Origin of the sequence: Herbiconiux liukaitaii (genome assembly GCF_041927495.1) — a bacterium.
Taxonomy (GTDB): domain Bacteria; phylum Actinomycetota; class Actinomycetes; order Actinomycetales; family Microbacteriaceae; genus Herbiconiux; species Herbiconiux liukaitaii.
On record NZ_JBHFHG010000004.1, the window covers coordinates 732,680 to 788,467 of the forward strand.

Annotated in this window: 55 protein-coding genes and 1 tRNA gene (2 of these 56 only partly in view); 32 read left to right on the forward strand and 24 right to left on the reverse strand. The window is 70.1% G+C overall.

Features of this window, described 5'->3' with window-relative positions; genetic code table 11:
• From ACEXQC_RS11090 to ACEXQC_RS11120, 7 genes are all read left to right on the forward strand, one after another.
• Positions 1-1,185, forward strand: the 3' portion of a protein-coding gene (locus ACEXQC_RS11090; RefSeq protein ID WP_374821740.1) for an aminotransferase class I/II-fold pyridoxal phosphate-dependent enzyme. The gene continues 129 nt to the left of window position 1, outside the view; the window shows 1,185 of its 1,314 coding nt (coding positions 130-1,314); its start codon lies beyond the left edge, outside the window; the stop codon is at positions 1,183-1,185.
• A 135-nt stretch (positions 1,186-1,320) separates the two neighbouring features.
• On the forward strand, positions 1,321-2,709 hold the full coding sequence (locus tag ACEXQC_RS11095; RefSeq protein WP_374821743.1) for an LLM class flavin-dependent oxidoreductase: 1,389 nt from the start codon (positions 1,321-1,323) through the stop codon (positions 2,707-2,709).
• 46 nt (positions 2,710-2,755) lie between these two features.
• Entirely contained in the window at positions 2,756-4,315 is a 1,560-nt protein-coding gene (locus ACEXQC_RS11100) for an ABC transporter substrate-binding protein (protein WP_374821745.1), read from the forward strand.
• Positions 4,316-4,324: 9 nt separating this feature from the next.
• Positions 4,325-5,332 (forward strand): ABC transporter permease, encoded by a 1,008-nt coding sequence (locus tag ACEXQC_RS11105; RefSeq protein WP_374821748.1) that lies wholly within the window; start codon positions 4,325-4,327, stop codon positions 5,330-5,332.
• A 5-nt stretch (positions 5,333-5,337) separates the two neighbouring features.
• Positions 5,338-6,222, forward strand: coding sequence for an ABC transporter permease (locus tag ACEXQC_RS11110; protein ID WP_374821750.1), 885 nt, complete (start codon positions 5,338-5,340; stop codon positions 6,220-6,222).
• Entirely contained in the window at positions 6,212-7,066 is an 855-nt protein-coding gene (locus ACEXQC_RS11115; protein ID WP_374821753.1) for an ABC transporter ATP-binding protein, read from the forward strand. The genes ACEXQC_RS11110 and ACEXQC_RS11115 overlap by 11 nt, the downstream gene beginning before the upstream one ends.
• The gene (locus tag ACEXQC_RS11120; protein ID WP_374821756.1) at positions 7,059-7,934 is read left to right on the forward strand and encodes an ABC transporter ATP-binding protein; all 876 of its coding nucleotides are present in this window, start codon (positions 7,059-7,061) and stop codon (positions 7,932-7,934) included. Before ACEXQC_RS11115 ends, ACEXQC_RS11120 begins: the two co-directional genes overlap by 8 nt.
• Positions 7,935-7,945: 11 nt before the next feature.
• Here ACEXQC_RS11120 and ACEXQC_RS11125 read toward each other — a convergent pair whose 3' ends face one another.
• From ACEXQC_RS11125 to ACEXQC_RS11140, 4 genes are all read right to left on the reverse strand, one after another.
• Positions 7,946-8,956, reverse strand: coding sequence for a PhzF family protein (locus ACEXQC_RS11125; RefSeq protein WP_374821758.1), 1,011 nt, complete (start codon positions 8,954-8,956; stop codon positions 7,946-7,948).
• Positions 8,957-9,078: 122 nt separating this feature from the next.
• Positions 9,079-9,474: an arsenate-mycothiol transferase ArsC gene (locus tag ACEXQC_RS11130; RefSeq protein WP_374821761.1), complete on the reverse strand. Its 396-nt coding sequence runs from the start codon at positions 9,472-9,474 to the stop codon at positions 9,079-9,081.
• Between the two features lie 173 nt (positions 9,475-9,647).
• Entirely contained in the window at positions 9,648-10,304 is a 657-nt protein-coding gene (locus tag ACEXQC_RS11135) for an arsenate reductase ArsC (RefSeq protein ID WP_374821764.1), read from the reverse strand.
• Between the two features lie 16 nt (positions 10,305-10,320).
• A complete protein-coding gene (locus ACEXQC_RS11140) occupies positions 10,321-11,067 on the reverse strand; it encodes an arsenate reductase/protein-tyrosine-phosphatase family protein (RefSeq protein ID WP_374821767.1) in 747 nt (248 codons plus the stop codon).
• A gap of 67 nt (positions 11,068-11,134) precedes the next feature.
• Here ACEXQC_RS11140 and ACEXQC_RS11145 point away from each other — a divergent pair, with 67 nt between their 5' ends.
• The gene (locus ACEXQC_RS11145) at positions 11,135-12,565 is read left to right on the forward strand and encodes an FAD-dependent oxidoreductase (RefSeq protein WP_374821770.1); all 1,431 of its coding nucleotides are present in this window, start codon (positions 11,135-11,137) and stop codon (positions 12,563-12,565) included.
• A gap of 103 nt (positions 12,566-12,668) precedes the next feature.
• Here ACEXQC_RS11145 and ACEXQC_RS11150 read toward each other — a convergent pair whose 3' ends face one another.
• Together ACEXQC_RS11150 and ACEXQC_RS11155 are read right to left on the reverse strand one after the other, a co-directional pair.
• Positions 12,669-14,027, reverse strand: coding sequence for an FAD-dependent oxidoreductase (locus ACEXQC_RS11150; protein WP_374821773.1), 1,359 nt, complete (start codon positions 14,025-14,027; stop codon positions 12,669-12,671).
• Positions 14,024-14,428 (reverse strand): arsenate reductase ArsC, encoded by a 405-nt coding sequence (locus ACEXQC_RS11155; protein ID WP_374821776.1) that lies wholly within the window; start codon positions 14,426-14,428, stop codon positions 14,024-14,026. The genes ACEXQC_RS11150 and ACEXQC_RS11155 overlap by 4 nt, the downstream gene beginning before the upstream one ends.
• A gap of 83 nt (positions 14,429-14,511) precedes the next feature.
• Here ACEXQC_RS11155 and ACEXQC_RS11160 point away from each other — a divergent pair, with 83 nt between their 5' ends.
• Complete coding sequence (locus ACEXQC_RS11160; RefSeq protein ID WP_374821779.1) at positions 14,512-14,862, forward strand: metalloregulator ArsR/SmtB family transcription factor; 351 nt, start codon at positions 14,512-14,514, stop codon at positions 14,860-14,862.
• 105 nt (positions 14,863-14,967) lie between these two features.
• Positions 14,968-16,320: an arsenic transporter gene (locus ACEXQC_RS11165; RefSeq protein WP_374821781.1), complete on the forward strand. Its 1,353-nt coding sequence runs from the start codon at positions 14,968-14,970 to the stop codon at positions 16,318-16,320.
• Positions 16,321-16,365: 45 nt separating this feature from the next.
• Here the strand turns inward: ACEXQC_RS11165 and ACEXQC_RS11170 are convergent, their stop codons facing one another.
• Positions 16,366-17,547 carry a Na+/H+ antiporter NhaA gene (locus ACEXQC_RS11170; RefSeq protein WP_374821783.1) on the reverse strand — a complete coding sequence of 394 codons (1,182 nt, stop codon included), beginning with the start codon at positions 17,545-17,547 and terminating at the stop codon, positions 16,366-16,368.
• 219 nt (positions 17,548-17,766) lie between these two features.
• A complete protein-coding gene (locus ACEXQC_RS11175) occupies positions 17,767-18,177 on the reverse strand; it encodes a RidA family protein (RefSeq protein WP_374821785.1) in 411 nt (136 codons plus the stop codon).
• Between the two features lie 74 nt (positions 18,178-18,251).
• Here ACEXQC_RS11175 and ACEXQC_RS11180 point away from each other — a divergent pair, with 74 nt between their 5' ends.
• A complete protein-coding gene (locus ACEXQC_RS11180; protein ID WP_374821787.1) occupies positions 18,252-18,620 on the forward strand; it encodes a winged helix-turn-helix transcriptional regulator in 369 nt (122 codons plus the stop codon).
• A 203-nt stretch (positions 18,621-18,823) separates the two neighbouring features.
• On the forward strand, positions 18,824-19,801 hold the full coding sequence (locus ACEXQC_RS11185; RefSeq protein ID WP_374821790.1) for a TerC family protein: 978 nt from the start codon (positions 18,824-18,826) through the stop codon (positions 19,799-19,801).
• Between the two features lie 81 nt (positions 19,802-19,882).
• Here ACEXQC_RS11185 and ACEXQC_RS11190 read toward each other — a convergent pair whose 3' ends face one another.
• The 3 genes from ACEXQC_RS11190 to ACEXQC_RS11200 all read right to left on the reverse strand — a co-directional run bounded on the left by ACEXQC_RS11190 (position 19,883) and on the right by ACEXQC_RS11200 (position 23,448).
• Positions 19,883-21,181: an HNH endonuclease gene (locus ACEXQC_RS11190; protein ID WP_374821792.1), complete on the reverse strand. Its 1,299-nt coding sequence runs from the start codon at positions 21,179-21,181 to the stop codon at positions 19,883-19,885.
• A 220-nt stretch (positions 21,182-21,401) separates the two neighbouring features.
• Entirely contained in the window at positions 21,402-22,508 is a 1,107-nt protein-coding gene (locus ACEXQC_RS11195) for an LLM class flavin-dependent oxidoreductase (protein ID WP_374821795.1), read from the reverse strand.
• A 76-nt stretch (positions 22,509-22,584) separates the two neighbouring features.
• On the reverse strand, positions 22,585-23,448 hold the full coding sequence (locus tag ACEXQC_RS11200; protein ID WP_374821798.1) for a PaaX family transcriptional regulator: 864 nt from the start codon (positions 23,446-23,448) through the stop codon (positions 22,585-22,587).
• A gap of 118 nt (positions 23,449-23,566) precedes the next feature.
• On the opposite strand from ACEXQC_RS11200, the gene ACEXQC_RS11205 reads away from it, so the two are divergent.
• A complete protein-coding gene (locus tag ACEXQC_RS11205; protein ID WP_374821800.1) occupies positions 23,567-24,169 on the forward strand; it encodes a VanZ family protein in 603 nt (200 codons plus the stop codon).
• A 56-nt stretch (positions 24,170-24,225) separates the two neighbouring features.
• Here ACEXQC_RS11205 and ACEXQC_RS11210 read toward each other — a convergent pair whose 3' ends face one another.
• The 3 genes from ACEXQC_RS11210 to ACEXQC_RS11220 all read right to left on the reverse strand — a co-directional run bounded on the left by ACEXQC_RS11210 (position 24,226) and on the right by ACEXQC_RS11220 (position 26,884).
• Complete coding sequence (locus tag ACEXQC_RS11210) at positions 24,226-25,419, reverse strand: acetyl-CoA C-acyltransferase (protein WP_374821802.1); 1,194 nt, start codon at positions 25,417-25,419, stop codon at positions 24,226-24,228.
• Positions 25,416-26,105, reverse strand: a complete 690-nt coding sequence (locus ACEXQC_RS11215; protein ID WP_374821804.1) for a CoA transferase subunit B — start codon at positions 26,103-26,105, stop codon at positions 25,416-25,418. Before ACEXQC_RS11215 ends, ACEXQC_RS11210 begins: the two co-directional genes overlap by 4 nt.
• Positions 26,106-26,170: 65 nt before the next feature.
• Complete coding sequence (locus tag ACEXQC_RS11220) at positions 26,171-26,884, reverse strand: CoA transferase subunit A (protein ID WP_374821807.1); 714 nt, start codon at positions 26,882-26,884, stop codon at positions 26,171-26,173.
• Between the two features lie 141 nt (positions 26,885-27,025).
• Between ACEXQC_RS11220 and ACEXQC_RS11225 the strand changes: the two genes are divergently transcribed.
• Together ACEXQC_RS11225 and ACEXQC_RS11230 are read left to right on the forward strand one after the other, a co-directional pair.
• The gene (locus ACEXQC_RS11225) at positions 27,026-27,838 is read left to right on the forward strand and encodes an IclR family transcriptional regulator (protein WP_374821809.1); all 813 of its coding nucleotides are present in this window, start codon (positions 27,026-27,028) and stop codon (positions 27,836-27,838) included.
• A gap of 120 nt (positions 27,839-27,958) precedes the next feature.
• Positions 27,959-28,783 (forward strand): TrmH family RNA methyltransferase, encoded by an 825-nt coding sequence (locus tag ACEXQC_RS11230; RefSeq protein WP_374821811.1) that lies wholly within the window; start codon positions 27,959-27,961, stop codon positions 28,781-28,783.
• A 72-nt stretch (positions 28,784-28,855) separates the two neighbouring features.
• On the opposite strand, the gene ACEXQC_RS11235 is transcribed toward ACEXQC_RS11230, so the two are convergent.
• The gene (locus ACEXQC_RS11235; protein WP_374821814.1) at positions 28,856-29,785 is read right to left on the reverse strand and encodes a Ppx/GppA phosphatase family protein; all 930 of its coding nucleotides are present in this window, start codon (positions 29,783-29,785) and stop codon (positions 28,856-28,858) included.
• A 72-nt stretch (positions 29,786-29,857) separates the two neighbouring features.
• On the opposite strand from ACEXQC_RS11235, the gene ACEXQC_RS11240 reads away from it, so the two are divergent.
• From ACEXQC_RS11240 to ACEXQC_RS11260, 5 genes are all read left to right on the forward strand, one after another.
• Positions 29,858-30,304, forward strand: coding sequence for an FAS1-like dehydratase domain-containing protein (locus tag ACEXQC_RS11240; RefSeq protein WP_374821816.1), 447 nt, complete (start codon positions 29,858-29,860; stop codon positions 30,302-30,304).
• Complete coding sequence (locus ACEXQC_RS11245; protein ID WP_374821819.1) at positions 30,301-30,741, forward strand: MaoC family dehydratase; 441 nt, start codon at positions 30,301-30,303, stop codon at positions 30,739-30,741. The genes ACEXQC_RS11240 and ACEXQC_RS11245 overlap by 4 nt, the downstream gene beginning before the upstream one ends.
• Positions 30,738-31,955, forward strand: a complete 1,218-nt coding sequence (locus ACEXQC_RS11250) for a UDP-N-acetylmuramate dehydrogenase (RefSeq protein WP_374821821.1) — start codon at positions 30,738-30,740, stop codon at positions 31,953-31,955. Before ACEXQC_RS11245 ends, ACEXQC_RS11250 begins: the two co-directional genes overlap by 4 nt.
• Before the next feature lie 140 nt (positions 31,956-32,095).
• On the forward strand, positions 32,096-33,079 hold the full coding sequence (locus tag ACEXQC_RS11255) for an ATP-binding cassette domain-containing protein (RefSeq protein WP_374821824.1): 984 nt from the start codon (positions 32,096-32,098) through the stop codon (positions 33,077-33,079).
• Positions 33,080-33,082: 3 nt separating this feature from the next.
• Complete coding sequence (locus ACEXQC_RS11260) at positions 33,083-33,835, forward strand: ABC transporter permease (RefSeq protein ID WP_374821827.1); 753 nt, start codon at positions 33,083-33,085, stop codon at positions 33,833-33,835.
• A 45-nt stretch (positions 33,836-33,880) separates the two neighbouring features.
• Here ACEXQC_RS11260 and ACEXQC_RS11265 read toward each other — a convergent pair whose 3' ends face one another.
• The 4 genes from ACEXQC_RS11265 to ACEXQC_RS11280 are packed head-to-tail and all read right to left on the reverse strand — an operon-like array spanning position 33,881 to position 37,730.
• Positions 33,881-34,597, reverse strand: a complete 717-nt coding sequence (locus ACEXQC_RS11265) for a response regulator (RefSeq protein ID WP_374821830.1) — start codon at positions 34,595-34,597, stop codon at positions 33,881-33,883.
• Positions 34,594-35,889, reverse strand: a complete 1,296-nt coding sequence (locus tag ACEXQC_RS11270; protein ID WP_374821833.1) for a sensor histidine kinase — start codon at positions 35,887-35,889, stop codon at positions 34,594-34,596. Before ACEXQC_RS11270 ends, ACEXQC_RS11265 begins: the two co-directional genes overlap by 4 nt.
• A gap of 45 nt (positions 35,890-35,934) precedes the next feature.
• Entirely contained in the window at positions 35,935-36,816 is an 882-nt protein-coding gene (locus ACEXQC_RS11275) for an ABC transporter permease (protein ID WP_374821836.1), read from the reverse strand.
• Positions 36,813-37,730, reverse strand: a complete 918-nt coding sequence (locus tag ACEXQC_RS11280; RefSeq protein WP_374821839.1) for an ABC transporter ATP-binding protein — start codon at positions 37,728-37,730, stop codon at positions 36,813-36,815. The genes ACEXQC_RS11275 and ACEXQC_RS11280 overlap by 4 nt, the downstream gene beginning before the upstream one ends.
• 125 nt (positions 37,731-37,855) lie before the next feature.
• Between ACEXQC_RS11280 and ACEXQC_RS11285 the strand changes: the two genes are divergently transcribed.
• Positions 37,856-38,644, forward strand: a complete 789-nt coding sequence (locus tag ACEXQC_RS11285) for an alpha/beta fold hydrolase (protein WP_374821842.1) — start codon at positions 37,856-37,858, stop codon at positions 38,642-38,644.
• 37 nt (positions 38,645-38,681) lie between these two features.
• Here the strand turns inward: ACEXQC_RS11285 and ACEXQC_RS11290 are convergent, their stop codons facing one another.
• From ACEXQC_RS11290 to ACEXQC_RS11300, 3 genes are all read right to left on the reverse strand, one after another.
• Positions 38,682-41,072: a hypothetical protein gene (locus tag ACEXQC_RS11290; RefSeq protein WP_374821845.1), complete on the reverse strand. Its 2,391-nt coding sequence runs from the start codon at positions 41,070-41,072 to the stop codon at positions 38,682-38,684.
• 191 nt (positions 41,073-41,263) lie between these two features.
• The gene (locus ACEXQC_RS11295; protein ID WP_374821848.1) at positions 41,264-42,466 is read right to left on the reverse strand and encodes a pyridoxal phosphate-dependent aminotransferase; all 1,203 of its coding nucleotides are present in this window, start codon (positions 42,464-42,466) and stop codon (positions 41,264-41,266) included.
• 83 nt (positions 42,467-42,549) lie between these two features.
• Entirely contained in the window at positions 42,550-43,584 is a 1,035-nt protein-coding gene (locus ACEXQC_RS11300; protein WP_374821851.1) for an AI-2E family transporter, read from the reverse strand.
• Between the two features lie 148 nt (positions 43,585-43,732).
• Between ACEXQC_RS11300 and ACEXQC_RS11305 the strand changes: the two genes are divergently transcribed.
• From ACEXQC_RS11305 to ACEXQC_RS11350, 10 genes are all read left to right on the forward strand, one after another.
• A tRNA-Trp gene (locus tag ACEXQC_RS11305) sits at positions 43,733-43,805 on the forward strand.
• 42 nt (positions 43,806-43,847) lie between these two features.
• A complete protein-coding gene (secE, locus tag ACEXQC_RS11310; RefSeq protein ID WP_374821854.1) occupies positions 43,848-44,114 on the forward strand; it encodes a preprotein translocase subunit SecE in 267 nt (88 codons plus the stop codon).
• Positions 44,115-44,232: 118 nt separating this feature from the next.
• The gene (gene nusG / locus ACEXQC_RS11315) at positions 44,233-45,201 is read left to right on the forward strand and encodes a transcription termination/antitermination protein NusG (RefSeq protein ID WP_374821856.1); all 969 of its coding nucleotides are present in this window, start codon (positions 44,233-44,235) and stop codon (positions 45,199-45,201) included.
• Between the two features lie 120 nt (positions 45,202-45,321).
• Complete coding sequence (rplK, locus tag ACEXQC_RS11320; protein WP_374821858.1) at positions 45,322-45,753, forward strand: 50S ribosomal protein L11; 432 nt, start codon at positions 45,322-45,324, stop codon at positions 45,751-45,753.
• A 14-nt stretch (positions 45,754-45,767) separates the two neighbouring features.
• Positions 45,768-46,457, forward strand: coding sequence for a 50S ribosomal protein L1 (gene rplA / locus ACEXQC_RS11325; protein WP_374821861.1), 690 nt, complete (start codon positions 45,768-45,770; stop codon positions 46,455-46,457).
• 186 nt (positions 46,458-46,643) lie between these two features.
• Positions 46,644-47,636 carry a cell wall-binding repeat-containing protein gene (locus ACEXQC_RS11330; RefSeq protein WP_374821864.1) on the forward strand — a complete coding sequence of 331 codons (993 nt, stop codon included), beginning with the start codon at positions 46,644-46,646 and terminating at the stop codon, positions 47,634-47,636.
• Positions 47,637-47,813: 177 nt separating this feature from the next.
• A complete protein-coding gene (locus ACEXQC_RS11335; RefSeq protein WP_374821867.1) occupies positions 47,814-49,166 on the forward strand; it encodes a cell wall-binding repeat-containing protein in 1,353 nt (450 codons plus the stop codon).
• A gap of 68 nt (positions 49,167-49,234) precedes the next feature.
• Positions 49,235-50,575 (forward strand): cell wall-binding repeat-containing protein, encoded by a 1,341-nt coding sequence (locus ACEXQC_RS11340; protein WP_374821869.1) that lies wholly within the window; start codon positions 49,235-49,237, stop codon positions 50,573-50,575.
• Between the two features lie 800 nt (positions 50,576-51,375).
• Complete coding sequence (locus ACEXQC_RS11345; protein WP_374821872.1) at positions 51,376-51,930, forward strand: GNAT family N-acetyltransferase; 555 nt, start codon at positions 51,376-51,378, stop codon at positions 51,928-51,930.
• A gap of 566 nt (positions 51,931-52,496) precedes the next feature.
• On the forward strand, positions 52,497-53,432 hold the full coding sequence (locus tag ACEXQC_RS11350; RefSeq protein ID WP_374821875.1) for a cell wall-binding repeat-containing protein: 936 nt from the start codon (positions 52,497-52,499) through the stop codon (positions 53,430-53,432).
• Positions 53,433-53,544: 112 nt separating this feature from the next.
• On the opposite strand, the gene ACEXQC_RS11355 is transcribed toward ACEXQC_RS11350, so the two are convergent.
• Positions 53,545-54,582, reverse strand: a complete 1,038-nt coding sequence (locus tag ACEXQC_RS11355) for an NADP-dependent oxidoreductase (RefSeq protein ID WP_374821877.1) — start codon at positions 54,580-54,582, stop codon at positions 53,545-53,547.
• A gap of 187 nt (positions 54,583-54,769) precedes the next feature.
• Here ACEXQC_RS11355 and ACEXQC_RS11360 point away from each other — a divergent pair, with 187 nt between their 5' ends.
• Positions 54,770-55,558, forward strand: a complete 789-nt coding sequence (locus ACEXQC_RS11360; RefSeq protein ID WP_374821880.1) for a DUF998 domain-containing protein — start codon at positions 54,770-54,772, stop codon at positions 55,556-55,558.
• Here ACEXQC_RS11360 and ACEXQC_RS11365 read toward each other — a convergent pair.
• A protein-coding gene (locus ACEXQC_RS11365; RefSeq protein WP_374821882.1) for an alpha/beta fold hydrolase crosses the window boundary here: on the reverse strand, positions 55,498-55,788 show its 3' portion. 486 nt of this gene lie beyond the right edge of the window; 291 of the gene's 777 nt are visible here — the last part of the coding sequence; its start codon lies beyond the right edge, outside the window — the gene reads right to left on this strand; its stop codon occupies positions 55,498-55,500. The genes ACEXQC_RS11360 and ACEXQC_RS11365 overlap by 61 nt on opposite strands.

A 55,788-nucleotide genomic window follows, 5' to 3' on the forward strand; every position in this document is an offset into this window, starting at 1 on the left:
CTGCGCGAGCGCGGACTGATCGAGACCAACCGGCGCGGCGGCACGGTGGTGGGCCACGATGCCGGGGGTACCGTCGCCACCACGCCCCCTCCTTCGCCCACCCCCTTCCCCGGCTGGGCCGCTCTCGACCTCGCCCAGAGCGCCCCCGACATCGCTCTGCAGCCCGAGCTCGGTGAGGCCCTGCTGGCCTCGCTCGACGCCAAGGAGCTCAACATCTTCGGCCGCGAGCACATGACCGCTCCTCTCCGCGCCGCCGTCGAGCCCACGTGGCCGTTCGCCGCCGAGGCCTGGACCACGGCGGGCGGCGGCACGGAGGCGCTCCTCCTCGCCACGGCGGCCGCGGCGCCCCCCGGCTCCCTCGTGGCTGTGGACGAGCCCTTGAGCCCCGGCTTCCTCGACACACTGCGCGACCTCGAGCTCACCCCCATCGGTGTGGCTGCCGACGACGACGGCCCGCTGCCTGCAGCGCTCGAACAGGCCATCATCGCGGGGGCTGCGGCCTTCGTCTTCCAGCCGGGCGCCCCGTTCGCCGAGCGTCACGGTGTCTCCGGGCAGCGCGCCGAGGAGCTCGCGGCGGTGCTCGACGCCGCCGACCGGCGGGTCTGGGTGATCGAGGACGACTCGATCGGCCCGCTCGCCGCCGCCGAGCCGCCCTCGTTGGGTGCTCGGCTCCCGCACAGGGTCATCCGCATCCGCAGCTACTGCAAGGCCTACGGCATCGACGTGCGCACCTCGGTCATCGCCGGCGCCGCTGAGCTCGTCGACCAGAGCAATCGCCTGCGCAGCTTCGGCGTGGGCTCCAACAGCCGCATCCTGCAGAACACGCTCGCTCACCTCGTGGGCTCCGAGGCGGCACGCGGATCGGTGGAGCGCGCGAGAGCCGCCTACTCCGCCCGCCGCGGCGCTCTGCTCGAGGCCCTCGACGCCGCCGGCGCTCCTGGTCGCTCGGGGCCGGGCAGTCTCGTGGTGTGGGTCCCGGTGCGCGACGAGACGGATGCGGTGCTCGCGCTGGCGCGGCTCGGCATCTACGTGGGCCAGGGCAGCAAGGCCTTCATCACCCCGCAGCCGCAGGCGGCCATCCGCATCTCGGTCACCCAGTTGCCCGACGATGCCCGGCGCATCCGTGAGCTCGCCGATGCCGTGGCCGAGGCCGCGAGGGGTGGCGCCCGGGAGTACTTCGACTGATCGTCGGACCCCGATCCCTCGTCGCGTAACAAAACTGGCGTCAGCCGAAACAAAGGGTAAGAAACCTGCGCTTTGTTCTGCGCTCCTTCATAGTCGTCTCCAGCGGGAACCCGCGAGAAGGAGAGGACGATCCGCATGGCTGCACACCAGACCGCTCGACCGGCCGAACGCCAGATCAAGCTCGGCGCCGTGCTCACCGGCGTCGGTGGGCCGGGGCACTTCAACACCTGGCACGACCCCGAGATCCCCACCGACGCCTCGGTCGACATCCGCTGGTACATCGAGCAGGCCCGGCTCGCCGAGGAGGCGAAGTTCGATCTCGTCTTCATCGTCGACAGCCAGTTCATCACGCCCGATTCGCCGCCCCACTACCTCAACCGCCTCGAGCCGCTCACGCTGCTCTCGGCTCTCGCCGTCTCGACCACACACATCGGTCTCGTGGCCACGGCGACCACGAGCTACAACGACCCCTTCAACACCGCCCGCCGATTCGCCTCGCTCGACCTCATCTCCGGCGGTCGTGCCGGCTGGAACGTCGTCACGAGCGGCGACGCCGGAACCGCAGGCAACTTCAGCCTCGACGAGCACTACGACTACGCCACCCGCTACGGCCGCGCCCTCGAGCACGTGCGTGTGGTGCAGGGCCTCTGGGACTCGTACGAGGACGACGCGTTCCCGCGCGACCGATCGACCGGGGTCTTCCTCGATGCCTCGAAGCAGCACCCGCTCCACCACCGCGGCGAGTACTTCCAGGTGGCGGGGCCCCTCAACATCTCGCGCTCCCCACAGGGCCAGCCGGTTATCTTCCAGGCCGGCGACTCCGAGCAGGGCCGCGACCTCGGCGCCGAGATCGGCGACGGCATCTTCACCTTCGCTGCCACGCTGGAGGCCGGGCAGGCCTTCTACCGCGACCTCAAGGGCCGTGCGAGCGCGAAGGGGCGGGATCCCGAGCACGTGCTCGTGCTGCCGGGTGTCTCGATCTACGTGGGAGACACGGATGACGAGGCCCGCGAGATCGAACGAGAGCTGCAGCTCGCCGACGGCGGGTTCGAGCAGTCGCTCGCCGAGTTCGGCCGATCGTTCGGCTGGCACGACTTCCGCCAGTACGAGCTCGACGCCCCCTTCCCGAAGGGTGTGCTGAAGCACGCCGAGCGGAGCTTCCACACGCAAGCGGCGAGGATCGTGGAATTCGCCGAGGCGGGCGGGCTCACCCTGCGGCAGGTGGTCGAGGGGATCGCCAACCCCAAGCGCACACCGTTCGCCGGGTCGCCCGAGACGGTGGCGAACGAGCTCGCCCGCTGGTTCGAGGAGCGCGCCGTGGACGGCTACAACATCCACACGGGCCACCCCTCCCAGTTCCGCCGGCTCACCGAGGAGGTGCTGCCGATCCTCCGCGAGCGGGGACTGCTGCGCCGCGAGTACGAGGGCACGACCCTGCGGGAGAACCTCGGTCTGCCGTTCGTCGAGAACCGCCACACGGCCGCACGCCGTCGTGCCGGGGCGCGCGATCTCGTGAGCGCCTGACCCCCCCCATCCACCACCAGACCACCCTCGAACAACGGAGCCCCACGTGAACACCACAGCATCCCGTCTCGCCGCCCGGGCGGTGAGAGCAGCCGCCATCACCGCAGCGGTCACATTCCTCGTCGCCGGCTGCGCCGCCGGAGCGGGGGCGGAGAACGCGGAGGACGACGCACCCACGACCCTCCGCTGGGCGTTCAGCCTGCCCACCTCGTGGGATCCGGTGACGAGCCGCACCGGCAACGACATCAACACCGTGAGCCTCGCCTACGCCTCGCTCACCCAGATCGATGCCGAGGGCACCGTGCTGCCGGCGCTCGCCGAGAGCTGGGAGTACACCGACGACGGCAGGAACGTGACGTTCCACCTGCGCCCCGACCTCGTGTTCAGCGACGGCACGGCGCTCGACGCCGAGGCCGTGAAGGCCTTCTTCGAGCGCGGCAAGACCCAGGAGGATTCGTTCCTCAAGGATCAGCTCGCCACCGTCGACTCGGTGACCGCCGACAGCGAGACCGCCGTGACCCTGCACCTCACCGGAGTCGACTACCAGGTGCCCGCTCTCGTGGCGGGCCGCACGGGAGCCATCACGAGCGAGAAGGCGGCGGAGGAGGATGCAGCGAAGCTGGCGACCTGGCCGGTGGGCGCGGGCCCCTTCCGCATCACCGAGTTCGTTCCGGAGTCGCACGCCACCTTCGAGAAGAACCCCGACTACTGGAACGCCGACGACATCCACATCGACCGCTTCGAGCTCACGGTGGCTCCGGATGCCGCCACCCTCGTGGCGGGCGTGCAGTCGGGCTCGTTCGACGTGGCCACCCTGCCGGCCTCGAAGGTCGAGGAGGCGGAGGCCTCCGGGCTCACGGTCACCGTGGAGCCGTCGCTCGCGGTGAGCGACGTGTCGATCAACGCGAACAAGGCGCCCTTCGACGATCCGAAGGTGGTGGAGGCGTTCCGCTACGCGTTCGACCGGGAGGGCTTCGTGGATGCCATCACGGCCGGCCTCGGCTCGGTGACGCACCAGCCCTTCCCCGAGGGCAACCCCGCCTTCGACCCGTCGGTGGAGAAGCTGTGGGACTACGACCCCGAGAAGGCGAAGTCGCTGCTCGCCGAGGCGGGCTACGGCGAGGGCGACCTCAGCCTCACCATCACCGCCGCCGCGTTCAGCGAGCAGGGCGCCGAGATCGCCCAGGCCCAGCTCGCCGAGATCGGCGTGACGGCCACCATCGCGCTCGTGCCGCCGGGATCGTCGACCTGGCAGAGCGAGGTCTACATCGCCAAGAACCCGCAGCTCGCCATCGACGGCACGATCGGCCGGGAGACCCCCGTGCAGAACCTGCTCGCGGTCTACGGCCCCGAGGGCATCATGAACCTCTCGGGCCCCAACGCCTCCGACGAATTCCTGGCGGCCCTGCAGTCGGTGAGGGAGACCCCGCTCGACGACCCCGGCTACCAGGCGGCCCTGCAGGAGGCCGTGCGGATCGGCGTGGAGCAGTCGCCCACGAACTACCTCTACAGCTCGCCGTGGGTGATCGTGTCGAACCCCGACGTCTCCGAGCTCAACCTGCTGCCCTCCCAGTTCCGCTGGGAAGGCGTGACGGTCGGCGAGTAGGCCACGGGCATGACGACCGGACTGATCGCGCGACCGTTCTCCCCGCCCCGAGCCCGCCCGCACGCGGCGGCCGGGCTGTGGGTGCTGCGCACCGTGCTGGTCGTCGTGCCCGTGTTCCTCTTCTCCACCTTCATCACGTTCGCACTGGGGGCGGCGAGCGGGCTCAACCCCGGCGCCGCGCTCGCGGGCGACAACGCCACACCGCAGATGATCGCCGAGATCAACGCCCAGTACGGGCTCGATCAGCCGATCCTCGTGCAGTACGTCGACTGGATCGGCGGGGTCTTCGCCGGCGACTTCGGCACCTCGTGGTTCAACGGGGCGCCGGTCGCCGAGCTCATCGGGCAGCGCCTCGCCATCAGCGCCTCCATCGCCGGCTTCGCCCTGCTCATCGGCATCGTGTTCGGCACCCTGCTCGGTCTCGTGGCCGCCGTGAATCGGGGTCGCGCGGTCGACAGGGTCATCACGGCGTTCTGCTCGTTCATCTCCACGCTGCCGCCGTTCGTGATCGCGATCGGCCTCATCGTGGTGCTCTCGGTGTGGCTGCACCTCCTCCCCTCGGCCGGCTATGTGCCACCGCAGCAGGATGTCGGGCGCTGGCTCGCACTCATCACCATGCCGGCGATCGCGCTCAGCCTCGACACCGTGGCCGAGCTCGCCAGGCAGCTGCGCACGGGCCTCGTCTCGTCGCTCGACGAGAACTACGTCACGGGCGCCGTGATGCGGGGGTTCAGTCGCCGCCGCATCCTGTTCGGCCACGCCCTGCGCAACGGGGCCGGGCCCGCCGTGGCCATCCTGGGCATGAAGATCCCCACCCTGCTGGGTGGCGCCGTGGTGACCGAGACCATCTTCAGCATGCCGGGGTTCGGCATGCTCTCGGCCGACTCGGCGCTGCGCGGCGACGTGCCCGTGGTGCAGGGCACGCTCGTGGTGGCCATCGTGCTCGTGCTGGTGTTCAACGTCATCGTCAACGTGGTGCTCGGGTCGCTGCGCCCTGCCTCGCGACGGGGGCGGTGATCCGCATGCTGCGCTCCGCCCTCCGCCTGCCCAGCGCCAGGATCGCGCTCGTCGTGCTGCTCGTCGTGGTGCTGCTCGCCGTCTTCGGGCCTGCGCTGGCACCGCTCGATCCGTACGCGCAGGACACGAAGAACCTGCTGCAGGGCCCGAGCGCGGCGCACTGGCTCGGCACCGACGACCTCGGCCGCGACGTGTACAGCAGGCTGCTCGCGGGTTCGACCGTGTCGGTGCTCGCCGCCCTTCAGTCGGTCGTGGTGGGCCTCGTGCTCGGCGCCCTGCCCGGCATGCTCTCGGTGTACCTCGGCCGCGCCTTCGAGTGGATCACCCTGCGGGTCATGGACAGCTTCATCACTCTCCCGTTCCTCGTCTTCGCCATCGCGATGACGGCGCTGCTCGGCAACGGGCTCGCTCAGGCGATGTTCGCCGTGGGCATCCTCATCGCTCCGGCGTTCTACCGGGTCACTCGCGCGGCCACTCTCGCCGTGGCGCACGCGCAGTTCGTGGAGGCGGCCCAGCTGTTCGGAGGCTCGACCTGGTGGGTGGTGCGCACGCACGTGTGGAGGAAGGTGTTCCCGGCGATCGCCGTCACCACCGCGAGCATGACGGGCGCGAGCCTCGTGATCGTCTCGTCGCTCACCTTCCTCGGCATCGGCATCGTGCCGCCCGAACCCACGTGGGGCGGGCTGCTCGCCACCGATCTCGGCAATCTGTACCAGCGGCCGTTCGGGCCCGTGGTGCCCGCTCTGATCATCATCGGCACCGTGTGGGCGCTCAATGCGCTCGCCGACGCGTTGAAGGATGCCGATGGTCCGGCATCCGCCCGTCTGTCTCAGAAGGCGCGCCGTTCTGCGGTCGCCGATCGCACCGTGGAGGTCGACCATGCACGATGAACTGCTGACCGTGAAGGGGCTGCGGGTCGGGACAGCCTCGGGCGCTGCCTCGAGACCGACAGGCGCCGATCGAATTGGCAGAGAGCTCGTGCACGGCGTCTCGCTGGGCGTGGAGCGGGGAGGCACCCTCGGCATCGTGGGCGAATCCGGCAGCGGCAAATCGCTCACCTGCCGCGCGGTGCTAGGCATCCTGCCGCGCGGTGTCGCCGTGACCGGGGGGTCGATCGTGTTCGACGGCATCGACCTCACTTCTCTCGACCACCGGGCCTGGATGCCTCTCCGCGGCACACGCATCGCCGCCGTGTTCCAGGATCCCGCCTCGTACCTCAATCCCTCCCTCCGGGTCGGCGCCCAGCTGGCCGAGGTGCTGCGCGTGAAGGTGGGGCTGAGGCGGCGTGAGGCACGCATCCGCACCCTGGAGCTGTTCGACCGCATGGGCCTGCGCGAGCCCGCGCACGTCGCGAGGCAGTACCCGTTCGAGCTCAGCGGCGGCATGCTGCAACGCGTGCTCATCGCCATCGCGCTCGCCGCGGACCCCGAGCTGCTCATCGCCGACGAGGCCACCACCGCGCTCGACGTGACCGTGCAGGCCGAAGTGCTCGACCTGCTCGAAGACCTGCGGCGCGAGCGGGGTCTCACGCTCGTGCTCGTGTCGCACGACCTCGCCGTGGTCTCGCAGATGTGCGACCGGGTCGTCGTGATGAAGGAGGGGGCCGTGGTCGAGACGGGGACCGCCGACGACGTGCTGCGTCGGCCCGAGCACGACTACACGCGGTCGCTGATCGAGCACCACACCGCGTACGGCATCGAGAAGTACCTGGGCGAGGAGACGGTCGGTGTCTGAGGGGTTCGGATCGGTCCTGCGCCCGACACGGGCCGCGCCCCTGCTCGAGATCGACGGCGTGGAGGTGTCGTACGGTCGGGGGCGGGCCGAGCGGCGCATCCTTCACGGTGTGAGCCTCACGGTCGCTGCTGGCGAGACCGTCGGGCTCATTGGTGAGACTGGATCGGGCAAGACCACACTCGCGCGCACCGTGCTCGGGCTCACGCGGGTGGGGGCGGGCGAGGTGCGGTTCGAGGGCCGACGTATCTCGGGGCTGCGGCCCGCGGCGCTGCGGGAGTTCCGGCGGTCGGGGCGGCTGCAGTACGTCTTTCAGGATCCGCTGCAGAGCCTCGACCCTGATCTCACGGTGCAGGAGTCGGTGGTCGAGGGGCTGCGCATCCGCGGGGGGCACGACGCCGGGCAGCTCTCCGACGCGGCTCGGGCGGCGCTCGCCGCGGTGGGACTGCCGGGCGAGCTGCTCACCCGCCTGCCCGGTGCGCTCTCCGGAGGGCAACGCCAGCGCGTCGCCATCGCGCGCGCTCTGGCGCTCTCGCCGTCGCTGCTGCTGCTCGACGAACCGGTGAGCGCCCTCGACGCCGCCAACCGCATCCACGTGCTCGAGCTGCTGCAGCGGATCGGGCGCGAGCAGGGCATCGCCCAGGTGTTCATCTCGCACGACCTCGGGTCGGTGGCGGGGGTGGCCGACCGCATCGCGGTTCTGTACCGGGGGGATGTGGTGGAGGTGGGGGAGACCCGGGAGGTCATCTCGCGGCCTCGGCATCCCTATACCCGGTTGCTCGTGGGGTCTGCGGCGACTCTCAGCGGGGGTGGGGTGGATCGCGAGACTCGGGCGTCTCTTCGGCGGGCTCTGGCGGCGTACGGGGAGTGAGGTTCGGGCGGTCACTCCATGGGGGTGGCTGTGCCTTCTACGGTGATGCCGCCGGTTTCGGGGACTTCTACCGTGAGGAGGCTGGGGCGGCCTACGTGGCTGCCCTGGTGGACGGTGAAGCGGGCGGGGAGCGGGAGCGGGAGCGTGCCGGTGGCGCGGAGGTAGGCGCCTAGGGCTGCTGCCGCCGAGCCCGTTGCGGGGTCTTCTGTGATGGTGCCCACCGGGAAGAGGTTGCGGGCGTGGACCTCGAGGGGTGCGGCGGTGCCGGTGCCCGCGGGTTGCGGGGCGGGCACGTGGACGACCGTGATGGTGCCGTGCCAGTGGTGCTCGGTCATGAGCGCGCGGGCCGCGGCGGGGTCGAAGGCGAAGGTGTCGAAGACGTGTCGATCGCGGAGCGGCACGATGGGGTGCCAGTTGCCGGCGAAGGCCTCCCGTGGGGGCAGGCTGTCGTCGAGGTCGGCTGGGGTGAGACCGAGGAGGTCGAGGAGCCCCGCCGTCGTGGCTGCGGGGAGGTCGCGCGTGGCGGGCTCGACGCTGCGGAAGGAGGCGAACATCCGCTCATCCGGCGTGCGGCTGGTCGAGATGGCGATGGTGCCCGCGTTCGTCTCCACGGTGAAGTCGCCCGCCCCGCGACGGGTGGCGAGCTCGACCGCCGTGGCGATCGTGGCATGGCCGCAGAACGGCACCTCGGACTCGGGGGAGAAGTAGCGCAGGCGCACGTGCCGGTCGTCACCGCCCACCGACGACTGCACGATGAACGCCGTCTCCGGGTAGTCGACCTCGCGGGCGATGGCCTGCAGACGCTCCTCGGAGAGGCCTTCGGCATCGAAGACGACCCCCGCCGGGTTGCCCCCACCCGGCTCGGCCGCGAAAGCCGCGAGCCGCACGAGGTCGAGCCCCGCGATAGCGGAGGGAGCCGCCGGCGCAGAGGCGGCCACTGCAGGTGCGGTGGATGCCGGCGTTGTGGATGCGGACGGGGTGGATGCGGGCGGTGTGGGGGCGAGGTTCGAAGCGTCGGGCATCGCCCCATGCTCGCACCGCCGGAACCCGCCGACCAAGGTCCACCGGCGGTCCCGTGGCCTCACCAGCCCCATCCACCGTCGAACGTGAAGGTGGATGGCGCCGGGTACGGAGGGAACACCGGCTAGCGGGTCAGGAGTGTCTCGGTGATCTTCTCGGAGACGGATTCGCGGAGGGGGCGGACGTCGTCTGCGCTCCAGGACTCGGGGTTGGGGAACGACCACTCGAGCACCTCGCCGCGTGGGGTGGAGGGGAGGGCGAGGCCCGGCTTCATCAGCACCACGATGTCGGCCTCGTCGAGATCCTGCTCGGTGACCGCGCGCGGGACCCTGCCGGAGATGTCGGCCCCGAGCTCGGCCACCGTCGCGGCGATGGCGGGATTGACCTCGTCGGCAGGGGAAAGGCCCGCGGAGGCCGCGATGAAGCGATCACCGGCGAGATGCTCGAGCAGCGCGGCCCCCAGCTGGGAGCGGCCGGCATTGTGCTGGCAGATGAACAGGACGGTGGGACGGTCGCTCATGGGTTCCTCACGGGTTGGTCACCGATCGGTAGATCGGTGGATGGATGGCCATCGGGGTGGATCGCGGATGGGTGGCAGGGGTGGATCGTCGGGGCAGATGGACGGAGTGGGTCAGGGGAGCGGGAAATGAGGGGATGAGCCGGCTGGCGCGGCGCGGCGCGGCTCACTTCAGCTCAGCGGGAGGCGGTCTCGCGGAGGGCGGGGACGCCGATCTCGTCGAGCAGAGTGAGGACTCGGCGCTCGATGTCGTCGCGGATCGGGCGGATCTCGGCGGCCGTCCTGCCCTGCGGGTCGTCGAGCACCCACTCCTCGTACCGCTTGCCGGGGAAGATGGGGCACGCATCGCCGCAACCCATGGTGATGACCACGTCGGCCGCCCGCACGACCTCGTCGGTCCAGGGCTTCGGGTACTCGTTCGAGATGTCGATGCGACGCTCGGCCATGGCGGCGATCGCCTCGGGGTTGACCTCGTGGCCGGGCTCCGAACCTCCCGACCACGCCACGGCGTTCTCGCCCGCATAGTGCTCGAAGAAGCCGAGCGCCATCTGCGACCGGCCCGCGTTCTGCACGCATAGGAAGAGCACGGTCGGCTTGCCGTCGAGGTGCTTGCCCTCGACCCGGGCCAGAGCTCCGAGCCGTTGCTTGGCGAAGCGCTCCGCGAGCAGCGGCAGGAAGGTGGTGACCTTCGCGTTGCCGGCGAACTGGTCGTAGGAAGAGAGCAGGAAGCGCTGGATGGTCTCGACGTTGAAGGTGCCTTCGAACTGCCGCTCGAGCCGCGTCGCTGCGGTCTTGAGGGCGACTTGCTGGTCGAGAGTGATGAGGGGGTTCATGGACGTTGCTTTCTGTTCAGCTCGCGGCGAGCCGCGGGGCGAGCCCGGATATGCGGTGCTCGAGTTCGGTGAAGGCGGTCTCGAAGGCGGCGTCGGTGCCGATTCGAACCGGGTCCGGGATCGACCAGTGGAGGCTCCCGGCAGCGCCCAGCTCTTCGTGGGCGTTGTCGCAGACGGTGACCACGAGATCGCTGCCCGTCAGGACATCGGCGAGCAGTCGTGGTGTATGTTCGGTGAGGGTGAGGTCGTGGCGCCGCGCGGTGGCGAGGGCGCCAGGGTCGATGCGATCGGCCGGGTGGGTGCCCCCCGACGTCGCCGGGATGCTGCTGGCCCGCTGCCACAGCGCCGTCGCGAGCTGCGACCGTGCGGAGTTGGCCGTGCACACGAACACCACGCGCCGGGCCGCTTCGCCGGGCGCCGCGTCGTCGCGTGCCGAGAACTGCAGATCGACGGGGCCGATCTGCCCACCCGCGCCACGAGCACCCGCGCCGAACGCGACCTCGTCGAGAGCGTTCTCCTCGAGGTGCACGTAGCTGCGACGCCTGTCGGCCTCCGAACGGGTGCGGGTGATGAAGCCCACGCCCTCGAGCGCGTTGAGGTGGTGGGTGACGAGGTTGGCGGGCAGGCCGAGGGCCTCCCGGATCTCGGTGGGCGAGAGGTCTCCGAACGTCAGCAGGTCGACGACTCGCAGGCGGGCGGGATCGCTGAGCGCGGCGTGCTTGGCAGCTCGCCGGTCCAGGTCGGAAGTTCGTTCAGTGTTCATTGATTCAATCTTGACTGAAACACTTACCGGCGTCAAGATGAACCCACGAACAATCGAAAGGCACCCCATGCACCTCGTAGCCATCGGCGGAAGCGACGCCGGAATCTCCACGGCACTCCGCGCCCGCGAGCTCGATCCCAGCGTCGACGTCACCGTCGTGGTGGCCGATTCGTACCCGAACTTCTCGATCTGCGGCATCCCGTACTACTTCTCGCGCGAGGTGAACCCGTGGCAGTCGCTCGCCCACCGCACCCACGCCGACCTCGAGGCCACCGGCATGCAGCTGCGCCTCGACACCCTCGCCACGGCGATCGACGTGGCGGGCCAGACGCTCACCGTGCGGGATGCGGCGGGCCGGGAGTCGAGCATCGACTACGACGAACTGATGGTCGGCATCGGTGCCTCTCCCTCCACGGCGGGCATCGCAGGAGTCGCGGGCATCGCGGGCGTCACCGGCGTCGCGGGCGGTCCTGACGGCCTCGGCCCGGAAGACGGCGTGCACGTGCTCCACTCCATGGGCGACACGTTCGCGCTCGAGCGCTACCTCGACGAGAACCAGCCCGAGACCGCGATCATCGTGGGCGCCGGCTACGTGGGTCTCGAGATGGCCGAGGCGCTCACCGTGCGCGGGCTCAAGGTCACCCAGCTGCAGCGCGGCTCCGAGGTGCTGTCGACCCTCGATCCCGAGCTCGGCTCGCTCGTGCACGACGAGCTCACCCGTCACGGCGTGGAGGTCGTCACCAACGCGCGGGTCGAGGGCATCACCCGCAGCGGTGGCCGCCTCACCGTCACGGGTTTCGAAGACGGCCAGGGCTACGAGCGCACCGCCGACCTCGTGCTGCTCGTCGTGGGTGTGCGCCCCAACACCGGTCTGCTCACCGACGCCGGTGCCACGACCGGCCCCGGCGGCGCTGTGGTGGTCGACGAGCGGATGAGCACCGGCCTCCCCCACGTGTGGGCCGCCGGAGACGGTGTGGTCACCCACCACCGCCAGCTCGGCGTCACCTACCTGCCCCTCGGCACGACCTCGCACAAGCAGGGCAGGGTGGCGGGCGAGAACGCGATCGGCGGCGACGCCCGCTTCGCCGGCAGCCTCGGCACCCAGGTCGTCAAGGTGTTCGACGTGGTGGCCGCGCGCACGGGCCTGCGCGATCAGGAGGCCCTCGCAGCCGGGCTCTCGCCGCTCTCGGGCACGGCGATCGCCGACGATCACAAGGCCTACTACCCGGGGGCCAAGCCGCTCAGCATCCGCATCACCGGTGCCACCGACAGCGGCCTCCTGCTGGGCGCCCAGCTCGTCGGTGCGAGAGGTGCCGAGATCGCCAAGCGCGTTGACACCTACGCGGTGGCGCTCCACCACGGCATGACGGTCGAGGCCATGAGCGACCTCGACCTCTCGTACACGCCGCCGCTCGGCTCGCCGTGGGACGCGGTGCAGGTCGCCACCCAGGCCTGGACCCGTCAGCTCCGCGCCGCGGCGCAGCCCACTCCCGCGTAACCCAGGGAGGGCTCGGGCGGCGGCGCGGGCGGGCGGCAGGGCGGTCGCGCGGGCGCGAGAGCGAGCGACGGTGCCCGCGCGGGCCGCCCATTCGGCGCATCCGTCAGTTGCAGCAGGACCCGCCCGCACCCGCCTGGTCGCCGGTCGAGCACACGCCCGTCTCGGGCAGCACGAGCTGCACCCGGCGGGCGGCTTCGCGGTTGCCCGCGAGCTCATCGGCGATCGACCGCACCTGCTCGTACCCGGTGAGCAGAAGGAAGGTCGGCGCACGTCCGTAGCTCTTCATCCCCGCGATGTAGAAGTCGGGTTCAGGATGCGCGAGCTCGGTCACGCCGTGCGGATCGACGGTGCCGCACGAGTGCAGGTTCGGGTCGATGAGCGGTGCGAGGGCGCGCGGGGCCTCGACGATCTCGTCGAGCGAGATCCGCACCTCGCGCAGCATGTCGAGGTCAGGGCGGAACCCGGTCGCGTTCACCACGACGTCGGCCTCGATGCTCGTGGGGGTGCCGGCGCGGCGGCCGATCACCTCGACCCCTCCGTCTTCGGCGGGCTTGACGTCATCGATCTCGAAGCGGTCGACGAGCGTCACGGTGCCCCGCCGCACGAGCTCGTGCGTCGACTCGCCGAGTGCGCCGCGACCCTCGAGCTCGTCGGCGCTCGATCCGTAGACCCGAACGGGCGAGCTGTTGCGGATGGCCCACGTGATCGTCGTGCCGGGCTCTTCGCGCACGAGCGACGCGAGCTTGAGCAGGGTGTTGGCCGCAGAGTGACCGGCCCCGACCACGAGCGTGTGCCGGCCGGCGAACCGGGAGCGTTCCGCGCCGAGGACATCGGGGAGGGCGTGACTGATCGAGGCGGCGACCTCGGCCGCGTGGGCCGGGGCGAGGCCGGCGGAGGTGAGGCCGTTGGGGCTGCTGTAGGTGCCCGAGGTGTCGATCACGGCCCGCGCGAGCACGTCGCCCACGGCCCCGTCGGCAGCTCGGGTGCGCAGCTGGAACGGAGTGCTGCCGCGCTTCGTCGAGCGGGTGCGGTCCATTCCCTGGCGGGTCACATCGGTGACGGTCGTGCCGTAGCGGATGCGCTGCTTCAACGCGGCCGTCTCGGCGAGCGGCACGAGGTAGTCGTCCACGAGCTCGCGGCCGTACGGGGCGCGCTCGGCGCGAGGGGCCTCCCAGCCCGCCGCATCCAGCAGCCGCACGGCGGCGTCGTCGACGAGGTACTTCCACGGCGAGAAGAGTCGGGTGTGTCCCCACTGCTGCACGGCCGCGCCGGCGGAGTCGCCCTGCTCGAGCACCACGACCTCGACTCCGCGTTCGAGCAGTTCGGCGGCCGCCGCGAGGCCGACGGGCCCGGCGCCGATGATCGCCACGGGCAGCCCCTCGAGCGCACGGGAGGGCGGCATCGTGAGCCCGGGCGCAGTGAGCCTCGGCACAGCGAGCGTGGGCAGATCGGCGAGCGTCATGCCGGGAGGATCTCGGCGAGGAGCTTCTCGATGCGCGCCTTGATGTCGTCGCGGATCGGCCTCACGGCGTCGATGCCCTGGCCGGCCGGGTCGTCGAGCTCCCAGTCCTCGTACCGCTTGCCGGGGAAGATGGGGCAGGTGTCGCCGCAGCCCATCGTGATGACGACGTCGGACTCCATGACGGCCTCGGTGGTGAGGATCTTCGGTGTGTTGCCTGCGATGTCGATGCCCTCTTCGGCCATCGCCTCGACCGCGACCTGGTTGATCTGGTCCTTCGGCTCGGAGCCGGCGGAGAGCACCTCGACCCGACCGTCGGAGAGTGCCGCCAGATACCCCGCGGCCATCTGGGAGCGGCCGGCGTTGTGCACGCAGACGAACAGGACAGTGGGCTTCTCAGACATGGGTTCCTCGGCTGGATCGACGGCTATCGATCCAAGTATCGCCTCGTCTATTGAAGCCTGTCAATCTATGGCAGGATCGGTCCATGTCGACCATCGAGCTGCTCCCTCTCACCGACGTCTCCTCCTGCGCTCCGGGGATGCCGGCGGAGAGTCTCGGGCAGGTCGCCGCCGAGAGCCTCGCGCTCCGGCTCAAGGCGATCGCCGACCCGGCGAGACTGCGTTTGATCTCGATGGTGGTCGCCCATGAGAACGCCGAGGCCTGCGTGTGCGACCTCACGGAACCGCTTGGGCTCTCCCAGGGAACCGTGTCGCACCACCTCAAGATCCTCGTGGAGGCGGGCATCTTCGACCGCGAGAAGCGCGGAACCTGGGCCTACTACAGCCTCGTCCCCGGTGCCCTCGATGCGATCTCGGCCACACTCAAGGGGATCTGAACGTCTGGGTTGATGCTTTTGCTGCATCGATGATCATCGATGTAGGGTGACGCAAGGCATTGACGTCTGTCAATGCCTTTGCGCTGCTCGAAGGGCCCCCGGCACATGACCGTCGTCGCCATCCTCATCTTCGTCGTCACCCTCGTGCTGGTCATCTGGCAACCGCGAGGGCTGGGGATCGGCTGGTCGGCCCTCGGCGGTGCCGTGCTCGCGCTCATCACCACGGTTGTGAGCCTCTCCGACATCCCGACGGTGTGGGACATCGTGTGGAACGCCACCTTCGCCTTCGTCGCGATCGTGCTCATCTCGCTGATCCTCGACGAGTCCGGTCTCTTCGAGTGGGCTGCCCTCCACGTCGCCCGGTGGGGGCGCGGCAACGGCCGGCTGCTGTTCGTGCTCATCGTGCTGCTCGGGGCGGCCATCGCTGCGCTCTTCGCCAACGACGGCGCGGCCCTCATCCTCACGCCGATCGTCATCCAGATGCTCTTCGCGCTCAAGTTCTCGCCGGAGGCGTCGCTCGCCTTCGTGATCGCCTGCGGCTTCATCGCCGATGCCGGGAGCCTCCCGCTCGTGGTGTCGAACCTCGTGAACATCGTGACCGCCGACTTCTTCGACATCGGGTTCGCGCGATACGCCGTCGTCATGGTGCCGATCGGGATCGTGACGGTGGCGGCGAGCCTCGCCGTGCTGTTCCTCTACTTCCGCAAGGTGATACCGCACCGGTACGACCCGTCGGATCTCGCCGAGCCCCGCACGGCGATCCACGATCCGCTGACCTTCAAGGCCGGGTTCATCGTGCTCGGTGTGCTGCTCGTGGGCTACTTCGCCGCCGAGCCGCTGCACATCCCGCTGTCGGTGGTGGCCGCCACGGGGGCCCTCGCGCTCGGGATCGTCGCGTCGCGCAAGCCCGCGTTCCTGTTCGCGCGGGCGCGGGTGCTCCCGGCCGGAGGCGCCGTGGTCGGTCTCCGCCGCATCTCGATCACCAAGGTCGTGAAAGAGGCGCCCTGGCAGATCGTGCTGTTCTCCATCGGCATGTACCTCGTGGTGTACGGCCTGCGCAACCAGGGCCTCACCGACCAGCTCGCCGGTGTCTTCTCCGGCATCAGTGAGAACGGGGTGCTCGTCACCGCGCTCGGGGTCGGGGTGATCGTCGCGGTGCTGGCCTCGATCATGAACAACATGCCCACGGTGCTCATCGCGGCCCTGGCGATCGGCGCCGCGGGTGCCACGGGCATCACCCACGAGGCGATGATCTACGCGAACGTCATCGGGTCGGATCTCGGCCCCAAGATCACCCCGATCGGAAGCCTGGCGACCCTGCTCTGGCTGCACGTCCTCGACCGCAAGGGCATCCACATCGGGTGGGGGCAGTACTTCCGCACGGGCATCGTGCTCACCATCCCGGTGCTGCTGATCTCGCTCACGGCCCTCGCCGGTTGGCTCCTCATCCTCGGCTGAGTCGCGGGGCCAATCGCGGATCGGACGGCCGCCCGCCGCTCCCCGTCAGCCCGCGGCGAGCTTCTGCTCGGCGGCCTGGCGCAGCAGCCGCAGGCGCTTGTAGTAAGCGGCGAGGCGCGAGACGAGGATCGCCGCCACCACGATCGAGATGCTCGAGCCCAGCAGCACCGCGAGCGTGCCCTCATCCGCCACCTCGGGCTGACCCGCGAACGCGAGCTCGTTCATGAGCAGGGAGACGGTGAAGCCCACGCCGCCGAGCGCTCCGGCGGCGGCGAGACCGTGCAGTGTCAGGTGGGGTCGCTTGTCGCGCGGGCCCACGAAGCTCGAGAGCCATCCGCCGAGGCCGATGCCGATGATCTTGCCCACCGGCAGGGCGATGAGGATGCCCCAGAACGGTGCGGCCAGCTCGCTCGGTGCCACCTGCGGGATCGCGACGAGTGCGGCCGAGAAGGCGAACAGCGGCAGGATGGCGCCGTTGGTGACCGGCTCGAGCACGTGGCGCACGTGCATGGCGGGCTTGCGCATCATCACGAGCCCGAGGGCCACGCCGGCGATGGTGGCGTGCACACCCGAGAGATAGGTGAGCGACCAGGTGACGAGCGCGACCGCGATCATGAGCACCGCCGCGAGCACGCGGTAGCGCGAGCCGAGCAGCTTGCTCAGGAGTGCGAAGGCCACGACGCCCACGGCGGCGAGGGCGATGAAGAGCAGGTTCGGATCGGCCGTGAAGAAGAGGGCGATGATGATGATCGCCACGATGTCGTCGAGGATCGCGAGGGCGAGGATGAAGATGCGCAGTCGTGACGGGATGCCCTTGCCGAACACCGCGAGCACGCCGAGCGCGAACGCGATGTCGGTGGCGGTGGGAATGGGCCAGCCGCCCTCGTAGCCGGAGCCGGCGGTGATGGCGAGGTAGATCAGGGCGGGCACGATCACGCCGCCGAGTGCTGCGATGGCCGGGCGCACGGCCTTGCCGACGCTGTTGAGCTGACCGACGGCGAACTCGTTCTTGAGCTCCACCGCCACCACGAAGAAGAACACGGCGAGCAGGCCGTCGCTGATCCAGTGCCCGACCGAGAGGTCGAGGGGTGTGCCGGGGATGGCGAGATGCGCGTCCTGCAGCTCCATCAGGGCCGGCCCGATGGCGGTGTTCGCGAGGATCAGCCCGAGGGCTGCGGCGATGAGCAGGAGGAACGCGGCGACGCGCTCGGAACGGATGAGAGCCATGCGGCGTCCTGACTGCCACGAGGTGGCGGGTCGTCGAAGCGGAGGAACGATCCCCGTGGATCGTCCGCCGACCAGGCTTCCCGGCTCACCGCTCCCCAGTCTACCGGGCCTCTCCCAGGACCGCCCCTATCCGCGAACCGCAGCGCGGATACGCTCCACGGGGAACTTCGGTGAGCGGTCGGCGTAGAGCCATTCGCTCCTGATGCTGCGTCTCGCGCGTTACTCGAGGACGGCGTACGCCTCGACCTCCACGAGCACGTCGGGCTCGAAGAGGATCTCGACGCCGATGAGCGACGCAGGTGCCATGGGCAGTTCGAGCCCGATCTCGGCGGCGACGTTCTCGACGCCCTGCAGGAAGGCCCCCATCTGCTCGGGGTGCCACTGCGTGACGAAGAAGCGCAGCCGCACCACGTCAGCGAAGGTCGCTCCTGCGCCGGCGAGCGCGCGAGCGGTGTTGCGCAGTGCCTGCTCGACCTGACCGGTCAGGTCACCGGGAGCGACATGCGCGCCATCGGCGTCGCGGGCGATCTGTCCGGCGATGTTCACGTGACGGGAGCCGCTCGCCACGGAGACGTGGTGGTAGGGCGTGGGCTGCAGGAGTCCGTCGGGGCTGAAGGTCTTCACGGTCATGAGATGCTTCCTTTCGTGGGTGGTATCTCATTACTACCTAGTTCCCAGCAGCCACTTCAACGAGACCAGGTTTCATGCAGGTGCCCGACGAACGCCCGATGATCACCGGTGACCACCGCGAGCTGCTCGATCAGCTGCTCGACAAGTGGTCGCTGCACGTGCTCGATCAGCTCTGCGAGCATGGTGCGCTGCGCTTCAACGGCCTGCGTCGAGCGATTCCGACGATCACACAGAAGTCGTTGACCACGACGTTGCGTCGCCTCGAGCGCAACGGCATGGTCGAACGTGTCGTCGTCAGCGATCGGCCGGTCGCGGTCGAGTACCGCATCGCTCCCATCGGCCAGGGCCTGCAGGATCTCATCGATGCGTTGCTGCAGTGGACCACGGCGAATCTCCCCGAGGTCGAGCGTGCCCGCGATCGTTTCGATGACGCCTTGAGCTAGCGAGTCCGTCGAAAGTCCCCGCTCTCGGGATCTGCTCAGAAAGCGCGCGGAGGGCACATTTAGAATCGGAGTACCAAGGGGAGTACTCCGACACGGTCGGCCCGTCACCACGGATGCGCGGCGCATCCCGGGCCACCGGTCCTCGATCTCGAGGATGGGGAAGACCTTGGAGCTGATCTGCTCACGCAAAGGTTAGGAACCCTGTGAACATCACTCCCCTTGTCTGGTTCATCACGATCGCTGTGACGATCGCATTCTTCGTCTACGAGTTCTTCGCTCACGTGCGCAAGCCGCACGAGCCGACCGTGGGCGAGTCCGCTCGCTGGTCGGCGTTCTACATCGGTCTCGCGCTGCTGTTCGGCGTCGGCATCGGCGTGGTGTCGGGCTGGACGTACGGTGGTGAGTACTTCGCCGGCTACCTGACCGAGAAGGCGCTGTCGATCGACAACCTGTTCGTCTTCCTCATCGTGATGTCGAGCTTCGCCGTGCCGAAGATCTACCAGCAGAAGGTGCTGATGATCGGCATCGTGATCGCTCTCATCATGCGGGGCGGCTTCATCGCGGTCGGTGCGGCCCTGATCGAGAACTTCTCGTGGGTGTTCTACGCGTTCGGCGCGCTGCTGCTCTATCTCGCGTACCGTCAGGCGTTCGCGCACGGCGACTCCAACCCCGCCGACGGCAAGTTCATGCGCATCGTGCGCCGAGTGCTGCCGGTGAGCGATGAGTACAACGGCGACAAGCTGACCGTCGTGAAGGACGGGCGACGCTTCGTGACGCCGATGCTGCTCGTCATCGTGGCGATCGGATTCGTCGATCTCATCTTCGCGGTCGACTCGATTCCTGCGATCTACGGCCTCACGAACGAGGCCTACATCGTCTTCACCGCCAACGCGTTCGCGCTGATGGGACTGCGCCAGCTCTTCTTCCTCATCGGCGGTCTGCTGGAGCGACTCGTCTACCTCGCTCAGGGACTCGCGGTCATCCTCGCCTTCATCGGCGTGAAGCTGCTCATCCACGCCCTGCACAAGAACGAGCTGCCGTTCGTCAACGGCGGCGAGCCGATCACCGTGATCCCCGAGATCCCGATCTGGCTGTCGCTGCTGGTCATCGCCGGCACCATCGCCGTCGCCACAGTCGCGAGCTTGCTCAAGACCCGCAGCGACCGCGCGCTGACCGACTGACCGCCTGCCTGCGCCGCCTACAACATCGGCTCGCCGGTGAGCAGGCACACGCGACGGCTGGGCTTCAGCGCCCCACGGGCATCAGAACGTGGGTGGATCGGTCGTGCGCTGGGGCGGTGGGCGGTCGGCGAGGTACCTCGTGGGTGGGGTGGTGCGGTAGGTGGCACCCAGCGGGGAGCGCCATTCGAGTTCTCGGGAGTTTGGTGGGGCGCCCGGTGGGCGGGTGACCGCCCACCCGCCGTTGTGCTTGAGGTGGTGGTGGCTGGTGCAGAGGTGGGCGAGGTTGGAGGCGGTGGATCGGCCACCCAGGGCCCAGTCCTCGGTGTGATCGAGTTCGCAACGCGCCGCCCGCCGGCCGCAACCAGGGAACCTGCAGTGCTCATCCGCCACGATCAGCGCCTCGCGGAGCGCAGCCGGGATGCGGTAGCGGCCGGCGACCTCGATGGTGTCGCCCGTCCCCGGGTGCACCAGCACCTTGAGGAAGGTGGGTGCCTTCGCGGCGAGGCGCTTGGCGAGGTCGGGATCGATCGGGCCGTACCCGTGGAGCTGCGCTTCGCCGTCATCCGAGCCTTTGCATCCGGCCATGATCGCGGCCGGGACCGTGACGATGAGCGTGGGGGAGAATCCCAGTGCGCCGTCTGCTCGGCCGAGGATGGTGTCGGCGAGGATGTCTGAGCGGAGCTGCGCCTGGGTGCGGGGCTCGGTGTCGGAGCGCGCTGCTCGGGCGACCTGATCCAGGACATCGTGGATCGCTAGGGCGTCGACCGCGGGCAGGTGGTGATGGAGCGTTGCCATCCCGTCTCGCTCTGCGTCGAGCCACACGGCCCGGTCTTCGTGAGCCTTCTTGGCCCGCTGGGTGATGGAGTCGGGGTGGTGGGTCTCGCGGAGTCGACGAGCGGCGTCGTCGAAGCGGGCGGCGTTGCACTCCTTCGCCCTTGGCAGGACGGCCTGCTCGAACGAACCGCGAGATTCGATCGGAAGCGAGGTTGCGTGGGTGACCATCGAGCGGGCGTGGGCGTAGGAGATCTTGCCGGTGCCTAGCTCGGCGAGGGTGTCGGGCAAGTCGTTGACGAGTGTTTCTGCGTCGGCGATTAGGCGGACGATTGTGCCCTCGGAGCGGCGTGCTGTGGTGGCGACTTCGGACTTCACTAGGCGACGAGCCCACTCACGCCCATCCGGTGTCAACGAACCCGCGAGGATCTCCGACCTCGTTTCACACGCTTCGACCGCCTGGGCCAGTGCCTGGACCTGGCGGGCTTGCAGTGCGGCGATCATCCGATCCGCCCGGGTGAATCTCTGGACCGCCATGCGGAACTTCTCGTCACACCGCTCGACGGCGTCGCCCGCCTGAGCGGGTGTCTCGGAGAAGATTGGCTTCATGAGATTTATTCAATCACCAGCCACCGACACTGGGTCGCAACCATCCGATCCGAGGGCAAGCGCGCAGCGCGCGGCAGCTTAGTCGGCCTCCGAAGGGCAACGGCCAGAGGCGACCGGGGCTGCCGCGCGCTGCGCGCTTGCCCGAGATGGGATGGGTTCAGCGAGCAGGCGGGTGGCCGTCGCTGGGATGGCTACAAGAAGAGGGATGACCCCGGGCGACTCAGCGCGGCAACCGCACGCCCTTTCGCTCCAGGCGCGGCAGCACCTCTTCGGCGAAGTAGCCGAGCTCGCCCGTGTAGTCGAGGAAGCTCATCGTCATGCCCGCGAAACCCGCCTGCGCGTAGCGCTCGATCTCGTCGGCCACGTCGTCCGGCGACCCGATGAGGGGCACGCTGCCGTGCCCAGCCGCGAACCGCCCGCGGAACATCGACAGCATCTCCGGCGTGAACGACTGCGCGTGCAGCCCCTGCAGCCGCATGAGGTTGTCGACGGCCTCCCAATCGGCGTTCTCGTCGGCGTAGTAGTGCAGGAACTCCTCGGCTTCGGTGCGCGTCGGCCGGCACACCACGTGCCCCAGGGTGAAGACCCCCACGTCACGACCGTGATCCGCCTGGCCGGCAGCCTTGATCGACTTCACGATCTCGGCGCCGTCCTCGGGCCCGCCCACCACGGTGAACGCGTAGTCGGCGTTGCGCGCGGCGAACTCCCGACCCTGCTTCGACGACCCGGCGTTGAGCACCGGCAGGCTCCCGCCCTGCGGCTTCGGCCAGCCCTCGAGGTGCTTCGACGAGAAGTACTCGCCATCCCAGTCGAACGGCTCCGTCGACTCCCAGAGCGTGCGGATGAGATCCCACCACTCCTGCGCACGCGCATAGCGCGCATCGTGATCGGTGGGCAGCTCGGTGCCGAACGTCTCATACTCCGGCTGGTTCCAGCCCGCCACGATGTTGAGACCGGCGCGGCCGTGACCGATCTGCGAGGTGGTCGCGAGGGCCTTCGCCACGACGATGGGGTGGTTGAACGCCGTGTGCACGGTCGCGAACACACTGATCTTCTCGGTGATCGCGAGCAGGCCGGCCTGCCACGCCACCGGATCGAGCACCGAGCCGTGGAAGTTGGTGCCGCCCCCGTAGCCGATCCAGCGGGCGATGGGCAGCAGGAAGTCGATCCCCACCTCGTCGGCGAGGCGGCCGAGGGCCATGTTGTCGTCCCAGCTGCCCGACCAGCGCTCGGGCACCGTGGTCACGGCGAGGCCGGAGGAGCAGTTGGGGCTGAAGAGGCCGAGCTTGAAGTCCGGCAGGGCGAGGGATCCGGTGGTGTTGGGCATGCACTCAAAATAGAGCGCCGACAGCCCCGAAAACGAGGGTCAGGCGACCTTTAACATTCTGGAAACGTGGCGATCGTCAGGGGGTGGTGACGGATGCGCTCGGCCAGTGCGATGCGGCGTGGGCCAGCGCTCGCCCCTCGAGCAGCGTCACGAGACGCTCGAACAGCACACCGGCATCCGGTGCCGCCCAGTCGTCACCGAGGATCTCGCGCGGCAGACCCGGGTCGCGGAAGGGCAGCTTGCGCCACTGATTGATGACCGTCACGTAGGTCACGAACGCGTCTTCGCCGTCGATGACGCCCGTGGCCTCGAGTGCCTCGGCCTCTGCGCGGTGCGCCTCGATGAAGTCGCGGTAGCGCTGATCGATCTCGGGCAGATCCCAGCCGCTCCTCAGCAGCTCGTCGAGCTCCTGACCCCCCGCGTAGTCGCCCACGAAGACGGCCGACTGGCCCGTGAGGTCGAGTTCGTCGATGGCGCGCTTGGCGGCGTCGAGCATCCTGGCGGGCGCGATCCACACCCCCGAACCGATGTTGCCGAAGCCGAGCGAGGCGAGGTGCGCCCGCAGCTTGTGCCGCTTGGCGCGCGCCGACTCGGGCACCGAGAAGTTGACCACGCACCAGCCGTCGTCGAGGTTGGCGGCCTGGCGGGCGTGCCACACGATCTCGTCACCGGCGGCCAGCGCGTCGAGGGCCACCTCGGTGAGCAGGTACCCCTTGGCGCGGGATCGGGTCTCGGGCACGAGCCAGCCGCGCTGCTTGAGCCGGAAGATCGCCGTGCGCACACTCGACTCGTCGAGCCCGCACTGCCCCATGAGCTCCACGGCCCCCGCGATCGGCATCCAGTTGCCCATGCGCCGCACGATCGAGCCCAGGAAGCCCACGAGGATGGTGCGCGACATGCGCGCCCCGGCGTTGGCGGGCGACTGGCTGATCTCGATCACCGTCCCATCATGCCAGCCGCCCGCCCGGTGGCCGTCTGCGCTCGACCGCGCGGCGTTCAGCGCGCACTCGTGTGGCGTTCAGGGGTCTCGCGACCGGGCATGCCACGCTGGTGCCACCATGAGCACCTGGGTCCTCAACCTCCTCTTCGCGGCCGTGCTGGGCCTCACCTCGGTGGTGGCGCTCGCGTTGGCTGTCGCCGGGCCCCTGCGCGCACTTGTCGGCACGCGAAGCGCGCGTGGCGCGAGCGGCCAGGTCGGTCGCGCCGGCCAGGTCCGCCGTGGCGGCCGCGTGCACCCGGCCATCCTCGGCGTCGTCATCCCCCTCGCCGTGCTGTGGGCTGTCGCCACCGCCTACATGACCCTGCGCACCGGCACGGGTCTCGGGGTGCGGCTCAACCTGCTGCCACTGCTCTTCGACGGGCGCGGATCCGCCGTCGACGCCGTGCTCAACCTCTTCGTGTTCGTGCCACTCGGTCTGCTGGCGGCTGTGGCAGGCGCGCGCTTCCGTGTGCTCCTGCTGCTCGCGTTCGCGGCGACGCTCAGCATCGAGGTCGCCCAGTACGCCATGGATGCGGGGCGCACGGCCGACATCAACGACATCATCACCAACGTGACGGGCGCGTGCGTCGGGTGGCTCGTGGCGCACCTCATCCTGAGGGGGCGTGCGGGGATGGCCGGCCCGCGCGTGCAGCAGACCGTGCCGGTCTCGCCCGTCTCCTAGGGCCCCGGAATCGCCCGAACGCTCGGTGCTCAGGTCTCTCAGAGCGCTTCGAGCACTCAGAGCGCTTCGAGCAGGATCGCGGATCCCTGGCCGCCACCGCCGCAGATACCGGCGGCACCGAGCGAACCTGAACCCAGCGAACCGGCACCGGCCCCGCCCGCCGCCAGCCGTCGCGCGAGCGTCCCCACGATCCGTGCCCCGGAGGCTCCGATCGGGTGCCCGAGCGCGATCGCCCCGCCGTGCGCGTTCACGATCGTCTCGTCGACCCCGAGGGCCCGAGTCGAGTGCACCGACACCGCGGCGAAAGCCTCGTTGATCTCCACGGCCGCGAGCTCCTCGGCACGGCGGCCCGCCTTCGCGAGCGCGGCCTGGATGGCACGCGCCGGTTGCGCGTGCAGCGACACGTCCGGCCCCGCCACGAAGGCGTGCGCCAGCACCCGGGCGAGCGCGCGCACGCCCCTAGCCTCGGCAACCTCCTCGCTCATGAGCACGAGCGCTGCCGCCCCGTCGGTGATCTGGGAGGAGTTGCCCGCGGTGATCGTGCCAGACGACCCGAAGGCGGGCCGGAGCCCGGCGAGCGACTCCACCGTGGTGTCGGCCCGCAGCCCGTCGTCCTCGCTCACGAGGGTGGATGCGCGGCGCCCCGGCACCTCGAAGGGCGCGATCTCGCCCGCCTGGAACTCCCGCGATGCGGCCAGTCGGGTGTGCGAGGCGGCGGCGGCCGCGTCCTGCTCCTCACGCAGCAGTCCCAGCGATCCGTTGAACGCCTCGGTCGACGAGCCCATGGATCGCTTCTCGAACGCATCCGTGAGCCCATCGTGCTCGAGGGTGTCGACGAGCTCGATGGCACCGTAGCGACGGCCGGCGCGGGACCCCGACCAGGCGTGGGGTGCGAGCGACATCGACTCCTGACCCACGGCCACCACGATCGAGGCCTCCCCGGCGGCGATGAGCCTGGCGGCCTGGGCTACGGCCTCGGTGCCGGAGAGGCACACCACGTTGAGCGTGCCGGCGGGCACGTCGAGCGGGATGCCGGCGCCCACGGCCGACTGCCTGGCCGGGTTCTGGCCCGCGGCGCCCTGCAGCACCTGACCGCCGACCACCTGATCGACCTCGTGCGGTGCCACTCCCGCGCGTTCGAGGGCTGCGGCGATCGCGTGCGCGCCCAGCGCGGTGGCGGGCACCGAGGCGAACTGCCCGTTGAACTTCACGAAGGGGGTGCGGGCGTACCCCGCGATCACGGCGCTCATGCGTTCGCCTCCTCGAGACCCTGGAGTTCCTGGAGTTCCTGGAGTTCAGCATCCAGCTCCACCCGGAAGTCGGCCCCCGTCTTCTCCCGCAGCTCGCTCTCGCTCACGCCCGGTGCCAGAGCCCGCAGCACCAGGGCGCCGTCCACCACGTCGAACACGGCGAGGTCGCTGATGATCCGGTCGACAACGCCGGCGCCCGTCAGCGGCAGGTCGCACTCTGCCACGATCTTGGGGGTGCCGTCTTTCGCCACGTGGTCGGTCACGACGATCACGCGCGGGGTGCCCGCCACCAGATCCATCGCCCCACCCATACCCTTCACGAGCTTGCCGGGGATGGTCCAGTTGGCCAGGTCGCCGTTGCCCGCCACCTGCAGGGCGCCGAGCACGGCCTTGGCCACGTGCCCACCGCGGATCATGCCGAACGACGTCGCCGAGTCGAAGTAGCTTCCGCCCGGCAGCAGTGTCACGGTCTGCTTGCCCGCGTTGATGAGGTCGGCGTCCTCCTCGCCCTCGTACGGGAACGGGCCCATGCCGAGCAGGCCGTTCTCGCTCTGCAGGGTCACGCGCACTCCCGGCGGCAGGTGGTTGGCCACGAGGGTCGGGATGCCGATCCCGAGGTTCACGTACTCGCCGTCCTGCAGCTCGGAGGCGGCGATGGCCGCCATCTCGTCTCGGGTCCAGGGCATGGTGTCTCCTCGCTGAGTGATGAGTTCTGGGTACTGGGTGTTGGGGCTGTGTGCGTGCTCGGCCGCTAGCCGGCCACGGCGGCCCGGGGCCGGGTCGTGCGCTGCTCGATGTCCTTCTCGCGCGGCGCTGCCTGCACGAGGCGCTGCACGAAGATGCCGGGTGTCACCACGGTGTTCGGATCGAGGTGGCCGTCGTGCAGCACCACCTCGGCCTCCGCCACGGTCAGCCGGCCGGCGGTCGCCACGAGCGGATTGAAGTTGCGCGCGGTGTGCCGGTACTCGAGGTTGCCCTCGAGGTCGGCGCGGTGGGCGTGTACGAGGGCGATGTCGGCCACGATGCCGCGTTCGAGCACGAAGGTCTCGCCGTCGAAGACCTCATGCGGCTTGCCCTCGGACACCGGGGTGCCCACCCCGGTGCGGGTGTAGAAGCCCGCGATGCCGGCGCCGCCCGCTCGCAGTCGTTCGGCGAGGGTGCCCTGCGGCACGAACTCCACCTCGAGCACGCCGTCGAGGTACTGCTGCGCGAACAGCCTGTTCTCGCCCACGTAGGAGGCCACGACCTTGCGCACCTGCCGGTTCTCGAGCAGCACGCCGAGGCCCTTGCCGTCGACACCCATGTTGTTCGAGACGATCGTGAGATCCCTCGCGCCGGTGTCGCGGAGCGCCTCGATGAGGTCGCTCGGGTTGCCGCTCAGGCCGAAGCCGCCCACGGCGATCGTCATGCCGTCGGTGACGGTCTCGTACAGGGCCTCGGCGGCCCCTGTCCACAGCTTCGACATGTCCACTCCTTCGTGCGACGCCGTCCACGTGGTGGGCGGGGATGCGATACGGCCGACGGTAGGCGCATCCGAGGGGCCTGTCAAAGCCCGTGTTCGCAATGCTCTCACTGGTTGAACGTGGGCAGCCGGTATGCTCACCATGTGGACAAGACGCTGACGAAGAGCCCGGATGCTGCCCCCGACGGAGTGCGGGGCGCGCAGCTCGTCTCCCGGGTCGGGCGGGTGCTGCGGGCGGTCGCGGAGCATCCGGAGGGCATCTCGACCACCGCCCTCGCGCACGCCACGGGCCTCACGCGACCCACCGCGCACCGGTTGCTCGCCTCGCTCGCGGTCGAGGGGTTCGTGGACCACGACCGGCCGCAGGGGCGCTGGCTGCTCGGCCCCGAGCTCTACCTGCTCGGGTCGCTCGCGGCGGATCGCTACGACATCACGGCCGCGGCGAGGCAGAGCGTGCAGCTGATCGCGCGGGAGACGGGGGAGAGCGCATTCCTCTCGGCCCGTCGCGGCACGGAGTCGGTGTGCCTGCTCAGGGAGGAGGGCAGCTTCCCGCTCCGGTCGCACGTGCTCTACGAGGGGGTGCGGTTTCCGCTCGGGGTCGCCTCGGCGGGGCTCGCGATGCTCTCCTTCCTCCCCGACGACGAGATCGACACCTACCTCGACCGTCACGGCGACGACCTCGCCGAGCGCTGGGGTGCCGAGCACGGGCCCGCCGCACTCCGCGACCGCATCGCCGTCACGCGGGAGACGGGGTACGCGGTGAACCCGGCGCTCATCCTCGAGGGCAGCTGGGGCATGGGTGCGGCGGTCTTCGACGCCTCGGGTCGCCCGGCGTGGGCCCTCAGCATCACGGGAGTCGAGTCGCGCTACCGCGACGACCGCCGCCCCGAGCTCGGCCGCCTCCTCCTCGGACAGGCCCACGCCCTCACACGCCGCCTCGCGCAGCCCCGCCCGTGACGGACACGTGACCGGGCGGGGCACCTGGCGTGGTGCTCCTGACGTGCCCGACGGCGCCCCGCCCCACGGAGACCACCGGCCCTGACGTGCCGGGTGGCACGGCGAGCCTAGAATCGCGGCATGCCCGTCATCCGGATCGCCGACCTCGCCGATCCGCGGCTCGCCGACTACGCCCACGCCACCGACGTCGCCCTCAAGAACTCGCACCGCACCGAGGCGGGTCGGGAGCACGGCCTCTACCTCGCGGAGTCGCTCCTCGTGCTCGAGCGCGCCCTCCGCGCAGGCCACGTGCCCCGCTCGGTGCTCGCGCTCGGCGGCAGCGAGGCCGAGGCGGAGACGGCGCTCGCCGCGGCCGGCCACACCGAGGTGCCCATCTTCATCGGCCCCGGTGAGCTGCTGGCCGAGCTCACCGGCTACCTCCTGCACCGCGGTCTCATCGCGTCGATGCGCCGCCCGCCCCTCCCGGAGCCGGCCGCCCTCCTCCGCGACGCACGCCGCATCGTCGTGCTCGAGAACGTCGTCGATCCCACCAACGTGGGCGCCATCTTCCGCTCCGCCGGCGCCATCGGGGCCGATGCGGTGCTCGTGACGCCGCGCTGCAGCGATCCCTTCTACCGCCGTGCCATCCGCGTCAGCATGGGCACCGTGCTGCAGGTGCCATGGACCCGCGCGCCCGAGTGGCCCGCGCTCACCCCGCTGCTCCGCGAGCACGGCTTCCACACAGCGGCGCTCGCGCTGACTCCGGATGCGGTGAGCCTCCGTGACTTCGAACGCGCGCTCCCCGAACGGGTCGCCCTGGTGCTCGGCGCGGAGGGCGGCGGTCTCACCCCTGAGGCCATCGCGGCGGCCGACACCGTGGTGCAGATCCCCATGCTGCACGGCATCGACTCGCTCAACGTCGCCGCAGCGAGCGCCGTGGCGATGTGGGCGGTCTCAGCGCGCTGACCGAAGGAGTAGCGCGAACCGCAGGAGCAGCGTGCATGGCCGCCGCAGCCCCGTCCTCTCGTGCTTCCGGCCCTACAGCCCGTCGAGGTAGCGCAGCAGGATCCCCTCGCGGAGCGCCCACGGCGACACCTCGAGCTCCTCCACGTCGTACAGCTTCATCGCCGAGTGCAGCACCACGGCCCCCGCCACGATCTGGAATGTGCGGTCCGCCGTGATGCCGGGCAGCGCCTGCCTGGCCTCCGCGGGCATCTGCCCGAGCCGCGGGATCCAGTCCTTGAGCTCGGAGCGTCGAAGCGTCACCCGGTCCTCGCCGCCGGAGGGGTTCGGCCGCGTCGACCCCGCGAGGCGCGCGAGCGAGCGGATGGTCTTCGACGACCCGACCACGTGCGAATACGGAGGCTGCGCGGCGAACAGCGGCAGCGCATCCGCCCTCATCACCGCTCGCGCGTGCGCCCGCAGCTCGAGCATCTGCTCGGGGGTGGGCGGGTCTTCGGGGAAGAACTGCACCGTCGTGCGCCCGGCGCCGAGGGGCAGCGAGACGGCCACGTCGGGGTACTCGTCCGATCCGGCGGCGATCTCGAGCGAGCCGCCGCCGATGTCGAAGAGCAGGATGTCGCCCGACGACCAGCCGTACCAGCGACGGATGGCGAGGAACGTCAGCCGCCCCTCGTCCTCGCCCGTCAGCACGCGCAGGGTCACCCCGGTCGCCTCGGCGATCCGCGAGAGCACGGCCTCGCCGTTGGTCGCCTCGCGGAGAGCGGAGGTCGCCATCGGCAGGAGCTCGTCGATGCCCTCACGCCGCGCGACCTCGGTGGCCGCAGCGATGGCCTCGACGATGGCCGTGACCCCCGCCTCGCTGATCGAGCCGTCGGGCTCCAGGTAGCGCATGAGCCGCAGCACCGACTTGTGAGAGGCCATCGGCACGGGCCGGGCACCCGGATGCGCGTCGACGACGATCAGATGGACGGTGTTGGAACCTACGTCGAGCACTCCGAGTCTCACGCCCCGACACTAGCGGAGCGGCAGGGCCCGCCCGGACCGTGCCGCCGGGGCCCCTCGCCGTAGACTGATCGGGTGCCAGTGAACCCCGACCTCATCGACCGCGAGTTCGACGAGACGCCCCCCTACCTGGTCGGCCGCGAGAAGGTGCGCGAGTTCTCCCGTGCCGTCTTCGCGTCGAGCCCCGTCAACCTCAGCGTGCGCGCCGCCCAGGAGGCGGGCTACCCCGACCTCGTGGCCCCGCCCACCTTCGCCATCGTGGTGCAGCAGCTCACCCTCGACCAGCTCTTCGCGGTCGAGGATGCCGGCATCGAGCTCACCCACGTGGTGCATGGATCGCAGCAGTTCTCGTACACCCGGCCGATCGTGGCCGGAGACGAGCTCACCGCCAAGCTCAGCATCTCGAGCATCAAGACCCTCGGCGGCAACGCCATGGTCACGGCCGAGACCGCCATCCACGACCGCGACGGCGAGCACGTCGTGACCGCCACCTCCACCCTCGTCGTCAGGGGAGACGCATGACCGACGCACACGGCGACCTCGAGATCGTGCACGCCTTCGAGGTGGGCGACATCGTGGCCGAGGGCCGCTACCCCCTCACGCGCGAATCGCTCGTGCGCTACGCGGGTGCCTCAGGCGACTTCAACGCCATCCACTACCGCGACGACGTCGCCGCCGAGGTGGGCCTGCCCGGCGTGCTCGCGCACGGCATGCTCACCATGGGCCTCGCCGTGCAGCCCGTCGTCACGTGGCTCGGCGATCCCGCCCTGATCACCGACTACCAGGTGCGCTTCACGCGCCCCGTGGTGGTCGACGCCACGAGCGGCGCCGAGATCGTGGTGCAGGCGAAGATCGGCCAGCTCGACGAGGAGGCCGGCACCGCCCGTGTCGATCTCACCGTCTCGGTCGACGGCACCACGGTGCTCGGCAAAGCCCAGGTGCGCGTCACCCTGCCATGACAGGCGTCACCGAATTCGAGGCGCCACTCGCCGCTTTCACCACCCTCAAGGTCGGCGGCCCGGCGGCGCGTCTGGTGACGGCCGGCACCGAGCCGGAGCTGCTCGAGGTCGCGCGCGAGGTGTGGGCCGACGGCGGCGACTGGTTCGTGCTCGGCGGCGGATCCAACGTGGTGATCGGCGACGAGGGCTTCGACGGCACCGTCATCCGCGTCGCCACCCGGGGCATCGCACCTCTCCCCTCGCGAGAGGGCACCGTGCGCCTGCGGGTGCAGGCAGGCGAGCCGTGGGACGACCTCGTGCGTCACACGGTCGACCAGGGCTTCAGCGGCATGGAGGCGCTCTCGGGCATCCCCGGATCGGTGGGGGCTGCGCCCATCCAGAACATCGGCGCCTACGGCCAAGAGGTTTCCTCCGTCATCGTGTCGCTCGACTTCCTCGACGAGATCTCGGGCGAGGTGCGCCGCATGCCGTTGGAGGAGCTCGAGCTCTCGTACCGCTCGAGCGTCTTCAAGCGCGGTCTCCGCGGCATCGTGCTCTCGGTCACCTTCGAGCTGCAGGATGCGCGGGGCGAGTCGGCGCCGGTCGAGTACGGGCAGCTCGCCACGGCTCTCGGCATCGAGGTGGGCGACCGCCTGCCCATCGAGGAGGTGCGGCGGGCGGTGCTCGGGTTGCGTGCTTCGAAGGGCATGGTGCTCGATCCGGCCGATCCCGATTCCTACAGCGCAGGATCCTTCTTCACCAACCCCATCGTCACCGAGAACTTCGCCCGCTCGCTGCCCGCCTCGGCCCCGCGCTGGCAGGTCGAGCCCGAGGAGCCAGCGCTCGTGATCCCGCTCGATGCGGCGGCCGCTGCGGCCGACCTCTCGGGGGCGGATGCGGGCACCGGCGTCTCGCTCGACGGCGACAGCGCCCCGCGGGGTGAACGGCCCGAGGAGTATCACGTCAAGCTCAGCGCGGCGTGGCTCATCGAGCGGTCCGGGGTGCGCAAGGGGTTCGCGCTGCCAGGATCGACCGCCGCCGTCTCGTCGAAGCACACGCTCGCCCTCGTGAACACTGCGGCTGGCGACGGTGCAGGTGCAGGTGCAGGGGCCGGCACCACCGCGGGCCGCGCCGCCGACATCGCCGAGCTCGCCCGCTACGTGCAGGGCCGCGTGCTCGCCGAGTTCGGGGTGCTGCTGCAGCCGGAGCCCGTCTTCCTCGCCCACGAGCTCTAGTCACACGCCCCGCGCTCTCTCCTCCACCGCCCCCCGAGCGCCCGTCACGGCGCCTCCGAATCACCCTTGCGCACGGTCGCGCGATCCGGCAATGTGTACATCGTTCACATCCTGCATCGGTCGCACGCCAGAGGAGACACGTGATCCACGCACGAGGGCTCGCCCGCACCTTCGAGGGGCGCGGTCGCGGCAAGGCCAAAGAGGAGGTCAAGGCCGTCGCCGGAGTCGACATCGATGTGGCAGAGGGCGAGATCGTCGGCTTCCTCGGCCCCAACGGCGCCGGCAAGACCACCACGCTCCGCATGCTCACGACCCTGCTCAAGCCCACCGCCGGCAGTGCCACCGTGGCGGGCTTCGACGTGGCCACGCAATCGCAGCAGGTGCGCCGCAGCATCGGCTACGTCTCGCAGAGCGGCAGCACCTCGCCCGAGGCCAGGGCGGGCGAGGAGGTCATGGACCACGGCATGCTCTACGGCATCAGCCAGAAGCAGGCCGAGGCGCGCGGCCGCGAGCTCTTCGACCAGCTCGACCTCGAGGGGCTCTGGGAGCGCAAGCCGCAGGCCATGTCCGGCGGCCAGCGCCGCCGCCTCGACATCGCGATGGGCCTCGTGCACGACCCCACCCTCGTCTTCCTCGACGAGCCCACCACGGGCCTCGACCCGCAGGCGCGCGCCAACCTCTGGACGCACATCTCCGACCTCCGCACCAAGCGAGGCGCCACCATCTTCCTCACCACCCACTACCTCGACGAGGCGGATGCGCTGTGCGACCGCATCCTCGTGATCGATCACGGCACCATCGTGGCGAGCGACACCCCGGATGCGCTCAAGCGCCAGGTGGCCGGCGACCTCGTCTCGCTCGTGGTCGCCGATGCGGCGAAGGCCCCGGCCGCCGCCGAGCTGCTGGGCAGGATCGCCGACTCCGAGGTGGAGGTGCTGCAGACAGGCGACGGCTTCACGGGCGTCAACGCGCGAGTGCGCGGTGCCGGCCACGAGGTCGCCGGCCTCATCCGGGGTCTGGATGCGGCCAGCATCGACCTCGAGTCCATCGAGGTGCGCCGCCCCACCCTCGACGACGTCTTCCTCGACCTCACCGGTCGATCGCTGCGCGAGCAAGGAGCCTGACCCGTGTTCTGGAGAGAGACCTACATCGTCTTCCGCCGTCAGCTCCGGCTGGCGCTGCGCAACCCCGCCTGGGTCATCATCGGCCTCGTGCAGCCCATCCTCTACCTGTGCCTGTTCGGCCCCCTGCTCGAACCGCTCGCCGGCACGCTCGGCGCCGAGAACGCGTACACGCTGTTCGTGCCCGGCCTGCTCGTGCAGCTCGGTCTCTTCGGTGCCCTCTTCGCGGGCTTCGGCCTCATCGCGGAGTGGCGCTCCGGTGTCATCGAGGCGGAGCGGGTGACGCCGGCGAGCCGCACCGCGCTGCTGCTGGGGCGCATCCTGCGCGATGTGCTGCAGCTCTTCGTGCAGGGTCTCGTGCTCATCGGGCTCGCGTTCTTCTTCGGTCTCACCGGATCGATCCCCGGCATGGCGCTCGGCCTCGTGCTCACCGTGCTGCTCGGTGCGGCCTGCGCCGCCGCCTCGAACGCGCTCGCGCTCACCACGAAGAGCGAAGACGTCATGGCGCCCGTCATCAACAGCATCGCGCTGCCCGTGCTGCTGCTCTCGGGCATCCTGCTGCCCATGACGATCGGGCCGCAGTGGCTCCAGGTGGTGAGCGACTTCATGCCCACGAAGTACATCGTCAACGCCATCCGCGAGCTGTTCACGGGCGACTTCTGGACCATCACCACGATGTGGGGGGTCGTCTGGACTCTCGTGCTCTTCGTGGCGGGGCTGTGGGTGGGCACGCGCACGTTCCGCAAGGAGAACGCGTAGGGCGAGTGGGGGTGCCGGTCGGGGCGCGTCGCTCGGCCGCGTCGCTCAGATCAGCCGCAGCTCCATGGCGCGGGTCACCGCGCGCGTGCGATCCGAGACCTCGAGCTTCTCGAACACGTGCTGCAGGTGGGTCTTCACGGTCGCCTCGCCGATGAAGAGCGAGCGCCCGATCGCGGGATTGCTGAGCCCCTCGGCCACGAGCCGCAGCACCTCGAGCTCGCGGGTGCTGAGCGTCGGCGTCGTCGTGGGTGCGCTGCGGAGGCGCTGCACGAGCTTGGTGGCGATCGAGGGTGCGAGCACGGTCTGGCCCGCGGCCACGGAGCGCACGCCCGCGATGATCTCCTCCTGCGGGGCGGCTTTCAGCAGGTAGCCGCTCGCGCCGGCCTCGATGGATTCGAGGATGAGCTCGTCGGTCTCGTAGGTCGTGAGCACGAGCACGCGGATGCGCGGATCGTGCGCGAGGATGCGGGCCGTCGCCACCTCGCCGCCGATGCCCGGCAGCCGCAGATCCATGAGCACGACGTCGGGGCGGAGGGCCGCCGCCTGTTCCACCGCGGTGATCCCGTCGGCGGCCTCGCCGGCCACCACGATGCCCTCGACGCCGCCCAGCAGTGCCACGATGCCGCTCCGCACGATCGGGTGGTCATCGACCACGAGCACGCGCACGGGTGCCGCCCCGGTGCCGGCGCTCGTGCTGGTGGCATTCAGGCCGTGGCCGCCGTCCGTGTCGCTCATACCGTGGCCGCCGTCCGTGTCGCTCATGTCGTGCCTCCGTCGATCGTGGCCACGAGCTCGGTGCCCCCACCGGGAGCCCCGGCCACCTTCAGTGTGCCGCCCACGAGAGCGAGCCGCTGACGCATCCCCTCGAGGCCGAAGCCGCTCTGCGGCGGGTCGCCCGGCAGCGAGCCGGCCAGGGTGGCGCGCGCATCCGCGTCCCCGTCCCCGTCCCCATCGCCGACTGCGCCGGCGATGCCGCGGCCGTCGTCGCTCACGGTGAGGGTGAGACGGCCGTCACCGTCGGCGTGCTCGAGGGTGAGGCGGGCGTGCTGTGCCGTGGAGTGCTTGCGCACGTTGGCGAGGGCCTCCTGAGCGCAGCGCAGCAGCACGACCTCGCGGTCGCGGGGGATCGGGCCGACGTCATCGAAGCGGGTCACGATCCGGATACGCGTCTCGCGCTCGAACGTCGCCACCAGTCGCTCGAGTGCCTTCACGAGACCGCCGTCGACCGGCACAGGCGCACTCGCCGCCACAAGAGCCCGAGTCTCGGTGAGCGCCTCCCGCGCCACCTCCTCCATGAGCAGGAGGTCGGCCCGCACGGCGTCCCCCACTCCAGCATCAGAGGCAGTGGTGCGTTGGGCGCGTTGGGCGAGCATCACGAGGCTCGTGAGGTTCTGGGCGATGGTGTCGTGCAGGTCGCGGGCGAGCCGTTCGCGTTCCTCCCCGGCGCCGGCGTCGCGGTGCAGTGCGGCGAGCTGCTCCTGAGCGGCCTGCAGCTCGAGCAGCAGTCGCGTGTTCTCGTCGCCCTTCCGCACCTCGATGGTGAACCACACGCCGATCCCCACACCCAGCGCGAGCGACACCCCCTGGATCCCCACGGCCTGCGCCACCGCGTCGATCCCCCCGCCGAGGCTCACCACGAAGCCGAGCCCGGTGCCGACCGCGAGCACCACGCACCCGACGATCGGCCGGCCCATCCGCGGGCTCGCCAGCAGCGTCCAGACCAGCGGATACGCGATGCACTGGAGGGTCGCCATGTCCGGCGAGAGCGCGGTGCCCACCGCCGTGGTCAGCACGATCGCGCCCGCGAGAGGCAGTGCCCACCGCTCCTCCTCAAGGCCGCGGCGCCCGACCGTCGCGTAGAACAGGGCGAAGGCGGCGAGCAGCCCGAGAGCGGCCCACGTCGTCCACCGAGCACCCGCCCCGAATCCCGACGCATCCCCGGATCCCGATCCCGCACTGGATCCCAGCACCACCCCACCCGTCAGCGCCACGAGCACACCGACCACCAGCACAGCCCCCGCGACCACCGCGTGCCACCACCGGTACGTCACCATGCCCCCACCCTACGGAGCGCGCCCGCCGGCATCATCCGCACGGCCTCAGCTGTCCTTGCGGATCCAGCGGAACGTCACCCGGCAGAGCACGAGCCCCACCACCAGCCAGATACCGAGCACGAGCGCCACGAGCGGCAGATTCCACTCCCCACCGGGCTCCACGGCGGCGAACGACTCGGGCAGCAGCGCGGCCCGCATCCCCTGCGCGATCCACTTGAGCGGGAACACGCTCGCCACCGCCTGCAACCACTCGGGCAGCATCGAGAACGAGAGGAACACCCCCGAGATGAACTGCAGCACGAGCAGCGGAGGGATGATCACGGCCGTCGCGCTCTTGCCGCTCCGAGGCAGCCGCGAGATCGCGATGCCCAGCACGGCCGCGGTCATGATGCCGAGCAGATACACCCAGGCGAGGGTCAGCCAGCTTCCCGGATCGCTCGGCAGCTCCACCCCGAACGCCACGCGGGCGAGCAGCAGCAGAAGCAGCACTTGCGCGAGCGACGTCACGAGCACCTGCCCGATCTTGCCGATGAAGTACGAGAGCACGGGCAGCGGCGTGCCCGCGAGCCGCTTGAGGGTGCCGTCGCCGCGCTCCATCGCGATGTCGACGCCGAGGTTCTGCACCCCGCTCAGCAGGATGCCGGCCGCGATCATGCCGGGCAGGTAGTAGGCGCCCTGCGAGATGCCGCCCGTGCCGTCGGGGGCTGCTCCCACATCGCCGAGCGAGTCGAAGGCCACCGAGAAGATCCCGAGCAGCACCGCGGGGAACAGGAACGTGAAGAACACGGTGTCGCCGGCGCGGAAGTAGAGGCGCGTCTCGTAGACCACGCGCGAGAGACCGAGCCGGAGGGTGCGACCGGGCCCGAAGCGGGCGGGTGCACGGCCGGCGGTGGGGGCGGTGCGGATGGGCGATGCGTCGACGCTCATGAGCGCGCCTCCTTCGCGGCCGCAGCGGTCGAATCAGTCGCACCAGTCGCACCAGCCGCGACGGCCACCGCCTCGACCGACTCCACGAGCCCGAGGTACACATCCTCCAGCGAGGGCCGGATGACCTCGAGCTCGACCAGCTCCCCGTGCTCCGCGGTGAGCCGACTCACGAGGGCCGCAGGCTCGGTCGTCCGTTCCTCCCGCAGGCCGTTGGCGCTCCGCCACCGCACGATCGGGATGCGCGCATCCGCCGGCCCGAGCTCGTCGACCGGGCCGATGTCGATCAATCGACCACCCGCGATCACGGCGGCACGGTCGCTCAGCTGAGCGGCCTCGTCGAGGTAGTGGGTGGTGAGCACGATCGTCGTGCCCTCGTCGGAGAGCGAGCGGATGAGCCCCCAGAACTGACGCCTGGCCTCAGGATCGAACCCCGTGGTCGGCTCGTCGAGGAAGAGCAGCTCCGGCCGCCCGATCACTCCCAGCGCCACGTCGACCCGCCGCCGCTGACCGCCCGAGAGCGCCTTGATGCGCGTCTTGGCCTTGTCCTCGAGGCCCACGGCGGCGAGCACCTCGTCCACTTCTCGCGGCCGGGGATACAGGCTCGCGAAGTGCGTGAGCTGCTCCCGCACCGTGACGTTGCCGCTCTCGCCCGTCTGCTGCAGCACGATCCCGATGCGGGCCTTCCACTCCAGGGTCGCGTGCTGGGGGTCGATCCCGAGCACCGACACGTCGCCGCCCGAACGGTCGCGGTAGCCCTCGAGGATCTCGACGGTCGTGCTCTTGCCCGCACCGTTCGGGCCGAGCAGGGCGAAGGTCTCGCCGTGAGCTATCTCGAAGCTCACGCCGTCGAGGGCGGTGACGCCGCCGTAGTGCTTCTTGAGGTCGTGGACGGAGAGTGCCGAGGTCGAGGACATGCCTCCATGTTCGCCGCCCGCGGCGGGCGGCACCAGAGGCGGCCGGGTGAGGTGCCCATCCCCCGATCGGTGGACCCCGCGAGTGGTACTGATGTATTCTCATGTATCGAGCGGAGGGGGAAGCGATGAGTCTCATCGGGCGGGTGCTCAAGCGGCAGGCCGAGGTGCCCGCGCTGCACGTGGCCGTCGACGTGGGGGAGGGGCCGGTGGTCGTGCTGCTGCACGGCATCGCATCGTCGTCCACGAGCTGGCGGCAGCTCGTGCCGCTCATCTCGCCGCTCTATCGGGTGATCGCCATCGATCTGCTCGGCTTCGGCGGTTCGCGAGCGGGCGAGCACATCCGCTTCACGCTCGACGAGCACGTCGAGGCGCTGCACAAGACGCTTCGGGCGCTGCACCTGCGGGGGCACTTCACGCTCGTGGGCCACAGCCTCGGAGCACTGGTCTCGGCGCGGTATGCCGCGGTGCACCCGCGTCAGGTGGAGCACCTGGTGCTCGTGGCGCCGCCCATCTACCCGCACCGTCGCTACCTCGACGCACTCGGACATCGGATGCGTGTGGGCGGCTACCTCTGGTTCTACCGTTTCGTGCGCGGCAACCGCCCCACCATCGTCAACAACGCCGGTCGCTTCTCGCGCTGGATGCCGAACGGATCGATGCGGATCGACGACGCGTCGTGGGAGGCGTTCTCCCGGTCGCTCGAGAACTGCATCGAGCAGCAGACCACCGCCACCGACCTCGCGCAGGTGCAGGTGCCCGTCGACATCGTGTTCGGCTCGCGGGATCAGGTCATCGTGCCTGGCAGCTTCGACCGCCTGGGCTCGATGCACCACGTGACGCTGCACGAGATCCCTCGCACCGACCACATGCTGCGCCTTCTGCTCTCCCGAGAGGTGGCCCGCCTCCTCCGCTGAGGGGTGGATGCGCCGACGCGAACCGAGGCACGTGAACTCAGCGCGCCTGCTCCAGATCGAGCGCGCTTGGGGCCGGTGCCGCCGACCCACTGGCTCGTGCCGGCACGAAGCGGAAGTACGCCCACACCGCCGCGGTGAGCAGCGCGAAGGCACCGAACCACGCCAGCCACGGCACGAGGTCGTTGCCGAGCTCCGACCACGCCGCCGGTACGGGAAGCAGCACGAACCCGAACACCAGTGCGGCACCCGCCCACGCGGCCGCCCACAGTCGTCTCGAGTGGGCCAGCATGGTGCCCCCATCGAGGAACCGCAGCGGCAGCAGCGACACCACGGGCCCGCTGAGCGCCCCCACGGTCACCGCGGTCGCGAGGTCGAGCAGCAGCACCCCGAGCACGTCGGGCCGCTCCACCACCCCGGGCCGCACAGCACCCTGCACCACCCACGCCCCCACCCCGAGCACCACAGAGGCCCCGGCCCCCACCACAGCCACCCGAGCGGCCCCCACAGCCCCGAGCCCGCCACCCCGGCCCGCAGTACCCACACGCCCGACCGGGGCCACGCCCGCACTCCCGACCGGGTCCACGCTCGCCCGCCCGGCCGGGGCCAGGCCCGCCGCATCGAGACCGCCGCCCACGCGGCGCCCGACGCGGGTCAGGGCGACGAACTGCACTCCGATGAGCGCCCCGAACACGAACCCCGGATCGAGCCCAGCCACCCGCGACACCACCACGCTCGCAGCGGTCAGCACGAGAGCGGCAGGCCGCCCGAACGGCATGCCCCGCAACTCGAACCGCCGCCCGACGAGCACCGCGACCCCCACCCCGACCACCCCCATCACGAGAGCGGCCCCAAGAAACGCCACCACGAGCCCGCCGGTCGTCGCGGTCACCCCAGCCTCGGGCGACACCATCGCCGACCCCACGGCCCCCACTCCCAGCACCACCGCGATCCCCCACGCCGACGCGAAACCTCGTGAGCCGGGCCGCACGGTCGCCCCACCAGCCCTGCCGGCCCCACCAGCCCCGCGTGCCTCGAGTCGCGCGGGGATGAGCGTCCGCGCGGCCATGTGTATGCGGGCGAGCAGCCGGGCGGGCGCACTCCGGCGGATGCGGTCGGCGTTCTCGTGGATCGTCGCCTCGAGGATCCCACCCGGCACCATCACGAGCAGCATCGCCGCCCCGATCAGAACGCCGAGGAACACGATCCCGGTCCCCGCGCGCCCGAAAGCCCCATCCGGAGTCACCAGCGACAACGCGAACGCCGACGGCCCCACACCCACCCCGCCCTCTCCTACTGAGCCGCCGTCCCCAGCCCCGGCCGCCACGACCTCGTCGTCGCCCGCCCCGGGCGACTCTCGTGAACCGGGCGAGCCGCCGGAGTTCTCCCTCTTGCCTTCTGCTGACCACTGCCGAGATCCTTCACCGGTACGGTCGCCGGCGCCCGAAGCCGAACCCGAACTCAGGGAACCGACCAGCCCTCCATCGCGGGTGGACTCCCCGACTTCCTCGTGAAGAACGTCGACTGACTGCTTTCCATGGTCAGCCTCGGTCGGATCGGAACCATCGGCCTCGGCCTCACCGACAACTCCGCCTACAACGCCTCCCTCCGGGCCAGTCACATCACCCGGATCGGACTCCGGCACTGTCCCTGGGCTTGGCTCTGGATCGATACCGGGACCTGGATCGGGGACGGGATCGGGACCTGGGACGGGATCCGGATCGGGGGCGGGATCCGGATCGGGGTCGGGGTCCGGGACGGGATCTGGGTCGGGGTCGGGAACGATGATCGTGGGGGCCTCCAGCGCGAAGAGGTAGGGCGCCGTGGTCGCCCAGGTCGACGGCGCCGACGGGAACGCCTGGGCCGCCACGAGCGAGTACGGCCCCGCCCCACTCGGCAGCGCGGTCAGCAGGCAGCTCCACAGCCCATCGGCGCCCACGTGCCCCGTGCATCCGCTGCCATCGTTGAGCGTCACCGCCACGAGATTGAAGGGCACCCCAGCTCCGCGGATCTCCTGCGTCGGATCCTCCACCGTCATCGTCGGCGTGATCGTGTCGACACTCCCCGCGTCGCTCTCGACCGTCGGCGGATGCAGCAGCGCCACCTCGAGCACGGTGATGTCGCCCGCAGCGAAGTCCGTGCCGTTCGACACCGTCAGCGGCCCCGACGAGCTCGGAGCCGCCCCGAGCGGGCACGCCCAGCTCCCGTCGGCCGCGACGTCCACGAAGCAGAGCGGATGCGCATCCCCCTCGACGGGCGTCGTGACGAGGATCGACCCACCCGGCGGCCCGACACCTGTCAGAACCTCACCGAACGCCCCGCCCACCCCGATCAGCACCGACCCCGGCCCCGGCGCCCCGGTGACCACGGGAGGAGGAGCACCCCACGCGGCAGGTACCCCGCCGCTCAGCATCCCGAACCCGACGACCATCGCGCCAAGAATCAGCAGCACGGAACCCCGCACCGGCCGTCGCCGTCGCCGCCGCAACCGTTCGGCCCCGGCCCGCGTCCGCGCCCGCGCCCGAGGCATCCGCCCCACCAGCCCCGCCGACGCCCCGAACATGAGCGAAACTCTACTCGCGCATGAACCCTAAGTGAAGATCCCTCGAAAGAGGGTGGGGATCAGCTGAAGAGCTTCTGCAGGCGTGCGACACCCTCCGCGAGAGCGTCATCGCCGAGTGCGTACGACAGTCGCAGGAATCCGCTCGGACCGAACGCCTCCCCGGGCACCGTCGCCACCTCCACCTGCTCCAGGATGAGGTCGGCCAGCTCGAGCGACGTCGTGGGCGTGACCCCGCCCCAGGTGCGCCCGAGCAGACCCGTCACATCCGGATACACGTAGAACGCGCCCTGCGGCAGCGGAGTGCGCACACCTGGGATGGCGTTGAGGCCGTCGACGATGAGCCGCCGCCGCTTGTCGTAGGTCTGCCGCATCGTCTCCACGGCATCCTGCGGCCCGTTCAGTGCCGCGATGGCCGCACGCTGCGAGATGTTCGACACGTTCGACGTGAGGTGCGACTGCAGGTTCGAGGCGGCCTTGATGGCATCGAGGGGGCCGACCATCCAGCCGAGTCGCCATCCGGTCATCGCGTAGGTCTTCGCCACGCCGTTCACGAGCAGCGTGCGGTCGGCGAGAGCAGGCACGGCCTCGACGATCGACACGGCGCGCACACCGTCGTAGACGAGGTTCTGGTAGATCTCGTCGCTGATGACCCAGAGCCCGTTCGCGTCGGCCCATTCGCCGATCGCGCGGGTCTGCTCGGGCGAGTACACGGCACCCGTGGGGTTCGACGGCGACACGAACAGCAGCACCTTGGTGCGCGGCGTGCGCGCGGCCTCGAGTTGCTCGACGGTCACGAGGTAGTCCTGGTCGCTGCCCGCGAAGACCTCTACGGGCACACCGCCGGCGAGGCGGATGGCCTCGGGGTAGGTGGTCCAGAACGGGGTGGGCACGAGCACCTCGTCGCCCGGGTCGAGCAGCGTGGCGAACGACTCGTAGACGGCCTGCTTGCCGCCGTTCGTCACGATCACCTGCGCCGGCGACACCTCGAGCCCACTGTCGCGCAGCGTCTTCGCGGCGATGGCCTCGCGGAGCTCGGGCAGCCCGGCCGCGGGCGTGTACCGGTGGTTCTTGGGGTCGAGCACCGCAGCGGATGCCGCCTCGACGATGTGCGGCGGCGTGGGGAAGTCTGGCTCACCCGCCGCATAGCTGATGACCGGCCGGCCGGCCGCCTGGAGGCTCTTGGCCTTGGCGTCGACCTTGAGGGTGGCCGATTCGGCGATCGAGGAGATGCGGCGCGAGATGCGGGGGAGCTGGTCTGTCACGCCACCAGGCTACCGGTTGACCGCCCGCATCGCCCTGACGGCCCGCAACACCCTGACCGCCCGCATCGCCCTGACCGCCTCGATCACCGCAGTGCCTGCTTCGGCACCACGACCTGCTTGACGATGATGAGCACCGACGCCACCACCGGCACGGCGATGAGCGCACCGAGGATCCCGAGCAGCGTGCCGCCCACGAGAGCGCCGATGACCACGAGGATGCCGGGCACGTCGACCGCCCGCGTCATCACCCGCGGGCTCAGCACGTACGCCTCCACCTGCATGTACACGAGGAAGTAGATGCCGATGACGACCGCGGTCCCCGGCGAGACGGTGAGCGCGAAGAACGTCACGATCACCGCGCTGATGATCGTGCCGACGAGCGGGATGAGGGCCAGCAGGAACGCCACGACCGCGAGCGCTCCCGCATACGGCACCCCGGCGAGCACCATGGCGATGAAGCCGAAGACGCCGTTGGTGCCCGCGAGGATGACCTGACCGCTCACGTACTTGCCGATCGAGCGCACGATCTGGTCGGTGATCGAGACGACGCCCTCGCGGCGCGACAGCGGCACGAGCACGTAGAAGCTGTTCTTCACCGCGTCGAGCGAGCCGAGGAAGAACAGGGTCAGCACGAGCACGAGCAGTCCGCCCGAGATGCCGTTGATGAGCGCGATCCCGATCTTGAGCACGCCTCCGCCGAGGGCGGCGAGGTTGCCTGGGTCGGAGAGGAAGCTCTCGAGATCGCCCGCGAGCTCCTTGGAGTCGACCGAGTCGCCGAACACGTCGGTGAACCAGGTCTGCTGCGTGAGGGTTGTCACGGCCCCCGGCAGGTTCTGCACGAGCTCGGTCGTCTGATCGACCACCGCGGGGATGACGAGGAAGAACACCAGTACAGCGAAGGCGATCACGATCGTGAAGACGATGAGGATCGACCACCCGCGCGGAATACGGCGCCTTGTGAGCCAGCGGACGAGCGGATCGAGTCCCAGCGCGAGGAAGAGCGAGGCGAGGATGCAGATCACCACGGTCGACAGCTGCACGAACGCGAACCCGAGGGCGATGGCCATCAGGCCGCCCAGGGTCGCGATGAATCCGATCCTGAAGGCGCCTGCGCGCATCTGTGCCCCGTTCCCCTCGCCTTTTGCGTGGCCACCGGATGTGACTTACACTGTTCCTCGGTGGTTGAACTCCGCCAAGCTTTTCTATGCCTACTTTTCGGCACAGCCCACGAAGTGAGTGTAGCGAAGCGGTGTGGTTTCAGCGCTTAGGGCGGTGGCTCAATTGGTAGAGCAGCGGTCTCCAAAACCGCAGGTTGCAGGTTCGAGTCCTGTCCGCCCTGCACCGGCCCACCTGGGCCCGGCTTGTGAAAGGTATTGACACGGTGGCACGAAAAGTAGTCGACGAACCTTCCGAGGAGATCGTCGAGAATGCCAGGAAAGAACGAGCGGGCCGAAACCCCTTCGCTCGGCTCGTGCTGTTCATCAAGCAGGTGTTCGGTGAGCTGAAGAAGGTGGTCACGCCCACCCGTCGCGAGCTGATCAACTACACGCTCGTGGTGCTGGTCTTCGTCGTCATCATGATGGCGATCGTGGTGGGTCTCGACACCGTGTTCAGCTGGCTCGCCCTCGTCACCTTCGGCGAGAACTAGCTTTCTCCCAACGGGGCGCAGCGCCGGTCAGGCGCCGTGCCTGCTGGCAGCGTCACCGGCACCGCCGCATCCGCACCGATCAGGTGCCCCCGATCAACCAAGAAGTGGAACGAACTCATTGTCTGACTCAAAGCCCGATGAAGCCGGAGTCCCGGCCGACCTCGACGCCCTCCTCGAGGCCATCGACGCTCCGGCCGACCCCGAAGCCGATGCCGTGGTCGACGACGCGCTGAACATCGACTCCTTCGATGAAGCCGCCGCGGTGCTCGAGGTGCTGGAAGACGACGAGGCCGACACGATCGGCAGCGAGCCCGTCGAGACGCTCGACGAGATCGAGGGCGACGCCGAGATCCCGGCAGACGGCGATGTCGCCGTGGATGCCGATGCAGAGGTCTCCGGCGATGCCGAGGCGTCCGCCGATGCCGAGGTCGCAGCTGAGGTCGACCCCGACGCCGAAGAGGTCGAGGAGGACCCGTACGAGGCCTTCCGCGCCGAGCTCCGCGTGCTCCCGGGCAAGTGGTACGTCATCCACTCCTACGCCGGCTTCGAGAAGCGCGTGAAGTCGAACATCGAGAGCCGCAAGACCTCGATGGGCATGGAGGACTTCGTCTTCCAGGTCGAGGTACCGATGGAAGACGTCGTCGAGATCAAGAACGGCCAGCGCAAGCTCGTCACCCGCGTGCGCATCCCCGGCTACGTCCTCGTGCGCATGTTCCTCAACGAGGACAGCTGGTCGGTCGTGCGTCACACGCCCGGCGTCACAGGCTTCGTGGGCAACTCGCACAACCCCACGCCGCTCCGCTTCGAGGAGGCCTTCAACATGCTGAAGAGCCTCGTCGAGGTCAAGGAGGTCCCGACCTCCAAGACCGCGGGCGCCAAGGGCGGCAAGGCCGTCGCACGCTCCATCCCCGCCGAGATCGACTTCGAGGTCGGCGAGACCATCACCATCAAAGAGGGCTCGTTCGCGGGCCTCCCCGGTTCGATCAGCGAGATCAAGCCCGAGAGCGGCAAGCTCACCGTGCTCGTCTCGCTCTTCGAGCGCGAGACCCCGGTCGAGCTCAGCTTCGACCAGGTCACCAAGCTGTAGCTCAGGCTCATCAGCTAGACTATTGCGGTTGCCCTCACGGGCATCCGAGACCACCACTCCAGGGAGAAGCCCTGTGGGTGGGAGAGCTGCCCTCGGGCAGCACGAGAGAAGAGAGAAGAAATGGCACCGAAAAAGAAGGTCACAGGTCTGATCAAGCTTCAGATCAACGCCGGCGCCGCCAACCCCGCACCGCCCATCGGGCCTGCGCTGGGTCAGCACGGCGTGAACATCATGGAGTTCTGCAAGGCGTACAACGCCGCGACCGAGTCGCAGCGCGGCAACGTCATCCCCGTGGAGATCACGGTCTACGAAGACCGCTCGTTCACCTTCATCCTGAAGACCCCGCCCGCCGCGGAGCTCATCAAGAAGGCCGCCGGAGTCGCCAAGGGCTCCTCCACCCCCCACACCGTCAAGGTCGCCAAGCTCACCCGTGAGCAGGTGCGTCAGATCGCCGAGCAGAAGCAGGCCGACCTGAACGCGAACGACGTCGACGCTGCAATGAAGATCATCGCCGGTACCGCCCGTTCCATGGGCATCACGGTCGAGGCATAAGGAGGAGGCTGGAAATGGCACAGAAGTCAAAGGCCTACCGGGCCGCGGCCGAGAAGATCGAAGCCGGCAAGTACTACACCCCGTCCGAAGCCGTTCAGCTCGCTCGCGAGACCGGCTCCGCCAAGTTCGACAGCACCGTCGAGGTCGCGCTCAAGCTCGGCGTCGACCCGCGCAAGGCAGACCAGATGGTCCGCGGAACGGTCATCCTGCCTCACGGCACGGGCAAGACCGCTCGCGTCATCGTGTTCGCCACGGGCCCTGCGGCCGAGGCGGCCATCGCTGCCGGTGCCGACGAGGTCGGTGGCGACGAGCTCATCGAGAAGGTGGCCGCCGGCTACACCTCGTTCGACTCCGCCGTCGCGACCCCCGAGCTCATGGGCAAGGTCGGTCGTCTCGGTAAGGTGCTCGGCCCGCGTGGCCTCATGCCCAACCCGAAGACCGGCACCGTGACGCCCGACGTCGCGAAGGCCGTCAACGAGATCAAGGGTGGAAAGATCGAGTTCCGCGTCGACAAGCACGCCAACGTGCACTTCGTCGTGGGCAAGGCAGGCTTCACCCCCGAGCAGCTCGACGAGAACATCGCCGCGGCGCTCGAAGAGGTCGTCCGTCTGAAGCCGAGCTCCTCCAAGGGCCGCTACATCCAGAAGGGCGCCGTCTCGACCACGTTCGGCCCGGGCATCCCGCTCGACGTCAACGCGATCTAGTCGCCTCTGCTGCACTCGGAAAGGGCTCGCCTCACGGCGGGCCCTTTCTGCGTTTTGCGGGCATGCGTCTGAGTACGAATTGCTCATACCGCAATGGGGCTCGTGGACTGGAGGATGGGGCGCACCCGTCATTCTCATCGTCAGAAAGCGACCTCACCCGTGACCTTGCGTTCGTCCACTCGTCTTGTGCCCGCGGCAGTCGTCGCTGCTGCGCTCTCCACTGTCGCTCTGCTCGCGGCCACCCCTCTAGCGGCGTCGGCGGAGACTTCCGGCAGTCTGCCTGCGCCGTCGCGCATCGCGGGGGCCGATCGCTACTCGCAGGCGGTCGAGGTCTCCGCCGCGTTCGAGACCGCCGAGACGGTCTACGTGGCGAGCGGCGAGAAGTTCGCCGACGCTCTGAGCGCCGGTTCCGTGGCGGGAGTGCACGGGGCGCCGCTGCTGCTCACGCAGGCGAACGCTCTACCCACCGTCACCGCCGACAGGCTCGGTGAGCTCGCGCCGAAGAACGTCGTGGTGGTGGGAGGCCCGGCGTCGATCTCGGCCGGTGTCATCGCAGCGATCGAGGAGAGCGTGCCGACCACCACGGTCACCAGGGTCGGCGGCGCGGACCGCTACGAGGTCTCCCAGAGTCTCGTCTCCAATGCTGCGTTCGGTGTGCCCAGTACCACCTGGTCGTACATCGCGGATGGGCGCAACTTCCCCGACGCCCTCGCGGCCACACCTCCCGCCACATCGCTCAACGCCCCTGTGCTGCTGGTCAACGGTGGGCAGCCGGCCATCACGGGTGATTCCCTGGCGATCCTCGACGGACAGGGAGTCACGAGCATCCGCATCGCCGGTGGGCCGGCATCTGTGAGCGAGGGCATCAAGACCTCGCTGGGTGACCGCTTCGACGTCACCCGGGTCTCCGGGCTCACGCGGTACGACGGTGCGGTGGCCATCAACCAGGCCTTCACCGAGGCTGAGACCGCCTACCTCGCGAGTGGTGAGGTGTTCCCCGACGCACTGACGGCCGGGCCGGTGGCGGGCGAATCGAACAGCCCCATCTACCTCGTGCAGAAGACCTGCGTTCCGGCGGTCGTGCTCGATGACCTGGCCCGCGTGAAGGCGAAGTCGATCGTCATCCTGGGCGGGCTCAACACCCTCTCGGCAGAGGTGGCGGCGCTCAAGCCCTGCTGACGCGGCGGAATCACTCGGGCCCGGTGCCTCCCTCGAGGAGGTGCCGGGCCCTTCTGTTGTGTGCTGCGTTCGCCGCATACCTCGGATGGCGATAGGTACGAAGTACTCATAACCATGGGGTCGAGTGCCGGGGCACCATTCCTTCATCCCATCCACACTCGTCGAAAGCCACAAGCCATGACCGTTCTCGCCGCTCCAGGCGCCGCTGCCACCCGCAGCATCCTCGTCCCCAGTCAGGGGCGGTCCATCCGTCGTCGACCCATCCGGCGCGCAGGCGCTCGTCGGCTGCCGCTGATCGTCGCCACCGTGTCCGTCGTGGTGGCGGGAGGCCTCGTGCCGGCGGGTGCTGCCGCCGCGGAGGTCATCGAGCCGGTCTGCCCGCAGGCCTCGGCCTTCCGGGGCATCGAGATCGTGCCGACCGCCGCTCTGTCGGTGCCCGACCCGCACGCCGAGACCTCCATCTCCTCCGGGGCGCTCCCGGCTGGTGTCACCCTGGTCGACGGAGTGTTCTCCGGCGTGCCGACGGCTACGGGCATCTCGAGCTTCACGCTCGAGGCGCGGTTCACGGATGCGCCGATGAAGACGGTCGCGTGCACGGTGGGCGTCGATCCGGCGCCGACCCCGTCCCGCATCACGGGGTCCGACCGCTACGACCAGGCCGTGAAGGTCACGCGGTCGGCGTTCCCCACCGGTGGCATCGATGTGCTCTACCTCGCGAGCGGTGAGAAGTTCAGTGACGCGTTGAGCGCGGGATCGGTCGCGGGCGTGCACGGTGCGCCCCTGCTGCTCACCCAGTCCGGCACGCTTCCGGCCGTCACGAAGGCGGAGATCACGAGATTGGCCCCGAAGGACATCGTGGTGGTCGGGGGCACTGCCTCGGTCTCCGCCGCGGTGTTCGGCGGTCTCAAGTCCGCCTTCGCGGCGGCGAACGTGCATCGTGTCGCAGGCGCCGATCGGTTCGATGTCTCCCGCTCGCTCATCTCGCACCCTACATTCGGGGTGCCGTCGTCGGCGTGGGTCTACCTGGCCACGGGAGTCGACTTCCCCGACGCGCTCGCCGCCTCACCTGCTGCCGTCTCCGTCAACGGCCCGGTCATGCTCGTCGACGGCTCGCAGCCCACAGTGAGCGCCGCCGATCTTGCGCTGCTCACCTCGCTCAAGGCGACCTCGGTGCGCATCGCGGGAGGCCGCGCCTCGGTCACGGACGGCATCCAGCGACAGCTCGCGGTATCCGGTTACGCGGTGACCAGGGCCGAGGGGGCGGATCGCTACCAGGCTGCGGTCTCCGTCAATCGGGAGGCGTTCCTCTCGGCCACCACGGTCTACCTGGCCAGCGGCACCGCCTTCGCCGATGCCCTCAGTGCGGCCCCGATCGCCGGCAAGAACAGCGCACCGATCTATCTCGTGCCGAGCACCTGCGTGCCGGCCTCGGTGCTGCAGGAGATCGTGCGCGTGCATCCGAAGAACATCGTGGTGCTCGGTGGCTACAGCACTCTCAACGCCGACATCGATGCGCTCAAGCCGTGCTGACCCCCTCCGCCGCTGTGCTTTCGCCGATTGCTCCTCCCGCCACCGTTCCCGCTCGTAGACAGGCCCACATGAACCACACCGCCGCCAGACGTACCGGCAGATTCGCGATCTCGGCGCTCTTCTCCGCAGCGCTCCTCGGCGCGCTCGTCGTCCCCCGGCCGGCCGCGGCGGTGGCCGTGGAGGCGCCATCCGGAGTCGACAGTCCGGAGGGCGTCTCGGCCGAGGAGCTCATCCCTGCCGTGCTGTGTCCGCAGCAGAGTGCGGCCGTCGGCTTCCCCCTGTCCACCGCGCCGCTCGCCCAGGCGGGAAGCCTGAGGGTGGCGAGGGGTGCGCTCCCCAAGGGCGTGCGTCTTCAGTCCGGTGGCTACCAGGTGGTCGGAGCTCCGAGTGAGGTCGGTACGTCGAGCTTCGTGCTGGAGTTGACGACGGTGCGGCCGGATGGCTACACCGACGTCACCACCAAGTCGTGCACCACCATCGTGAGGGCGGCACCCGCCGTCAGCAGGATCGCCGGGATGGACCGCTACGCGCAGGCGCTCGCCGTCTCGACGCTCACCTTCGGCGATGGCGGCGCCGATACCGTCTACCTCGCCAGCGGGGAGAAGTTCACGGATGCGCTGAGCGCGACGGCTGTGGCCGCCCAGCACGCGGCGCCACTGCTGCTCACCGGAGCAGCGGGACTGCCGGTGGGTGTCGTCGAGGAGATCCGTCGGCTCGGGGCCACCGACGTCGTCGTCGTGGGTGGGGAGGCGTCGGTGTCGGCTGCGGTCGCGGCGCAGCTCAAGGCGGCGACGGCGGCCAGGGTGACCCGTATCGGTGGTGCCGATCGCTTCGAGGTGTCGCGAGCGCTGATCGGTCATTCCGAGTTCGGCGTGGCGCGGGCAGACGCTGCTTTCGTCGCCACGGGAGCCAACTTCCCCGATGCCCTGACGGCGTCACCGGCGGCGGCGGTCTCGCGGTCGCCGGTGCTGCTGGTCGACGGATCCCTGGCATCGATCAATGCCGCGGAATCCGCACTCCTCGAGGAGCTGGGCACCACGTCCATCGGAATCGTCGGCGGTCCCGCTTCGGTGAGTGCGTCGTTCGCGAGCTCGATCGAGAGGTCTTTCGCGGTCACGAGGTATGCGGGATCCACCCGCTTCGCGGTCGGTGCGAGCGTGAACGGCGCGTCGTTCGCTTCGGCCTCCACGGTCTACCTCGCGAGCGGCTACGCCTTCGCCGACGCGCTGAGCGGGGGAGTTGCGGCGGGCATCGGCAAGGCGCCTCTCTACGTGACCCCTCCCACGTGTCTGACCCCCGAGGTCTGGGCGGAGATCGGTCGCCTGGCCCCGGCCAAGGTCGTCCTCCTGGGCGGAACGTCCACCCTCGAGCCCTCCCTGGAACGCCTGGCCCCGTGCGGACTGCCCTGATGACCCAGCGAGGATCCACCACTGTGCGGCCGCTGGCATGGCTGCCTACGTCCCGGTCCCTCTCGCACAGAGAGTGACCGCCTCCTGACTCGCGGTCGCCGAACCTCCCCCCCCCTGGGTTCGGCGGCCGCGACCCCACCCGGCCGTCGCGCCAGCGCGCGGCCCCCTGGCCTCGACCGAGTTGCAGCTGCGCCGGGGCCCCCGAACTCGCGGTCGTCACACCATCCCCCCCCTGGTGTGGCGGCCGCGACCAGCCCCTCGCACACACGAGCGGCCGGTCCCCAACTCGCGGTCGTCGAACCTCCCCCCGGTTCGGCGGCCGCGACCTCTCAACCGCTGCGCCGTCGCGCGGCAGCCCTGACCTCGCCCGAAGGCGCAGCTTTGCCGAGGCCCCCACACTCGCGGTCGTCACACCATCCCCCCTGCTGTGGCGGCCGCGACCCGGCCCTCGCGCAGGCAAGCCGTCGGCCACCGACTCGTGGTCGACACGGGGTGATCGATGCTGGCGGTGGAGCAACGACTTACGACAGCCGACCGGGGCGCTGGATGAGTGCAGCCTTTTCGGGCTGGGTATGACCGCATTGCGGGGCGGGGCGGGGGCGCGGGACGGGGGCAGCCTGTGGGGTGGATGCGACCGTGTTTCCGGGTGGGGCTGGGGGCGTGGGGTGCGCGGTCTGTTCGGGGCGGGCGCGACTGCAGTTCGGGGTGGGGTGGGGTGGCAGTCTGTGCGCGGGGCATGGGTTTGCTTGGAGGGTGCGGTGGTCCCGGGGTGGGTGGGGGCGAACCGGTAGCTTGGGGGTATGGTCACGCGAGTTCGACGCGCACGCCCGGAGGACGCGGGCATCGTCGCTGCGGTCGCCGCCGAGACCTTCGAGATGGCGTGCCCTCCCGGGACCGCTCCGGACGACATCGCGGCCTTCATCGCCAGCAGGCTCTCCGAGATGACCTTCGCCGAGTACCTCACCGGCACGACCCACACCGTGCTGCTCGCTGACGTCGACGGCGAGATCGCCGGCTACACCATGCTGATCTCCGGAGAGCCGGCCGATGCCGACGCCGCGGCGGCCGTCACCACCCGCCCCACTGTCGAACTGAGCAAGTGCTACGTGCGCGCACAGTTCCACGGCCTGGGAGTGGCCACCACGCTGATGGAAGCCTCGCTCGCCCAGGCCGCCGAGTCGGGCGCCGCGAGCATCTGGCTGGGGGTCAACCAGCTCAACGCCCGCGCGATCCGTTTCTACGAGAAGCGCGGCTTCACGAAGGTGGGCGCGAAGACCTTCCTCGTGGGTGACGAGCTGCACGACGATTTCGTGCTCGAGCAGTCGCTGCCGACCGCGATTGACGCCGCGTCCTGATCGGCGCCGCGTCCGGACTGACGTTGCGCCCTGCCCGACGTTGCGCCCGGACTGACGTTGCGCCCGGACTGACGTTGCGTCCCGATCGGCGCTGCGTCCTGATCTGCGTTGTGTCCTGATCTGCGCTGTGTCCTGATCGGTACTGCGTCCTGATTGACGTGGCGTTCTGATTGACGTGCGTTCTGATCGACATTGCGCCCGGGCGGCGCCGGGTCCTGATCGGCGGGTCGCCGTGGATGGGCCAAGATGCGCGAGGGTTGGCGCAGAGCTCGTGCCCCGGTGAGTAGGAAGTGCTCATAACCGCGCGCGGCCTCGGCGTGTGACTCTCGGGGCACGATCCAGCTCCGAAAGCGACTCCCATGCACCCCAGCCCGCGCAAGCTCTCATCCCACCGTGCGCGGTCGTTCGTCCGGTTCGTCATGGCCGCGCTGGCTGCGGTGATCGCTGCGTTTGCGCTCGCTCCTCCGGCTTCTGCTGCGTTTGCGGTTGCGACAGCCGCGACAGCCGCGACAGCCGCGACAGCACCGACAGCACCGACGGCAGAGACAGTCGCGACGGGGGCGAGGGTGGATCTGCCTGCCCCCTCCCGTCTGCACGGGGTCGACCGCTACGACCAGGCGATTCGGGCCTCCCGTGCCGGGTTCGCGCGGGCCGACATCGTGTACCTCGCGAGCGGGGAGAAGTTCGCCGATGCGCTCAGTGCCGGTGCGGTGGCGGGAGCTCGCGGTTCACCCATGCTGCTGACCCCCGCGACGGGGCTGCCCGCCGGGGTCGTGGCCGAGATCGGGCGGCTGTCACCGAGCGTCGTTGTGGTGGTGGGAGGGCCCGCCTCGGTCTCCGACGAGGTCGTCGCCGAGCTCTCGCGGTCCGTCGTAGGGGCGACCTTTCTGCGCATCGGGGGTGCGGACCGTTACGAGGTGTCGCGAGCGCTCGTGACCGACTCCGCCGTGGGTGTGCCGATTGCCGACGCGGTCATGTTGGCGGCCGGTGCCACCTTCCCGGATGCGCTCGCCGCGGCACCCGCCGCCGTGCATCGCGAGGCGACGGTGATGCTCGTCGACGGCACCTCACCGAGTCTCGACTCCGCGAGCCTCACCGCGATCGCCGGGTACCGTCCACGCGACGTGCTCATCGTGGGTGGCATCGCCTCGGTGAGTCCGGGCATCGAGAGCCAACTCCGGCGCGACCTCGCCGCGGTGCCGAGCTCCGTGGGGAGGGTCTCGGGCGCCGACCGCTTCGAGGTTCCGGTGGCTCTCAACCGCGGTGTCTTCGCACCTCGACCCGGGGGATCCGTCTACCTCGCGAGCGGCACCGCGTTCCCGGATGCGCTGAGCGGCGGCCCGCTGGCCGCCAGCCGACACGCTCCGATCTACCTCGTGCGGCAGGACTGTGTACCCGTTCCGGTGCTGGACGATCTGCGGCGGCTCGCGCCCGAGCAGATCGTGCTGCTCGGCGGCCCCGCCACCCTGAGCCCCGCCGTCGAGACCCTCACGCCGTGCTGAGCGAACGCGCCCCGGGCGCTCGCGCCGGAGACGCCCGCATTTCGAGTGCGCGCAAGGCGGGTGCCTTGCAGCGCCAGCAGTCGCGGGGCCGGGGCCGGAGCCGGGCCGGGGCTCAGAAGGGCTGCGCGCCTACCTGCAGCACGAGTTTGCCGCGGGTGTGCCCGCGCTCGAGGGCCCGATGGGCCTCGCCCGCCTCCGCCAGCGGGAAGATCTCGTCGATGTGCACCCGCACGTCACCGGAGTCGATCAACCGGGTGATCACCGCGAGCGTCGCCGCATCCGGAGCCACCTTGAAGGTCGTCGCCCGCATGCCCGCGGCGGCCGCCTCGGCGAGGAACGTCGGCCAGCTGCCCGTGGGCGCGTTGATGATGAGCCCGCCGTGCCGCAGCGTCGCGAGCGACCGCGTTCCGGTGGAGTCGTGCACGTTGCCCACGAGGTCGATCACCACGTCCTGATCCGACACCTGGTCGGCGAAGTCCACCGCCGTGTAGTCGATGACCTCCGAAGCGCCGAGCTCCCGCAGCCACCCCTGGTTGCGCGAGGATCCCGTGGCCGTCACCCGCGCCCCGAAGTAGTGCGCGAACTGCACCGCGAAGTGCCCCACCCCACCCGCGGCGGCGTGGATGAGCATCCGCTGCCCCTCGTGCGCCTTGGCGAGCTCCACCACCATGCCCCACGCCGTGAGCGCCGCCACCGGCACCCCCGCGGCCTCCACGAGCGACAGCGACTTGGGTGCCCGCGTGACCTGCAGGCTCGGCACCGCCACGTACTCCGCATACGACCCGGAGCCACGCGGCGCCGACGTCATGCCGTAGACCTCGTCGCCGACCTTGAGCGGGTGGCCCTCAAAGGGAGACTCCACCACCACCCCGGAGAAGTCGTACCCCAGCACGCAGGGAAAGCCCGAGATGGCGGCGGCGACCCCGCGACCGGATCGGGTCTTCGCGTCGAGGGGGTTCACCCCTGCGGCGGCCACCTTGACGAGCACCTCGGAGTTGATCCGCACGGGCGCCGCCACCGACGACACCGAGAGCTCGGAAGGTTCCCCGAAGCGCTCGATCACCGCCGCCCGCATCGACTCCGGGTGGGTGGGCGAGGGGCTCGACGTACTCGTTGTACTCGTGCCCGGTCCACTCAGCTGCTCGATCATCGCGTGCCTTCCGTAGAACTCGAGAACGCCACGGGAGGGCTCGGGCTACCCGCCTCACTGCGAAGCCTCATCGGCTTGCTCCCACGCTAAGGGGCGAATGATTCGCCGGTGTTACGGTCACATCACTGTGGTGCAAACTCCCTCACGCCGCGTAGCATTCAGTGACCCGCACGCCAGGAGATCCGTCATGCCCGCCCTCGTCGCCGCCCTCCGCCCCGTGGGCCTGCTGCTGGCGGCCGCGGCCACCCTCACGGGTCTCACCCTCATCTGGATCGCTCGGCTCTCGGCCGATCGCTACCTCTACGTGAGCGAGCTCGGAGCCACCGGGGAGCCCACCGCCGAGGTCTTCCGCTGGGCCATGACGCTCGTCGCCGGCTCCGCCGCCCTCGTGGCGGTGTGCGCCCCGCGACTCGAGCCGCGCGTGCGCTGGCTCGCCGTGGCACCGCCCGCCGTGGTGCTCGGTGGCGCCGCGGTGGCGTTCGGCATCGCCTCGCAGGTGACCTGCACCTACGGCTGCCCGCTGCCGGTGGGCCCCGCCTTCACCTGGCAGGATCTCGTGCACACCGTCTGCGCGGTGATCGGCTTCGCGGGAGCGGCCGTGGTGATGCTGCAGGTCTCGGTCGACCGCCGGTTCCGCGGGCTCGGCCGCTACTCGGCCGTCTCGGCGATCGCGGTGGCCGTGATCGCGGGTGCGGGCGGCCTGCTCTCGCTGCTGCGCTTCGGCACCCAGTTCGGCGGCATCCTCGAACTCGTCGCCACGACCATCGCGCTCCTCTGGCTCGCCGTGCTGGCCGTGGTGCTCGCGATCTCAGAGCTCCGAGCGCGCCGTGATGGCAGCGAACCGCGGGAATCGGATGGCGGCGACCTCAGGGATCCGGATGGCCCCGACCTCGGCGACGAGCAGAGCGCCGCGGCTCAGTCCCAGCCGACGAACGAGGCCACCCCGGCGTGCGTGGCCTCCACGTACGCCGAGTAGTCGTCGTCGCGCGCCGGCAGCGGCACGCTCACCGCGTCGGGCAGCTCGTCCATCCACAGCTCGGCCACGGGCACCGGATGCACGGGGTCGCGCGGCGCCCACACGATCGCCAGGGGCAGATCCAGGCCTCCGAGATCGTCGGCGGAAGTGAAGCCGGGGGATCGCGGGATCTCGATGAGCCGCGACGCCCGCTGGGCGGCGGCAGGGCTCCGGAACTGCGCGAGCAGCCC

Bases quoted from the DNA above. Each gene is read 5' to 3' on its own strand.
- ACEXQC_RS11335 (WP_374821867.1), top strand. From the start codon at position 47,814: ATGACCGTTCTCGCCGCTCCAGGCGCCGCTGCCACCCGCAGCATCCTC.
- ACEXQC_RS11265 (WP_374821830.1), bottom strand. From the start codon at position 34,597: ATGAGCGACACGGACGGCGGCCACGGTATGAGCGACACGGACGGCGGC.
- ACEXQC_RS11250 (WP_374821821.1), top strand. From the start codon at position 30,738: ATGACAGGCGTCACCGAATTCGAGGCGCCACTCGCCGCTTTCACCACC.
- ACEXQC_RS11245 (WP_374821819.1), top strand. From the start codon at position 30,301: ATGACCGACGCACACGGCGACCTCGAGATCGTGCACGCCTTCGAGGTG.
- ACEXQC_RS11215 (WP_374821804.1), bottom strand. From the start codon at position 26,105: ATGCCCTGGACCCGAGACGAGATGGCGGCCATCGCCGCCTCCGAGCTG.
- ACEXQC_RS11275 (WP_374821836.1), bottom strand. From the start codon at position 36,816: ATGAGCGTCGACGCATCGCCCATCCGCACCGCCCCCACCGCCGGCCGT.
- ACEXQC_RS11220 (WP_374821807.1), bottom strand. From the start codon at position 26,884: ATGTCGAAGCTGTGGACAGGGGCCGCCGAGGCCCTGTACGAGACCGTC.
- ACEXQC_RS11285 (WP_374821842.1), top strand. From the start codon at position 37,856: ATGAGTCTCATCGGGCGGGTGCTCAAGCGGCAGGCCGAGGTGCCCGCG.
- ACEXQC_RS11115 (WP_374821753.1), top strand. From the start codon at position 6,212: ATGCACGATGAACTGCTGACCGTGAAGGGGCTGCGGGTCGGGACAGCC.
- ACEXQC_RS11105 (WP_374821748.1), top strand. From the start codon at position 4,325: ATGACGACCGGACTGATCGCGCGACCGTTCTCCCCGCCCCGAGCCCGC.
- ACEXQC_RS11360 (WP_374821880.1), top strand. From the start codon at position 54,770: ATGCCCGCCCTCGTCGCCGCCCTCCGCCCCGTGGGCCTGCTGCTGGCG.
- ACEXQC_RS11355 (WP_374821877.1), bottom strand. From the start codon at position 54,582: ATGATCGAGCAGCTGAGTGGACCGGGCACGAGTACAACGAGTACGTCG.
- ACEXQC_RS11270 (WP_374821833.1), bottom strand. From the start codon at position 35,889: ATGGTGACGTACCGGTGGTGGCACGCGGTGGTCGCGGGGGCTGTGCTG.
- ACEXQC_RS11175 (WP_374821785.1), bottom strand. From the start codon at position 18,177: ATGACCGTGAAGACCTTCAGCCCCGACGGACTCCTGCAGCCCACGCCC.
- ACEXQC_RS11345 (WP_374821872.1), top strand. From the start codon at position 51,376: ATGGTCACGCGAGTTCGACGCGCACGCCCGGAGGACGCGGGCATCGTC.
- ACEXQC_RS11210 (WP_374821802.1), bottom strand. From the start codon at position 25,419: ATGAGCGCCGTGATCGCGGGGTACGCCCGCACCCCCTTCGTGAAGTTC.
- ACEXQC_RS11140 (WP_374821767.1), bottom strand. From the start codon at position 11,067: ATGAACACTGAACGAACTTCCGACCTGGACCGGCGAGCTGCCAAGCAC.
- ACEXQC_RS11155 (WP_374821776.1), bottom strand. From the start codon at position 14,428: ATGTCTGAGAAGCCCACTGTCCTGTTCGTCTGCGTGCACAACGCCGGC.
- ACEXQC_RS11165 (WP_374821781.1), top strand. From the start codon at position 14,968: ATGACCGTCGTCGCCATCCTCATCTTCGTCGTCACCCTCGTGCTGGTC.
- ACEXQC_RS11160 (WP_374821779.1), top strand. From the start codon at position 14,512: ATGTCGACCATCGAGCTGCTCCCTCTCACCGACGTCTCCTCCTGCGCT.
- ACEXQC_RS11095 (WP_374821743.1), top strand. From the start codon at position 1,321: ATGGCTGCACACCAGACCGCTCGACCGGCCGAACGCCAGATCAAGCTC.
- ACEXQC_RS11205 (WP_374821800.1), top strand. From the start codon at position 23,567: ATGAGCACCTGGGTCCTCAACCTCCTCTTCGCGGCCGTGCTGGGCCTC.
- ACEXQC_RS11180 (WP_374821787.1), top strand. From the start codon at position 18,252: ATGCAGGTGCCCGACGAACGCCCGATGATCACCGGTGACCACCGCGAG.
- ACEXQC_RS11290 (WP_374821845.1), bottom strand. From the start codon at position 41,072: ATGGTCGTCGGGTTCGGGATGCTGAGCGGCGGGGTACCTGCCGCGTGG.
- ACEXQC_RS11145 (WP_374821770.1), top strand. From the start codon at position 11,135: ATGCACCTCGTAGCCATCGGCGGAAGCGACGCCGGAATCTCCACGGCA.
- ACEXQC_RS11130 (WP_374821761.1), bottom strand. From the start codon at position 9,474: ATGAGCGACCGTCCCACCGTCCTGTTCATCTGCCAGCACAATGCCGGC.
- ACEXQC_RS11230 (WP_374821811.1), top strand. From the start codon at position 27,959: ATGCCCGTCATCCGGATCGCCGACCTCGCCGATCCGCGGCTCGCCGAC.
- ACEXQC_RS11125 (WP_374821758.1), bottom strand. From the start codon at position 8,956: ATGCCCGACGCTTCGAACCTCGCCCCCACACCGCCCGCATCCACCCCG.
- ACEXQC_RS11110 (WP_374821750.1), top strand. From the start codon at position 5,338: ATGCTGCGCTCCGCCCTCCGCCTGCCCAGCGCCAGGATCGCGCTCGTC.
- ACEXQC_RS11300 (WP_374821851.1), bottom strand. From the start codon at position 43,584: ATGCGCGCAGGCGCCTTCAGGATCGGATTCATCGCGACCCTGGGCGGC.
- ACEXQC_RS11340 (WP_374821869.1), top strand. From the start codon at position 49,235: ATGAACCACACCGCCGCCAGACGTACCGGCAGATTCGCGATCTCGGCG.
- rplK (WP_374821858.1), top strand. From the start codon at position 45,322: ATGGCACCGAAAAAGAAGGTCACAGGTCTGATCAAGCTTCAGATCAAC.
- ACEXQC_RS11135 (WP_374821764.1), bottom strand. From the start codon at position 10,304: ATGAACCCCCTCATCACTCTCGACCAGCAAGTCGCCCTCAAGACCGCA.
- ACEXQC_RS11280 (WP_374821839.1), bottom strand. From the start codon at position 37,730: ATGTCCTCGACCTCGGCACTCTCCGTCCACGACCTCAAGAAGCACTAC.
- rplA (WP_374821861.1), top strand. From the start codon at position 45,768: ATGGCACAGAAGTCAAAGGCCTACCGGGCCGCGGCCGAGAAGATCGAA.
- ACEXQC_RS11190 (WP_374821792.1), bottom strand. From the start codon at position 21,181: ATGAAGCCAATCTTCTCCGAGACACCCGCTCAGGCGGGCGACGCCGTC.
- ACEXQC_RS11170 (WP_374821783.1), bottom strand. From the start codon at position 17,547: ATGGCTCTCATCCGTTCCGAGCGCGTCGCCGCGTTCCTCCTGCTCATC.
- ACEXQC_RS11195 (WP_374821795.1), bottom strand. From the start codon at position 22,508: ATGCCCAACACCACCGGATCCCTCGCCCTGCCGGACTTCAAGCTCGGC.
- ACEXQC_RS11150 (WP_374821773.1), bottom strand. From the start codon at position 14,027: ATGACGCTCGCCGATCTGCCCACGCTCGCTGTGCCGAGGCTCACTGCG.